This is a genomic window from Brasilonema angustatum (genome assembly GCF_059505445.1).
The window spans coordinates 1-57671 of the sequence record NZ_JCACKO010000102.1 but is presented as its reverse complement, the minus strand read 5'-3'; the positions used below and the strand labels follow the sequence as shown (position 1 = coordinate 57671).

Genomic DNA, 57671 nt, shown 5'->3' with positions numbered 1-57671 from the left:
TGTTCATTCTCAGCGGAATCTTCTTCGTGGAAACCCTTTCGGTAATGGCGCAGGTTAGCTACTACAAAGCTACCAAAGGTTCTGATGGCAAAGGCAAGCGCTTATTCAAGATGGCACCATTACACCATCACCTGGAACTCTCTGGTTGGTCAGAACTGCAAGTTGTTGCGGTCTTCTACATAGTTTGCGCTATTTTGGCTGTCATCAGCCTGACGATTAGTCTGTGATGATTGCATAAATTACCGCAATCAAATATAATATCCTCCTCAACTAGAGGGGGTTATTTTTTATTTGTGCAACTGTCCAACTAGATGAACAAGTTCTGGCAAAATGAGTTTTTCCATTGCCAGTCGTACTGCATTACTAGAGCCTGGAAGGGAAAAGATGAGTTTGCGCTTGTACACACCAGCAACAGATCTAGATGTCATCGCTCGCGAACCAATTTCTTGATAACTTAAAAAGCGGAATAACTCACCAAACCCAGGCAGGGTTTTTTCTAGCAATTCTATAATTGTATCATATGTGTTATCTCTTGGTGCAATCCCTGTACCACCATTGAAAATCACGACATCCAGACTTGGATACTGACTCAGTTGTTCTATTTGCTCTTGAATTTGGACAGGTTCATCCTTGACAATCGCGTAAGCTTCTATGGCATGATTGGCATTGCGGAGTAATTCTTGAATCAACTGACCACTTTTATCAGTTTGTTTTGAGCGTGTGTCGCTAACAGTTACGATCGCGCAACTTACTGTTATGCCTGGGGTGTCTGGGTGAGGGATGTGCGTCATAAGGAAACTATAGACTTTTTGTCATTGCTCATCTGTGCATTTTGTTGTGTTAGTTGTTAGTTATTGTTTTTTTACTAACCGCTAACTTGTAGTCCACTACAGAGAGTATCACAGTTAAAGCTGTAAAAGTGCATTCATAATTTAATGTAGATTTGGTCAGATAATAAATTTTAGTATTTCTTCAAGAAGAATTGTTCTGTTTGAAGAGTTTGTCTCATTTTTGCAAACACCTGATTAATATAGAGTTTTAAGTTTGACATGAATTCTTCAAATTGGGGTAATGATCATGTTGGAGAATGATAAACTGTTTACCTCAATAATTATCAATTTTATGAAGAAAAGAAAAGTATGGTTCTTAACCGTCCTGTTTACACCAATACTAATGATTAGTCTGATCACAGGTTCTAGTCATTCTTTAAAAGCAGCCTCATCTTTAGGCAAAGACACGCTCACGATGATTACTTCCCCAGATTATCCGCCTTATGAGTTTTATAATACTGAAAAGGGTGACAGGCAAATTGTTGGTTTTGATGTAGATATAGCCAAAACTGTTGCTCAAGAACTAAGATTTAAACTCAAGATTGTGGAATCCGATTTTAATGGACTAATTCCAGCACTCCAAACAAATCGGGCTGATTTTGCTATGGCTGGGATGACTCCCACTCCAGAACGTAAGAAAAATATTGACTTTTCAATTATTTATTACCAAGCAAAAGATACAATTGTCGCTCCCAAAAATAGCAACCTAAAACAGCCCCAAGATTTAGCTCTTAAAAAAGTTGGAGTACAACTAGGAACTATCCAAGAGCAAAATGCTAAAAAAATTGCCCAAAAAGTTACAGGGATTCAGCTAAAGCAGCTCAATAAAGTAGCAGAAATTATTCAGGAAATTAAATCAGGGCGAATTGATGCAGCAATAGTTGAGGATGCTGTTGCTAAGGGATTCGTCCAAGCCAATCCAGAATTAAGTTTTAACGTTATTACCTCAGAAAAGGCGAGTGGATCGGCGATCGCTTTTCCTAAAGGTTCCTCTTTTGTAGAACCTTTTAATAAAGTCCTGCAACAAATGAAGGATAAAGGAGAATTAGAAAAATTAGCAACCAAATGGTTTTCCCAAACAACCTCAACCACTACCGTATCTTCATCTCCTTCTAAAGGCGGACTGAATTTAGACTTTTCTAGAATTATCCCAGATATTCCTTTTATCCTCAAAGGCATTCCTCTGACGTTGTTATTTACGCTGTTGTCAGTATTTCTAGGATTAATTTGGGGTACAGTTCTCTCTTTATGCAAAATTACTGGTATTAAGCCCCTTGTCTGGCTTGCTAACGCCTATACCTCCGTATTTCGAGGCACACCTTTGTTGTTACAGTTAGCTTTGGTTTACTATGCGACACCCCAGCTGAGCGGGTATAATATTTCGGCTTTAGAAGCAGGGGTGCTAACTTTTACCCTTAACTCTGGGGCTTATATGTCGGAAACTATCCGGGGTGGAATTCAAGCTGTAGATAAAGGACAAGCTGAGGCGGCTATGTCTATGGGTATTCCTTACTCGTTGATGATGTGGGACATAATTTTGCCGCAAGCATTGAAGAATATTCTACCAGCATTAGTAAATGAAACTATTGGATTATTGAAAGACTCAGCTTTGGTATCAACAATTGGTGTAGTGGAAATATTACGCAGTGCCCAAATTGTTGGTGCAAATAAATATATTTACTTTGAGCCTCTGCTGTTCGCGGGGTTAATTTACTATCTTTTAGTTATGGGTATGACTAAGAGTGCATCCGTTTTAGAAAACAGGTTAAAACAAAGCGAGTAAAGTCAATCAATTTTGGATTTAGGATTTTAGATTTTGGATTAACTCCACCCTAAAAGTGCTCTGCTTGGAGCGGAGCGAAACGAAGCCTAGATTTTTAAATTTACGATTTTGGATTAATTACGTCAATCAATTTTGGATTTAGGATTTTAGATTTTGGATTAATTCCATTTTAGAAAGACGGGGCTTATACCGAAAATCCCCAATCTCAAATCTAAAATTTAAAATCTAAAATTGTTTCGGTCATAATTGGTATATTGGGTTGAGCATGGAGATCATTACCAAAAGATTTTTGCTGCGCGAGTTTATTGAGGAAGATGAGCCTGCGTTTATTGCCTATCATGCCGATCCACGGTATGCGGAGTTTTGTGCACCAGAAGAGGTAACACCTGAGTATGCACGATCGCTTCTGGGGCTTTTCGGTCAATGGGCAGTCGAACAGCCACGTAGCAATTATCAGTTTGCGATCGCTCACCTCCAGAACCCCCAGGAAATATTTGGCTGCTGCGGTCTGCGCCGTGAAGGCTATGGCCCTGACAAAGCGGAACTAGGAATCGAACTAGCACCACAGTGCTGGGGTCGTTACGGCTACGCAATTGAGGTTGCTAGGGCGCTCATCGAGTTTGGGTTCCGCGAACTCGGGTTGAAAGAGATTCGAGGAATTTCTGTTAGTGCGAATTCACGGGTGGAACGCTTGGCGCGCCGATATGGGTTTGTAGCAGTTGGGACACGCCCAGGTGCACCTTGGATGCAAACGCGAGGATGGAGTCAAACTGAATGGCAACTTACACGGGAAACATGGGAGGGTAACGAGCGAGCGGGCGGACGAACTCTCAAACGCTGACTTCTTTTGGGGAAACTCTGCACTCCGTGCAGAGTCAGCCACAGGGTACTTAATTAATTCGCATTTGAGTTTAAAGCCATTGACATGAGAATTTTTTGTGAACTTGCTTCTGGAACGTCTTCACCAGGGCGTCTTTGAATATAACTACCATCTGGCTGCAACTCCCAAGCTTGACGGTTATCTGCCAACATAATTCCTAAGATTTCTTGCAAATCTTTAGCAATGTCTGCATCTAAGATTGGGGTAATAACTTCTACCCGACGATCTAAATTACGTCGCATCCAATCGGCACTACCGATGTAAATTTCCTCCTGCCCATTGTTATGAAAATAAAAAATGCGGGAGTGTTCCAAAAAGCGACCAACAATACTAATCACGCGAATATTTTCACTAATATCTTTTAGTCCAGGGCGTAAACAGCAAATTCCACGCACAATTAAGTCAATTTGCACGCCAGCGCGGGAAGCTTCGTATAAATGGCAGATGATTTCCGGATCTACCAATGAATTCATTTTGGCAACAATCCGCCCAGTCAAGTTATTACGAACATTTTCAATTTCTCGCTGAATCATAGAAAGGAAGCGATCGCGCATCGTGACAGGTGCAACCAAAAGTTTTCGGTATGACTTTTGCCGCGAGTATCCTGTCAAGAAATTGAAAACATCTGTAACATCCGCTCCCAACTCTTCATTGCAACTAAATAATCCCAAATCTGTGTACAATCGTGCCGTTTTATGATTATAGTTACCAGTCCCAATATGTACATAGCGAGAAATACGGTCTTGTTCGCGCCGAACGACCATAATAATTTTACTGTGAGTTTTTAGACCGACTAAACCGTAAACTACGTGAATTCCAACCCTTTCCAACCGCTTCGCCCAGTAGATATTATTCTCTTCATCAAACCGTGCCTTGAGTTCTACCAATACAGAAACCTGCTTACCATTTTCAGCAGCTGCAATTAAGGCATTTATTATCGGTGAGTCAGAAGAAGTCCGATAAAGAGTCATCTTAATTGCCAGCACATTCGGATCATGGGCAGCATAGACAATAAAGTTCACCACAGAACTTGAAAAGGATTGATAGGGATGGTGTACAAATAAATCCTTTTCTCGAATAACTGTAAAAAAATCTTTTCCTTCTTCTATCTCTTCTAGCTCTGGATTTAGATTTGGGTTTTTAATCCTTTGTAAGCGAGGATGTACAACAGCTTGCCACGGTTCGTCTTTGAGTTCTGGGACGGGTAAAGACATGAAGTACATCATATCTTTCAGTCCGATAATACCATCTACTTCGTAAACATCATTTTCCTCTAATTCTAAATCCTCCAACAGTCGTTGTTTGATAAATTCAGGAGTTTGAGAATGTATTTCTAACCGCAAAGGACTTCCACCAACGCGGCGTTTTCGCAGTTCTTGCTCAATAGCCAACAGCAAATCATCGGCTTCATCTTCTTTTAATCCCAAGTCAGCGTCACGGGTTATACGGAAGATATGGTATTCTTGTATATTCATTCCTGGGAAGAGGGACTCCAAGTTATGGGCGATCGCCTGTTCCAAAGGAACCCCTGTCCACACTGCTGGTTTGCCATTATTTTGAATTCCCAAATCTGGCGGTAAAGCCAAAAATCGTGGCAAAACTGTTGGGACTTTGACTCTGGCAAACAATTCTTCTTCTGTCTCCGGGTTTTTGACAACAACAGCCAAATTCAAACTGAGATTGGAAATATAGGGAAAAGGATGGCTGGGGTCAACAGCAAGAGGAGTCACGACGGGAAAGACTTGCTCTTCGTAGTATTTGTCTAAATATTTTCTCTGTTTTTCGGTTAAATCTATGTAATCTAAAATATGTATGCCATGCTCGGTAAGTTGAGGTCGTAAGACTTTCTCAAATTGTTCATGCTCTTTGGCGACTAACGGACGCAGCATAGAGGTAATTTCGTCTAACTGTTGTTGTGGCGTGCGAGCATCAGAAGCTAACACGCTAACCTTTGCTTCTACTTGCTGCTTAAGTGCTGCAACGCGCACCATAAAGAACTCATCCAGGTTAGAACTCCATATTGCCAAAAACTTAAGCCGTTCTAGCAAAGGGGTTCGTGAGTCGCAGGCTTCATGTAACACCCTTTTATTAAACTCTAGCCAGCTTAACTCTCGGTTGAGATAGTATTGAGGATCGTTGAGATTGATTTGATGAGCGGCCTTCTTTGATTTTGGCATGATGACCACAGAAAGGGAGAGCTTAACACAACTCGGACAGCATACTAAACATAGTAGAGGAAAAAAGCCATCACTTTTATCTCAAGGCAAAGAGAAAGGAAAATTTGCAGACGGATGTGGAAAGTTGTGTTGCACGATAGGGACACCCGAGTCAAAACGGTTAGACGGGCAGGGTTTACTAAGTTAAAATACTTACTGTATTGGTTGAAAACTTTGCGGCAATAACCTCAATTCTGGAGAGCGATCGCTTTTTGTTGAAAATTCATCATCAAATAATCCATATTCAAAAAATGGCGTTACTGAATTGAGAAATAATTTGTATAATTTTGCTAGTCATTTTCCCTTACCTTTTCAAAAGAGCTATTTATTATCCAAATCTTTTTTAACATTGCTGGAAAGTAGACTGAAGAATGATTAACTGAACTAAAACCAAGGAGTCATTGTTGTGACTACATGTCAAGTCCTGTTAGTAGCTTTTTTGAGTACAGCTTTAATGGTACTGAATATAGGGAAAGCTGCTGCTGTAACTTATAGTGATGCTCCATTGTTTCAAGATGTTGCTAGCTACACGACATCTATCACAGCTAATAACGATTTAGCTGATATCTACTACCCCAATCCATCAAATTTAAAAACTAGCAATTATTCATTCCCCCTGGTAATTTTGTTGCAAGGTGCAAATATTGATAAATCAAATTACTCCAATTACGCTAACTTAGTAGCCCGCTACGGATTTGTGGTAGTTGTACCCAATCACCTCAGAACTTCACCACAGACTGGTAGGACAGGACTTTTACCTGAACCCTCACAAATCAATGCTGTTTTGTCACAGATAAAAACTGATTCGGAAAATCCTACAACGCCAGTGAGTGGTATTGTTGATACGCAAAAATTAGGCTTGCTTGGTCATTCTGCGGGAGGCTATGCCGGATTAGCTGCGATCGCAAACGCTTGTCTTCCCTTTTTTTGTGAAGATTCTTTCAGCCGACCACAAGAACTGAAAGCAGGAGCGTTTTTCGGTTCTTTTCTACGAAATTTATCAACTCAAGAGTTCCTCCCTATCAATAATTCAGGAATTCCTGTTGCCTTATTACACGGAACGCTTGATAGCATAAATACTATTGAAACAGCAAAGTTAACTTACGAGCAAATTCAAGAGCCGCCCAAATTCTTTGTCACCATTGATGGTGCCAACCACTACGGGATTACGAATATCAATGACCCTTCAAAGTCTGGATCTGAAAAAAACACACCTACCATAGATCAAGATGTAGCAACTGAAACTATCGCCCGTTGGAGTGGATTGTTTTTACGTGCCAGCATTCTTGGTGACAAAAGTGCTTTTGATTACGTCTATTTTACAGGCGATATGAAAGATGCAAATGTCAGTGTCACCAAACAAATAAAGCCTATTCCTGAAGCACCCTTAACATTGGGAGTGGTGGCAATAAGTACCTGGAGTGTCTTATGGCGATTGAAAAAATGGTTATCAATAAAGACAAGTAGCGAAGTCACCACTGATTGCTGGCGATAAACAAAGCGGGGCTAATAGTACCAAAAGTGGGTAGGATTGCGCAAAGCCAGAGACGCCTTTAGGCATGTCGCAAAAGTCCAAAGAAGAACAGCAGCTGATACAAAAAGAAATCACCAGAGATCACAGCACCAACACCTAAACTCTACAAAAGGAAAGAATCAGCGCCTCTTTTTAGTTGCCGCTGCCTTAAATAATTTTTGGGAACATTTTTATACGAGATAATTTCTCTTAATTTTTGCATGAATACACTTATGCTCATCTGTAGCATATGTATTCTGTTGTTGGACTTGCTATCAGAAATTTTCTAATGAACTATTACAATTGCAGTAGGATGAGTTATGACTTAAATCGTTATGTAAACTGACATATAAAATATTTTTTCCAAGAATTTTTTATAAAAGTCCAAGTCATCGCAGACAGAAGTAATTGTGCCCAAAAGCACATACTTGTCTAAAAGAAAAAATCGATATGCCATCCAAGAATTTTACTGTCGTCTACGGTTTTATAGCGGTTCTCATTTGAATCACATACACCACCACGAATAATGTAGAGCACGTAAATGCTACGTCTCTACAGCTGTGTATTGCACGCAACTGAGAAGCGCTATAGATAGGAAGAAGTCATTTTTCAAAAAAGACACTGCCTTTTCTACTGCATAAGTCGATTTCGCCTACATCTATATATAAATTAGACCACTAAGTTACACTCTAGTGGCTTTCTAGGCGTGAAAACTTCTCTAAAAACTTGTTAAATCATATGAATATTAAACTACAGCCCATATCTGATAGCATAGGTCAAGAAATTATTAATCTCGGTCATATCAATATTCTAGAATTAGACCAAGAAGAAATTATTAGTTTGTTTAAATCTTATGGAATATTACTTTTTAGAGGATTTAACACTGATACTGATAATTTTAGAAACTTTACAAATTTATTAAGTATTAATTTTAGAAATTATGCAGGTGGCGCATTCACGAGAAAGGTAATTAATGGAGATCAGACTCTTTTGAGTGTAAATGATTTTAAGTCTGAGATTAAGTTGCATGGAGAAATGTATTATCAGCAAAATATTCCACTTATGCTATGGTTTTTCTGTGCTAATCCGCCACTTAAAGATGGTGAAACTACGGTATGTGATGGCAGACAGTTTTTTAATGAAATGAGTTGTTTCATCAAAGAATTATTCAGCAAAAAGAAACTAAAGTTTACTGTTCGGATTCCTCAAGAGGCATGGCAGAAGAAATACCAAACAGATAACTTGAATAGGGTTAAAGAAATGTGTAAACAGAATAATACACGTCTGACAGTGTACGATGATCACTCAATTTTGCTGGAATACATTTGTTCAGCAATTATTCCCAGCCGATGTGGAAAGTATCAGGTATTTATTAATAGCCTATTGCCGACGAAGCAGTTAAGTCCAAATATTCTTAAGTTTGAGGATGATTCTGATATACCTGATGAAGTCGTATCTGAACTTAATGAAATAGCTGAAAAAATAACCACAGAAATTAAGTGGAAAAAAGGGGATATTCTCATGGTTGATAACACAAGAATACTTCACGGTAGAAGAGCTTTTGTTGATGATCAAAGAGATATTTATATAAGGTTATGTTCCCCAGCTTTTCCTTTCTAAGTAAAAGTGTCTATCTTATATAGGAATCCGGTTTGATTTCTGAATTGACTCGTAGAGGTAGGGAACGCTTAACAGGGAATAGGGAACAGGGAACACCCAAACGCTTAACATCAACTGTACTGAATTCCGTTAAAAAATAAAATAGAATCTTATAGCTACCATCTTGACAATTATATTATTAGCTGAAGTCAGTATCGTTGGTCTTGACAGTGCGATAGCCTACGCTGAAAAATCAATTTTCAAATGAAATCCTTTAGATGTATTCTTGACAGTAACCCAATCGGTACTGAAAATTGTCTCATCAGTATCCATATACTTAACTCTTTATTTCCAAAGCATTTTTTGCCACAACAGCAAGGTTATTGTTGAAATTATAAATCTTACTGTTATTTTTCAGTCGCAAGCATCTATGTTTCAAGCCACTCGTCGCCGTCTTGCCCTATGGTACACTGCTGTGACAGCTGTGTTACTGCTGCTGTTTGCAAGTGGGGTGTATTTGTATGTACGTAGTACCTTGATTGAGCGGATTGACGATACTTTGAATCATGTGGTGGAGGTAGTAGAGCGATCGCTCGTCATTGAGTCAGTTAACTCAGATTTTGGTCAATCCCGTATCAATATAGATGCCACTTTTCGCGATAATACGGACACCGCAGAAGATGACCACATCGATCTTGAATGGTTTAGCCCCACTGGTGAATTACTTTGGTCTACTTTGTCACAACCTCTGAACATTCCATTGCATGCGAACCGTACAGGTGAGACTGTCAAAGTTTTTAGGAACCAAGACAAATCAATTCAAAATGTTGAATATTCCTCCACTCCCCCACTCCTCCTGAGACAAGTGACAGAACGGGTACAAATTGGTCGGCAGGTTTTAGGATATTTGCGTGTTAGTCATCCGTGGTTTGAAGTCACAAAACCCAGTCGTCAATTAATTTTTGATTTAGCACTGGGTATTGGATTGATGGTATTTTCTGTTGCAGCAAGTGGCTGGTTTCTTTCAGGTAAAGCGATGGAACCAGTACATGAATCATATCAACGTCTTAAACAGTTTACCGCTGATGCTTCTCACGAATTAAGAAGTCCAATTACGTTGATTCAAACTAATGTGCAAGTCGCTTTGAGTGAGTTGGAATTATCCGAAGCAGACAGTTCTATTCCATCACACTATCGGCAACAATTAAAAGTGGTCGAACGACTCACGCAACGTTTGGGCAAGTTAGTCAATGATTTACTGTTTCTCGCAAGACAGGATAGTGGTATCAGCAAAGAAATTTTTTCTCCCTGTCCTGTTGATGCTTTGTTAATGGAAGTGGTTGAAGAACAACAACTGTTAGCGACAGAAAAAAATATTATTTTCTCTCTAGATTTGGTTGATCCTCCTGTTTGCGAAACAGATCCCGAATTACTTGACAATTGGTTTACAGTTGTTGGCAACTGGGATCAACTGGTACGGTTATTCACAAATTTGATTGGCAATGCTTTACAATATACTCCTTCTGGAGGATGCGTAAATATAGAATTAGCAGGCTTTGAGGCAACAAATCGCGTTTCTGGATTGCGTTACAACAGTGGCCAGTTAGTCTTTAAGGTGAAAGACACTGGTATTGGTATTCCTGCTGAGGCGCTACCCCGTTTATTTGACCGTTTTTACAGAGTAGATCCAGCGCGTACTCATACGGCGAAAGGTACAGTAACACAAAGTGCGACTGGTTCGGGATTGGGGCTGGCGATCGCCCAAGCCATAGTCGAGAACCACCAAGGGCAAATTTATGTAGAAAGTACTCTAGGCAGTGGGACTACTGTCACCGTTACTTTACCCGTTACTTTTGATTCTTAATAGATTAAGGTTAAGAAATGTTTCTTGTGACAGATGCACTGAAGTAACTTTACTTAATAAGTTAAAAGTGATGCTTGTTGAATTAAGCAAGAAAGTTCTAGCAGTTTGAGATCACTACTTATACAACATTTATAAGTAGTTTTAGAAATTGCTAGATTTTTAGTGGAAAAATTCACTTATGGCGTCAGCAATTATAGAAAAACTGATGTTATCAGGAGGATAAATGACAAATACTCCAGAATCTTTAGATGAAAAACAACCATCTGCTGTTCCAGAATCTTCAGATGCCAAAAAATCATCTCCTATCGACTCAAAAGATATCCCTTTTTTAGAGAAGATAAAGGCTAAAGCGGGCCTAGAGGACATTTACGACGCTAGGGATTTTACGGAAGTGGTGTTCCGTGTGATGCGTGACCTCATGACCACCGAAGCCGCAGACCGAGTTGCTGAGGAACTACAAGGTAAGCCAGCTGAAATCACTGATGAAAAAGCACTGCAAAATGATATCGTAGAGCTTTGGAAAGACACAAATCCAATTGTGGGCTTCCTGAGTCGGGTTCGTCCACCTTGGCAAGGTCCTGGAATTTTTAAGATTGATTCTGACCGCTTTTTATTCCGAGTCGCAAATGAAGGTGGATTGTCACGCAATGTAGACCGAGAAGAAGCTGTTAAGGCTGTATTCTCTGCTACAAAAGAAGAATTATCTCCAGAAAGAATTCAAGAGATTGCTAGTTGGTTGCCTGATAGAGTTCTTCAACTTTGGGAAGAAGCTTAACAAATCTTCCTGATTAAGAGGCTCTGATCGGGGATGGATGACTTGAACCAGAGCCTCAATATACCTATTTATGTAGTACTGGTGGCATAAAACTCTATCTCACCGAGTACAAGTTTTCATATCTATAGTTAGAGTACGAATTAATTACTAATTGTTATAGTTTGATTATTAATGAATTTAAAAAACTTTTAAAAAACAAGCATAACCAAGCGACAAGTAAATAATCTTGTATGTTGCCTTAAAAAAGCAACTTGTAGCAAGAGTTTTGACATCATTCAAAGATTTCAATCTTTTACATAGGAGGTCAGTATGAACCAACAATACCAAAAACTCAGTCGAACTACTAAATTTTTAGGAGCTATTTGTGGTGGATTACTAATTGGCTTGCCAGCCATTCCCCAAGCAATGGCTCAGCAATCTGTACTTCAGCAACCCCCGCAACAAACTAACTCCAAAACTAACCCTTGTCCGAGTATTTTCTACCAAGAGCCTCACAACAGTAGAGTCTTGGTTCCCCAGGGATGTCCACCCAACGCACTCACTCGACAACTACAAGAGCAAGGACGTGTGACTCCAGGGAGTGTTTCTAATCAACCAACACCTTCACAAGAACAAATGAGGCAGGGTGTAGGCGGTGAAACACCATACAACAACCGTTCTGATAATAGCTCCGAAAGTTACAGCAGCCAGACACAGTCAACAACAACGAGTACTGGACAAGATACAAATAGTTCCTCATCGGAAGTTCGGACTTACAGCAGTAGTGGACCAACAGGTAACTCCACCGTCAGGACATACTCTCAATCTGGCGGTAATCCTAGTAGTCAACAAAGACAAAATTCAGTCGTAGTACCCACCTCATCACAACAAGGCCAAAGCCCGATTGCTCTGGTTACTCCTAGCAATGGCAAAGTTTCTGTAAGATTGAAAAATAACACAAATGCTCGAATCAGTTATGAAGCAATCGGGTACACGGGGCAGCGGATTCTTTCTGGTCGTCAAGAAGTTGTACTGCAAAACCTGCCACTCCCTGTGAGTATCAGCACCATTCGTCAAGATAAGGGTTTTGTAAAAGTTACTCCAATATCTACCAAGCCAGGAATGATAGAGCTTTCTTTGAGTGAACAAAGAAATGCTAATAATCAGGGTGTAGTGAGAATTCGAGAAGATGGTAAGGTCTTTTTGAATTAGGCTTCTACAATCTTCACTTAGTTAGGCAGCCATTTGCTCAGTAGGTAAATGGCTGCAACATGTTTTTCTCAAACATATGAAATTGCCTTTTTAGGCACTTCCAGGTTGAAGAACATTTTCACCTAGATAGATAGTGCGGATATCTGTTGGTAATTTCTCTTCCATCATACGATAACCTTCTTGAAGAAAATGTACTATCTCGTTTGGGTTGATAGTTTCTCCTTCAGCTTGCAGGTAAGCAGCAATTCTAGTTTCGCTCCAACGAAAGGTTTGAGCCATCAAAACCATTAATCGCAAAATGGGTGGCAATTGGTCTAATGCTTGTTCCACATAACACAACAATGGTGGAGAAGTCGTCTTGAGAGAATAATGAATTGCTTCTGTCGGAGGGAGTTGAATATCGTTAATACAGTAAGCTGTCATATTAATCAGCCAATTTTGCATAGTCAGACCATCTTTGGCAAATTGGCTGCTGTTTAAATCAACTCCAACGAGTTCGTAATAAATATGTCGCCAGGTGAGCGCAAAAAGATAATCAGCTTGCACAGGCGATCGCGCAGAATGCCGAATCAAGGTGTAGACTATCGGGTTATAGCGACAAAAAATCGCTGTGAAGTATCTACCTGCATCAGGGTTTTGCTGAACAAGAGTCACCAGTTCGTTGTCAGTGTGATAGAACAGTGACTTTATTAATGGGTGATGAGCTTCCGCGAAAGAAGGAATTTGCACCATCCGAATGACTAATTATGAGTGGTAGGAACGTTTTTTGAATAAAACTGAAACAATGGGTCGCTGGGTGCAAACGCGCTTTGAGCGGAAAATTTGCGTGTTCTATTGATGATTCAATTATCTGCTACATAATCTGAGTTGTTATCTATTGTTTTTATTTTTACATTATACGTATCAACAAGGTACTGGCTGTGTGACTCCTACAGGTATATTTTAGAGCAACCTTCTGTTATGCTTCCCATATTACTAGACCAATCAGACTTGCTGGCTGGTAGAATTTGAGATTTAGGAGTCATATTTTATTGGTCTTGATACACTATAAACATAGACTTAAACTTAAAAGCTGAAAGAGCGAATCTCTTTATACATTAGCTGATTATTCATGGTTATAGCAGTTAGCATGTCACAGTTCCTAATCGAGCCTTTCATCCTAGGTTCTTTTTTGCCATCCCTGCCGTTAGATAGCCTTTTCTCCACCCAAGGTATCATGGTGATGCTACTAGCAGCCTATGCTGGTGCGATGTGGATGTTTCTTACCAGTGCTCCAAAAGTACACACTGTTATGGTGTCAGATTTGGAGGTGGCACGACAGTTGTATGAAGGACTGCTAGATTTGCCAGCGGCTGAAGTGCCTTTACACTACTATTACAACTACGAGCAAACTTTAGGCGCAACGGGAGTTGATCCGCTTTACCTGTCTAGCACTCCCTCCTTTTCCGGCAGCAGAATGAGCAATGCTAGCGAGGGGCTTTGGTATCAGCTAAAGAAAAATACTCAGCTGCACATTATTATGGGAGCAAGTCTAGGCAATAAAAATCAGCAACGCCACGTTTGCTTTGACCGCGATTGCCTAGAAATGATTTTAATGCGAGTGGAAACGCGGGGGTTGAAATTCAAGATTCGCAGCGAGAAGCCATTAAATTTTCTGGTTAAGGACTACGAAGGGCGCATTATTGAAATGGCTGAAGTCGCCAGTTAGTCAAGCTTAGTGCAATCGTATTCCACATTCTGCACTTAGTAATCTACGGCATTAATTTTGAAATATAATCAAATTCCCGACTTCGCAGAAGTCGGGAATTTGATTATAGTCACATCTTGCATCAATAATAATGGATTGTATTTAGCTACTCAGTATTCTAGTCAAAGTCCTTGATTTAGCGATAATTTAGCGATAAAAGCTAACAAAAATAATGTAGCTTTATCGCGTCGCGGATTATTTTGTGTTGTACGGTTTTGTACAGAGAAGTACAAGATCTGAGCCTATAGGATTTTAGTTTTTCGCCAGAAACATCTTTCAAGGCGAAATTGCACTGCCCTACTTTTCGCACAAATTTGGCAAGTTTGATATTCGCGTTGGGTCTGTGGTCATCATGCTTGGGGTTGTTGAGGCCGGGATACAAACTCTTGCGTTATATCACCTTTTGGTAAACTACACGAAGGTATCGGGTCATTTCTTGCGCGAAAGGTAACTCCAATGCACAACACGACAGAGATTCTATTCAGTCTGTTTATTGTCTTTGTAGCCGCGCAAATCGGCGCGGAAATCGCCGGACGCCTGAAACTTCCCGCCGTCGTCGGCGAGATCGCGGTGGGCTGCGTCGTTGGTTCCTCTGCATTGGGTTGGGTGCATCTCAATGAGCCGCTGGAAGTGCTAGCGGAGATCGGGGCGGTGTTGCTCCTGTTTTCGGCGGGCTTGGAAACCCGCGTAGCCGATCTTCGCAAAGTGGGGAAAGTCGCGGGGCTAGTTGGTGTTTTCGGTGTCATTGTGCCGTTTCTTTTGGGCTTGGCTTCGGCGAAGTTTGCGGGGTTTGCGACACCGAAAGCCCTGTTCTTCGCGGCGGCGTTTGTCGCTACCTCTGCCGGAATCACGGCACGGGTATTGCAGGATATGAAGGTGTTGGGGCGGATCGAAAGCCGTATTATTTTGGGCGCGGCGGTGATTGACGACATTCTTGCGATGCTCTTGCTAAGCACGGTAACGGCGCTGCAAGGCGGGGGCGGCGTGGACGTGGCGAAACTTGCCGTAGTTCTGGTGCAGGCGGTGGGTTTCGTGGTCGTTATTGCGTTAGTTGGCACAAAGATCATGCAGAAAAATTCTTCCCTGCTCGATGCGCCCATTAATCCGCTCTCGCCGCTTACCCTCTCCCTCGCGCTCTGCCTGGGGTTGGCTGCATCCGCCTCCCAAATCGGCTTAGCCGCAATTATTGGCGCATTTCTGGCAGGTATGGTGGTGGCGGAAAGCAGCCAGCGTCATATTCTGGAAAAGCAGATTCAACCGCTCATGGCATTCCTTGTGCCGTTTTTCTTTGTTGTCACCGGTGCGCAAGTGAACCTAAGAGAATTGGCAAGCCTGTCCGTACTTGGAACGCTCCTGCTGGTGACGCTGCTCGCAGTCATAGGCAAACTTGTCGGCTGTGGATTAGGCGCTCGCTCGCTCGGCAAGAAGTCTGCCCTTATCGTGGGGATGGGGATGGTTCCGCGTGGAGAGGTTGGTATCATCGTGGCAAGTCTGGGCAAACAGGCACAGGTATTCTCCGGCACGACTTACGCGATCATCATTGCTATGTCATTGCTCACATCGGTTATCGCGCCTCCGGCGCTGAAAGTCATGCTTGCTGACTCACCGCCTGAAGAACCGGAAATTTTGGAATAGGCACTTGGAATAGGCTTTCTGCGTTAGCTCTGACCATACTTAACCTCATTCCAGAAGAAAACTACTGCTTTGGCGAACCTGCTAACTTCAAAGCTTCCTGAGCTGAGACTCCTTCGCTTTGAGTACCGAAATACGATAAAACAGCAGCAGCCTCAACACGCGTGACTGATTTCTTAGGCTGAAATAGGGTTGTATAACCAAAGACTCGACGAATATTCGATTTTTCACCACTTTGGAAATCTGCCAGAACTGCCCGTAATGCTTTCGGGTCAATTTTCCCAGCATCTTGAAAACCCCAGGTTTGCTTAACTGCTTCTAAAGAAGCAGAGGGTAAAGCTTGACGTGTGTCAAGGGGAACTTTCCAAAGAATCAACTGCTCGCGTGTTAAAGGTGCATCAGGTTGAAACAATACAGCTGTAGAATCTCCAGATAGAGAACTGGGAATTAATCCGGCCTCAGCTAATCCCTGAATTGCCCGAAAATCAGGGTCAGTTTTTGGCACATCCCGAAATGTTGGTTGAGAGCTTTCTGATGCCAAACGAATCTGCTTTGCTGGGTTATTGGCATACATCGCATTGTTAGCAGTAACTAGCCAATGGGCAAATTGCCGATGAGTCACGACTTTACCTGGTTCAAACTGGTTGGTTGTGGTACTATTGCCCTTAAGCGCATTTGATTCTACATTGAAAACTCCTAATGCTGCCAAATCTTGAATATATTGCCGGAATTCTTGAGGTATTTTGTTCAAATCGCTGAATTCTTGAGATTTGGACCCAGAACTGGGAGTGGATGTAGGGTTTTTGTTATCTAACGTACCACTTGGTTGTGTTGTCGAGTCTTGTGATGGCACCGGACTAACCAACTGCGACTCACCAGATTGCACACTATTGTCAGTAGCTTGAGGAGTTGGAGTTGGGTTAGCTTGTGGTGTTTGAGTGGATAATGGTGAGTATGAAATGTCTATTTCAGTTGATGTTTGTGGTTGATTGGGTGCAGCGTTGGTAACTGTTTTCGGTTGAACGGAAACTTTTAGTTGTATATCATTGCCGCGCGCTTCAAAAGAGCTTTTCGCCTCATCTGTGGAAGCTTTTTGCACAATCTGCCACTTGTTTGCCTGAAACTGTTGGCGATAATAGCTAACAATAAAATTGCTGGGATCAGAACTGAGCCAGCGACTGGATACAGTGGGATTCTCATTGCTTAATGGTGTCACCTCTTGTAGGGTGGCATTAGGATACAACGGGATCTGTTTGGGAAAATCACTTGGCAATTGAACTGTCGCCTGAGGGGTTTGTGGTTGTTGGCTAGTGCGCACCTCTTGAGCACCAAAGGTGGCTGGGTTATTCTTTAGTTTGGGGTCAGCCGCCAAAGACTGCTCAATGTTTTTGGCAGATCGACTGTTGGCACAAGCTGTCAAACAGGTGAGTAAAACAGCCAAACTCACTAATACAACTGGATGTTTAAAGCGCACCACAAGCAATTACAATTCGAGTGTCAATTCCTACACTAGCAAAAGACTATCGAAAGAACGCACCAACTCAGGATTCATGAGAGTTGTAACGAAAAATCTCTGAAAATTGCAGGCACTGAGTCACCTTGCAGGCATCCGAAAACCTTGGAGAACTTTATTATCAAGCAACATCAGGTGGTTATCATCAACTACCATTAGTGTTAAGCTGAAAGTAAATCCTTTGTTTACCTCACTCAAGAACAGAATAAAGATAGTGCAAAGGGCAGCCTCCTAAAAAGGCGATGAAGGTAAAGTGTCCGTCCTAGACGGCTTACAAACTTTCACATGCTGCCAATTTTGGATAGTCTCTATTAAATAAATATAAGCTGAATATGGCAACACTTGGAAAACTTCAGTGTTGGATTTTGAAGAGAGTTGGCATAAGCAACGCTGTTCTTAAGTGTCGAGGTTATAGATAAAGTGGTGTAACGCCTCTGCGGTTTCCTTCAAGTCTTGAGATTTCGTTTCACAAAGGGAATGGTGTTGTGGCTTTGGCTATCAGTTGCCTAAGCTTTTGTTGGTGCAGCAACCCGTGTTGCACCTCGACTGGTTTACCCCGGAAGAAACTTTTTGCAGAAGGTAATGAATTACAGGAAGCTTCCGGACTGTTGTACTGGTGCTTGAAATAATTTTTGATCGTCAAGCAGCCGCTCTAGAAAAACTTTCATTTGAATTTGACTAATGATTTATCAACACCAATATTGCAACTTAGCTTCAGTGGAAAGTCTCTTTCAAAGGAGCAATTTCCATCTCCAAAAGAACCAAAATGCTAAAAACAATTGATCTCATTTCAAAAACCTATATATGTTAGGAGTCTGAAAAATCTAAAATAGATATTAAAGAAAAAACACAACGACCATCCCATCGACAACCGCCAGTCAATTTTTACTTTCTGTAAAGCGTCGTCGGTTTGTTACCAGTGCTGAAACACGATTACATGCAAGTTTCCCAGGATCAGCCTATTTCTTCTGAGGCTCCACTACAACTGTTACTTTTTGTCGATGGACGACCAAAGTCCAAACAAGAAGTACAGCGAATTCGCTCTTACTTAAAAGAGTTGGAAGCTGACTACAATTTTCAACTTCAGATTGTTGATGTTGGTCAACAACCCTATTTAGCGGAACATTTTAAACTGGTAGCAACGCCAGCTTTAATCAAAGTTCATCCAGAGCCAAGAGAAATCTTGGCTGGTAGTAATATAACTGGTCAATTAAAAGCTTGGTGGCCTCGGTGGCAAGCCGCTATAGATGCCTACTTACAATTAGAGAGTGATTTACACGAACACGATCACAACGGTCGTGTCAAAGAACCTAAGTCCTCTATCGGTTCTGTTGCTGTTTCAGCCGAACTTATGAGACTATCAGATGAAGTCTTTCGCCTCAAACAGGAAACAGAGAAACTCCAACAGCAAATCCAGTTTAAAGACCGGGTGATAGCTATGTTAGCTCATGACCTCCGCAATCCGCTAACTGCAGCTTCTATCGCCATAGACACCTTACAATCTAATTACAACATAGAAAAAGGTGAATTTGAGCGTCTGACACCAAAAATGACGCTGCATTTGTTCAAGCAAGCCCGTAGCCAAACAAAGACAATAGACCGTATGATTACTGACCTTTTACGGGTAGGTCGTGGTCAAGACAGGGAATTTTTTATTCAACCGCAAAAGGTAGACATCGGCAAACTTTGTCTTGAGGTTCTAGAGGAATTGCGCGATCGCTACACCGCCAAATTTCACAAAGTAAACAAAGACATTCCCAAAGACTTACCCAATGTTTATGCAGATCCAGAACGCATACGCCAGGTGCTGATAAACTTGCTGGATAACGCTATCAAATACACACAGGAAGGTGGGGATATCAGTGTTTGTGGACTTCACCGTACTAGCCAGAAAATTCAATTCAGTATTGGCGATACTGGTCCTGGTATACCTGAAGAAAACCGCGATCGCATCTTTGAAAACCACTACCGCTTGGAGCGTGATCAAGGTAAAGAAGGCTACGGCATTGGTCTGTCTTTATGCCAGCGCATTATCCTAGCCCACTACGGTCAAATATGGGTAGAAACCGCCTCTCATGGTGGAGCATGGTTCCATTTTACGTTACCAGTGTATCCAAATTGACTAATATTTAAGACTTTCCTACTTCGGGTTGTAAAACAGCAATAATTTGAGTATTTGCCTCAGGAAAAGTATACTGCCCTAACTCATCCAAACTGACCCAGCGAATTTCTTCACATTCAATTGGTTGAGGAACACCTGCCACATAGCGGCAATGATGTACTATGAGGGTTACGCGCAAGTGCGTATAGGTGTGGTCGATAGTGATTAAATGCTCTCCCACTTCAATTTCTATTGCGAGTTCTTCAGAAATTTCCCGTTTAATACACTCTTCGATACTTTCACTCCTTTCAACTTTACCTCCAGGAAATTCCCACAAACCACCCATCAAACCTTCCGAACGACGGCGATCAATGAGAATTTGTCCTTGATCGTTCCAAATGACAGCAACCCCAATGATTTTATGAGGTAGAACAGCAGTTTCACTCATGCTTGTTTTTAAAAGAGTGGCATAAATGTGAAAAAAACTTACAGTAGTTTTCTGTAAGGTGTTGTCTATTCAGATGAAAAGCACTGTATAAATTATAACAAAACTCGGCAAGCTATCTTAATGTTTGCCGAGTCTGTATTGTATGATGGATTGCAAGATTTTTTCGTTTTTTTCAGCACAAACCGCTAACCAGCATCACTATTGTTAGTTTCTGAACCTTGCAGTGCAACTTCAAAGTTCATTCTCTGTTCAGCATTACGCAGGAAATAACCGCTGATCATGGCAGAAGCAAGAAGACGACCCAAACTTTCTCTGTTCGTGCTGATACTGACACCAAAGTTTTCAGAAGGTAGGTTACCCAAAAGCCCTACAATATTACGCTCCATGACTTGAAAAACTTCGGGCGAAGTGGGTTTAGATAGCTGGGTCACTGTTTCAGGACTTAATGATTTTACATACTGCCACAGCAAATCACCAGTTTCTGACTCACTGTTAAAAAATTCTGATTCTGAAACTCGATTGGATGGGTTACTCACGTTATATCTCCTTGACTACTATAACTGCGGTCGATATGACTTGCGCCGTAAATATCTTTCGTCTGTAAGACAACACTTTAGCTTTTTTGTATTCCTACGGACTAATGTAACAGCTTGGTTACAATGTAGAAGTGGGTGTAACCGTACCAAAAGCAACGGATTGTTTCACCTGATTGTTATTTGTCGTACCTTACGGCAAGCAGAAGGTGTTTTTGTCATTTGTCATTTACCAATGACAAATGACAAATCACTAACTAGCTAGCTAGATATTCATTTATATCGGCTTTGATTTTACGCAGTTTAGTTAAGGCTTCCCGCTCAATTTGCCGCACTCGTTCACGGCTAATATTGAGGAGTTGACCGATACTCGCCAGAGTGTGTGCTTGCCCATCATTTAAACCAAAGCGCAGAGATATAACTTCCCTTTGTTGTGGAGTCAGTTCCCCCATCAGACGCTCTAAATCAAATGATAGGGAAGATTGGGCAACAAATTCTTCTGGAGAAACTCCTGGATCCTCCAACATTTCCCCTAGTTCTGTATCGTAGTTATCTCCCAAGCGCAAATCCAAAGATAGCGGTACACGCGCTTTTTCCATATATTCTCGCACTTGTCTGGGAGTCAATTCTAATTCTTGAGCTAACTCAATAGCTGTAGGAGCTCGTCCTAGATTCTGAGAGAGTTGTCGCTGTGCCTTCTTGATTTTATTTAATTTTTCTGTTATGTGGATAGGCAAGCGGATGGTGCGACCTTTTTCGGCGATCGCCCGAGTAATAGCTTGACGAATCCACCAGTACGCATAGGTTGAAAACCTGTATCCTTTGGTCGGGTCAAACTTTTCTACACCCCGCTGCATCCCTATGCTACCTTCCTGAATCAAGTCGAGTAAATCTACGTTACGCTTGATGTACTTTTTAGCAACAGACACAACCAGTCGCAAATTGGCTTCTACCATCTTGCGCTTGGCTATTTCACCCTCTGCAATTGCTTCATTCAACTCTTTTGGCTCTAACTCTGTCGCTTTTGCCCACTCTTCTAGAGTCGGTTGACGACTCAACTGAATGGCAAGAGACTCCCTTACTTCCTGCAGAATCGTTGCACGTTGCACCTGTTTGCCATAATGTATTTCCTCTTCATGGGATAAAAGTGGCACACGGCCAATCTCACGCAGGTAAGTCCGCACGAGGTCTGTGGCTGTCTGAGCGGTCTTCATAGCACTACTCTTCGGTATCGACGGGTTTGACAGAACGGTAAGCGGGCTGATAGATGCCTTTTTTGGATGTCCACCCAGTTAGACTGGGAACCCATGCTGTATTTCACGACTTTCGCGCTCCATAAACAAGGGCGGCTAATGGTCTGGAAATTTTATTCCTAATTGCTAGAAGTTACAGGTTTTTTCCCCTTTTCTCAAGTATCTACGGTTAGATAGAAGGTAACCAGTTGAACATTATTCTTATTGCTATTTTGTTAAAAATTGTAACATTTATGAGGGATGTTTGACTAGCTCTCAGGCACTCATTTTATAGCGGCTGGATGTGATTTTAGCTTTATTTACTTTTAGAGATTTTTAATAAACCTATTTCATAACTTTATATGGAAAAAGAAACTTTTCTAAGAATTCTTAAAATAAATCAACAATAACTATAATCATTTTGTGCTGTGTAGACTCGTTTATTTAACGTTGACGTTTTTGCAGTGGCGACTATATGAAGCTCGCCATGAAAATTTAAGTATCAAAAAAAACATTGAAGTCCATCTTCATTCTGGAGAATAATACGTCACAGATGTACTTGTTAAAGTCTGCAAGCCGTCGATAACATTGGGCGACATTGAACCTGTTGTGAAGCACTTCAATCAAACCACTTATAAAGTTTAAAAAAAATATTACTTTGTTTGATCCGAGGATTGCGAATCAACAGGTTCCTTCATTGCCTCCCACACCCAGGCGACTGGTGTTATACCATTTCACGAAATCCTTGATACAAATGATTAGTCTCTAATTCTTTCTCCCCTGCTCCTCTGCTCCTCTGCTCCTCTGCTGCCTATTTGTATCAACCTTAAAGTGAAACGGTGTTAGCCGTCAACGCCGCAACGGGTGCGGGTGTAAGGGGGTAAGGGTGTAGGGGAGCCACTGCCGTGCGCGCAGCGTGGCACTTTGTGCCATAGTCCTTGTTTCCCGACAGAGGTATCTGGTGAAACCAGCGCTCTTTGGAGGTGACGACAACCGGCTGCGGGAGGATCTCCCTCCGCAGGCATCTAGCGTAGCACGTTAGCTCCGGCCCCCTTAGGGGCTAGCGGAACCGGAGGTTCTCCCCGATAGCCGTAAGGCGTGGCGGAGCGCCATAGGGGTTTCCCGACAGAGGCGACGGGCCCCGATAGCCGTAAGGCGTGGCGGAGCGCCATAGGGCGTGTGTAGGGGAATCCTTACCCCCTTACACCCCTAATTGTTGACACTGCGTAGAATCTTGGCAAAAATGGCGTTGTCACTAAAAAACTTTTTCTGAATAACAGCCCAACCGCCATAATCATTAGTTGTTGCCAAAGTTTTGACCTGAGGGTATTTATCAACGAACTCTTTTGCTTGCGCTACACCCGGATCAATTGGTCGGTAACCAGTTTGGGCAAATATTTGTTGAGCTTCTGGGGTGTACAAATATTGAATAAACGCTTTTGCCACTTCACGGGTGCCGTGCTTGTCCACATTTTTATCGACAATCGCAACTGGGTTATCAATCGAGAAATTGACATCCGGAACAACGTATAAAGGTTTTTCACCATTGAGAGCTTTCAGGTAAACTTCATTTTCGTAACTGATCAGAGCATCCCCTTTGCCCCCCTTGAAAAAAGCATCAGTTGCCTCACGGGCGCTTTCAGGCAAGATGGGAACATTTTTATAGACATTAGTGACAAACTCTATTGCCTTAGACTCATTACCTCCGGCTTTGGTTGCTGCATTCCATAATGCGAGGAAGTTCCAGCGTGCGCTACCAGATGTTATCGGGTTCGGCGTAATCACACTGACTCCATTTTTTGCTAAGTCTACCCATGTTTTGATCCCTTTGGGATTGCCTTTACGAGTCACAATTGCAGCTACAGACTTGCTGACGATACTGTTGTTAGAAAATTCTTTTTCCCAACCTGGTTGAATCAATCCTGCTGTCTCAATCTTTTGAATATCTGGAGCGAGGGATAAATGTACCACATCAGCTTCTATTCCTCCTTGAATCACTGTAAGAGCTTGAGGGCTAGAAGCGCCATAACTCTGTTTAAAGGTGATATTTTGGTTATGCTCTTTTTTCCACTTTTCTACAAATCTGGGAATAATCTTGTCGTGGGCAGCTTTCGTAACAGAAAAGGAAACGAGGTTAAGTTCAATATTTTTCTGCTGAGCAACAAGGCTGGGATGTTTTCCAGAATCAGTCCCTCTTGAAGTATCGCTACTACTTGCGGCATAAGCAGCGATCGCCAAGCTCAAGCTGATCCCTACCAAAAAAAGGCACACAAAGCCTTGCAGAGAATGCCTTTTAGACCAACTTTTTATTGATCTATTGCTCCACTGTTTAATTCCTTGCCAGACTTGAACAACGTAAGTCTGAATTTTCTCAATCGAGTATGCCTCTGATTTTTTTGTATATTGCCACTTGCTCATTAAAATTCTCCGACTTAATTACGGAATATTTTTAGATAAACCGTATTTTAGCGGCATTATAGGTGAGTTAAGCAGTGGTTTTACCGAGTATTCATCTTTCTTTAAGTGAGCCACTCCGCCCTGTTTGAAAATCAGGGCGGGGGAGTTCATGAAATGGGGTCAAAATAACGTCAGATAAGAGTTTGAACATTCAATAATGCTCTGTTCGCTCACCGCTTTTCCTCTGACTGCCCAAAGGTGCGATTAATTTACAGTTGTATATTCTTGGATGACTTTTACATCTAAAGTTGTATTTTGTAAAGAACGGATAGCAGCGACAATCGCTTTTGCTCCAGCAATTGTGGTAGTGATGGGAATTTTGTAAGCCAATGCTGTGCGACGAATCAGTCTACCATCACTTTGCGCTTCTTCCCCAGAAGGCGTGTTGATAATCAATTGAACTCTATGGTTCTTAATTGCGTCTAACACGTGAGGACGACCTTCATGCAGTTTCAGCACCAACTCTACATCTAAACCATGCTCTTGGAGAACACGACGTGTACCATCTGTCGCCATCACAGCAAAGCCCAAATTGATAAATTCCTGAACAACTGGAACTGCAGCCGTTTTATCGCGATCGTTCATGGAGAAGAATACTGTACCACTTAAGGGAAAACGCTCTCCAGCACCCAATGCTGCTTTGGCAAAGGCGCGTCCAAAATCGTTGTCAATACCCATCACCTCACCAGTAGAGCGCATCTCCGGCCCTAAGATGATATCAGTACCAGGAAATTTGTTAAATGGTAAGACGGCTTCTTTAACGGCAATGTGGTCTGGAATGACTTCTTGGGTAAAGTTTAGCTCCTCCAAAGTTTTACCCGACATAATTAAGGATGCGAGTTTTGCCAGTGGCACACCAGTTGCTTTAGACACAAATGGTACTGTGCGAGAAGCACGAGGGTTGGCTTCTAGAATGTAAACCTGGGGTGAATAACCTTGCGTGCCAACAACAGCAAACTGAATATTCATCAACCCGACAACATTGAGTGCCCTTGCCAACTGCACAGTCCAACTACGAATTTTTTCTAAAACGATTGGTGGTAGAGAAATCGAAGGTATTGTGCAGGCAGAATCCCCAGAGTGAATTCCTGCTTGTTCGATGTGTTCCATAATACCACCAATCACGACACGTCCGGTGTGGTCGGCGATCGCATCCACATCGACCTCAATGGCATTTTCCAAAAACTTATCAATCAGAATTGGGTGTTCTGGTTCCACCTGCACGGCATAAGTCATGTAACGTTCTAGTTCAGCATCGGAGTAGACAATTTCCATTGCCCTTCCCCCCAACACATAACTAGGACGCACCACCACTGGATAACCAATGCGTTGAGCAACAACCAAAGCATCTTCGTAGGTACGAGCGATACCATTCGGTGGTTGAGTAATATTCAACTCTTGAAGAATTTTCTCAAACCGCTCCCGGTCTTCTGCTGTGTCGATGGAGTCGGGAGGAGTCCCCCAAATTTGGGTATGGGTGGTGAGAGCTTTTTGGAGAGGAACGGACAGTTTTAACGGAGTCTGCCCACCAAACTGAACAATGATTCCAACTGGGTTTTCTGCTTCGATAATATTCAGGACATCTTCTTTGGTCAGTGGCTCAAAGTACAGGCGATCGCTCGTATCATAATCCGTCGAAACTGTCTCAGGGTTCGAGTTAACCATAATTGTCTCATACCCCGCGTCTTTTAAAGCAAAAGCAGCGTGACAACAACAGTAATCAAACTCGATACCTTGCCCAATGCGGTTGGGACCACCTCCCAAAATCATCACCTTGGGTTTGCTGGTTGGAAGAACCTCTGTTTCTTCTTCGTAAGTCGAATAGTGATAAGGAGTAAATGCCTCAAATTCCGCTGCACAGGTATCTACCGTTTTGTACACTGGAATCACATCCAGTTGTTTGCGATATTGCCGAACTTCATCTTCGGTGGTTTTGGTGGCGTAGGCAATTTGGCGATCGCTAAATCCCTGGCGTTTCACTTCATACATCCGCTCTTTTGTCAACTGCGGCAATGGTGTCCGCTTCAGAAACTTCTCCACCTCCAGCAGTTCCTGCATCTTATCCAAGAACCACGGATCAATACCCGTTAACTCGTAGATTTCCTCAACAGTCATTCCCAGTAGCATGGCATGACGCACAGCAAATATACGGTCAGGGTTTGGTGTCCGCAGATGGGCGCGAATTTGGTCACCGCTGGGTAATTTTTCTCTTTTGTCACAACCCCATCCAGCACGTCCGGTTTCCAGGGAACGCAATGCCTTTTGGAAAGACTCGTTAAAAGTTCGCCCAATCGCCATCGCTTCTCCTACCGACTTCATTTGTGTTGTCAGCACTTCTTCCGCACCGGGGAACTTTTCAAAAGCGAAGCGGGGAATTTTTGTGACTACATAATCAATCGTCGGTTCAAAAGATGCTGGAGTTTTTTTGGTGATATCATTTTTAATCTCATCCAGCGTGTAGCCAACGGCAAGCTTAGCCGCCATCTTGGCGATCGGGAAACCTGTCGCTTTGGAAGCCAAAGCTGAAGAACGAGAAACACGGGGATTCATTTCAATGACAATCACATCTCCATCGACGGGATTAACGGCAAACTGGATATTGGAACCTCCAGTTTCCACGCCAATCTCGCGGATAATTTTAATTGCCATATCCCGTAACCGTTGGTACTCTTTATCGGTGAGGGTTTGAGCTGGGGCAACGGTGATAGAGTCTCCAGTGTGGATACCCATCGGGTCAAGGTTTTCGATGGAACAGATAATCACAACGTTATCTGCTAAGTCGCGCATCACCTCTAACTCAAATTCTTTCCAACCGAGGAGAGATTGATCGATAAGAATTTGTGAAACGGGACTCGCATCTATACCTGCTTGCGCCATTTCTGCAAATTCTTCTTCGTTGTAAGCAATACCGCCTCCGGTACCACCCATTGTGAAAGCCGGACGGATGATCAGGGGATAGGTGCCAATTTGTTTGGCGATCGCCTTGGCGTCTTCCAAAGATGAAGCTGTCCCACTAGGACACATCTTCACTCCGATCTTTGTCATCGCTTCGTTAAAAAGTTTCCTGTCTTCGGCTTTCTCAATTGCTGGTAGTTTAGCGCCAATTAACTCAACATTGTATTTCTCCAGCACTCCACTTTTCGCCAAACTTACGGCAATATTCAAGGCAGTTTGCCCGCCCATCGTCGGTAGTAGGGCGTCTGGACGTTCTTTAGCGATGACTTTTTCAACCAGTTCCGGTATCAGCGGTTCGATGTAGGTACGATTAGCTGTTTCCGGGTCAGTCATAATTGTGGCAGGATTCGAGTTGACCAGCACCACTTCATAACCTTCTTCTCGCAGCGCTTTACAAGCTTGGGTGCCAGAATAGTCAAACTCGCAGGCTTGTCCAATAACGATTGGACCAGATCCGAGTAGCAGAATCTTTCTGATATCGTCACGACGGGGCATAGTTCTTGGTTTGGAGTAAAAAAATATAAATCTTGATTATTTTAAGGGTCTTCACCCATGACTTACTTTGTTTATTATCAACTTTTGTTAGTTCTTTTATAGACCAGGAGGTAAAGGGCAGGTTACAGGTTACAGGTTTTTATTTTGGTTCTATCCCTGTCCGGTGTTTTCTGTTCCCCTTTCTTTAGAGGTTTGATTTTATTTATTTATCATCAGGTATTTCAAAATTGTTTGCAACTATTTTTCATTTAGATTAAAGATCTTTCTCAACAATTAAGTAATCAATTTTTACAAACATCTTCAGATTTTTTTAAGAAAAATAATTACTAACTATTTTTTCTAACAATCCTAAAGATTAAAGATTATATTTTTTTGTTGACTGACTTACATGAAAAATGGCAGAGAGATAAACAATCCTTCTCTCTGCCATTTCTTATAGTTTCTTAAGAATCAGTGCTTACAGCTTTTTTCTAGTCTAGTTAAACTACTCTCTATTTCTGAGAGTATGAGTCGAGTCTGTTAGTTTGAAGCAGGTTGAACAAATCCCAAAGTTAAACTATCCTTGGCAAGGAAGTGACCCAAGTGGTAAGCTCTTTCTTCTGTTTTTAACAGGATTTTTTCGTATAAATAGCGAGTAGCACGATCACCCAAACTCTCTGCCTGTGCGGCTTGGCGACGAATAACGCCAAGAATTGTCTGTTCTGCCTTCAGGTCATTTTCTACCATTTGACGGGAAGAGTAGACACCATCAGGTTCTTGCTCAACAACAGATAATTCTACCAATTTACGTAAGTTAGCAACGGGTACTCCACCCAATCCATCCAGACGTTCTCCAATGTCATGGATGTGTTCTTGAACTTCGTTATAACCTTCGTTAAAAAACTCATGCAGAGAGTAGAATTCTGCACCTTCAACAACAAAATGATGCTTTTGGTACTGTAAGTAAAGTGCCTGGAAACTAGCTAATACAACATTAAATCCTTCACAGACTGGCTCGGTTACACTTTTGTCCAAAAGGATAGGGTTGTCATATACTTGACCAAAATTTCGTAACAAAGTTTGCGTTTCAGACATTGTGCTTCTCCTAGCTTCTGGTAGATATAGTTGCTAACTTCTTAGTCTCTACATCTTAACATCGAAAAAATGATAACAAGCTCGATCTATATCACGATTTTTTGACCTTTTTGTGAAAAAAAAGCGATAACTTTCATTCCTTTTGAGAGATTTTCACACAAATATTGCAAAATGTTATAAACAGTATTGACACTATTTTGTAAATGTGTATGTATAAAATTTGAACATAATATAGTTTAAAAATCTTTATTACTCTAATTTTTTTTCCAAAATTACTGAGAAAACTTTGCACTTAGGTTATTCTTATGTAAGAGGCTAAACACACGTCACCATAAAATGGGTTCGGAATTGGGTTAAAAGATAATTAATTTCCCTGTTTCATACATTTGATTTCCGAACCCTAATTAATGATGAGTTGTGCTCAGTTCCGATTGAAGAAAAAATCATGGGAGTCAAAGGGCACACTTACTGCAAAGCGATTGCACTTTTAGGGGGATTGTTTTGAAACCGTCAATTGTTAAACCGCAAGTAAAATACACTGTTGAGCTAAACTGGGCAGACAGGTGGCAAATATATCAACGCTTACAGGAACTAGACATTCCTTGTTGGTGTCAGACGAACCAGCCGTTAACAGTTGAAATTAGCAATCCTACAGCAGCCATACAACTTTGGAGTGTTGTGCAGCAATTTACAATTTGCCGCAAAGACTCGATTAGGAATCTCAAGAAATGTTGGCAATATCGCAGTTAATGCTTAGTGTTGCCACAACACAAGTTAATAATTGGTCAAAAAAATGAGTAAATCCTACAAAACCGACGTTTCAGAATTCTGCCTTGAGGGAAAGTTTCTCGATTTCGTCATCAAAGATGGTTATAAGCTCAAAGGCTTACGACTGGAAACTGCTGAAGGGGAATGCTACATCAAACTGGCTAAACATTTACGCGCCGCTTTTGACTTACGGTTACCACCAGGTACACGGTTGCAAGTTACAGGCGAGAAAAAGTTTGACTTGAAAACGGGAGAAGTGAAATTAAAAGCACAGCAAGTGATGGCGGCTCGTATTCTTGATAAAGATAAGGAGATTGGGAGATTGGCAGATGCTGACAAAGCAGTCACCGCATCACCCAATCACCCGATCACCCCAGCCATTAATAACGCCAAGCCCAAAAAAGCTACTATATTAATCTGTCAAAAGTCTGATTGCATCAAACGCGGTGGCAAAGAGGTTTGTCAAGCTTTGGAAGCGGCTTTGAGTGCTCGTGGTTTGGAATCAGAAGTCACAATAAAAGGAACTGGCTGCATGAAAGACTGCAAAGCAGGACCAAACTTGGTGATGCCTGATAAAACTCGCTACAGCCGGATAAAAGCTGCACAAGTTCCTGGACTTATGGATAAACATTTTGCTGTTAACAGTAATAATGCCAAGCAGGATAAGGGAAGTGAAGTCACTACGTCTATAGAAGACTGAGGTGTAATAGCACTTGTGTCACTATTTTTTAATGGGAAGATCTACTAAGAATTTTATTACTGTTTTTGTTCAAATTTTGACTCGTTATTTTTGCAAATTTTTTGGAGTGATCAGTTATCAAACAACTGATCACTGATCTTTTGAGTTTATTTGCGTTCAACTTTTCCGGTTGAGAAAGTGATCCATGCTCAGTTCCGCTAAAGCCGCGATAGTGAGCGAGGGGTTAGTGCAGGCTGTCGAGCCTGGGATGAGCGAACCATCAATAACAAATAAGTTACGATCGCCGTGAACCTGCTGGGCTCTTTTCAACGAAAAGCAGCAATTCTTCTAGATTTTCTGTATTCCAGGACGACCGTTTTCAACGACAAATGAAGCACGGTTACTGATAGTGCCAGATTGGGTTGTCACGTTTGATAAGACTAGAAAATCTGACTGCCAGGTTTCGGGAGTCACCACACAACGGACATATCCTCGTTGACCGTTGTAAAATTTAATGTGGGGGTTGTCTGGCAAATACGCTTCAACTGTAGGACTTGAGTCTGCCCCATCTCCACCGGAAGTAATTGAGGTACAAACAAATTCACTGCCAACGGTAGCGGATTCTGGTTTATTAAAGTCAGCTTTGAGATCCATTGCCCAGTTGGAATGGATATCGCCTGACAAGACGACTGGATTAAATGGTTTGCGTTGTTCTAGAAAACTCATTAGGCGATCGCGCGAAGCCAAATATCCATCCCACTTATCCATGCTGAAAGTTGCGCCTTCTCCTGCTTTCATATCTATCTGAGCAACAACAACTTGCTGTGCCAGGATATTCCAACGAGCCGTAGAGCGATCTAAACCTTGGTATAGCCAATTTTCTTGACGTTTACCAGTAATCGTTGCATTGGGATCAAAATTTTCTGGACAACGTTCTTTAGTACCATCTCCACAAGGCTGATCTGTGCGATATTGACGGGTATCTAGTACATGGAAGGTCGCCAAATTGCCGAAGGAAAGCCGACGGAAAAGTTGCATATCTGGTCCTTCTGGCTTTGACAAGGGTCGTAACGGCATATGCTCGTAGTAAGCTTGATAAGCAGCTGCCCGACGTTGTAGGAAGATTTGAGGGTCTTGATCCGGTTCATCATCGATTTCTGAAGTGGCATTGGCGTAGTTGTTTTCCACCTCGTGGTCATCCCAAGTGACAATCCAGGGAAATGCTGCATGAGTTGCTTGCAGATTTGAATCGGTTTTGTAAAGGGCGTGACGATTGCGATAATCTTCCAGAGTCACAATTTCAGGACTATTGTGTTGTCTAGGACGATTTGCTGTAATTCCTCCCTCGTAGATGTAGTCGCCAACATGCACCACCAAGCTTAAGTCTTCCTGCGCCAAATATTTGTATGCTGTGTAGTACCCTTGCTCGTAGTGCTGACAGGAAACAAATGCAAAGGCAAATTTACTTAGGTCGCTACCTGGCTGAGGAGCGGTACGAGTGCGACCAATTGGGCTTTCTTCCGTACCGGAGATGAATCGATACCAATACCATGTATTTGGTTTGAGTTTATTTACAACCACTCTCACTGAGTGAGCTAATTCTGGGATGGCAATTTCAGTGCCTTTTGCTACTACATTTCTCATGTTGGGATCAGTTGCCACTTCCCAACGAATTGGCACATTCACAGATGGCATTCCACCCCCTTGTAAAGGATTGGGAGCCAGACGAGTCCACAGTACCACGCTATTTGGATAAGGATCACCCGACGCCACACCAAGCGTGAAGGGATAACTGGAAAATGGGACTTGGGCGATCGCTCGTTGATTGAATTGGTTAGCGATCGCCAAACCAGTCAATACCCCAGCCCCAATAATTAAGTTCCGTCGCTTGATACGGCTGCACAAAAATCGCTCAAAATTCTGGTAATCTAACATCTTTTTCCCCTGAGTAACTCACAAATCAAGGCAGAGGAACAGATGATCCAAGGCATCCAGGGTAAGAATTAACAAACCACTAAACCAGTATGTCAATCGTCGATATCACACTCTTTTACAGCGAGCGCCTTTTTTTGTGCCTAAATCAACCCGTCGAACTCACGTTAATTCAAAGAACACCAGACGATCAAATTTTCCTGCTGCTTCAAGGTATCAACTGTTGCAAAGCCCGAGTTCAATTTACCACTCAGACATTAATTCCTAGCAAAGGAACAGTTAAGGCTGTTTGATTGAGCAAAATTCAGGGTGTAGGGGTTCTTTGGTAATTGGTTTTTTGAAAATCACCGAGTCCCTATGCCTAACGGCACGCTACGCTATCGGGACGGAAGTAAGGGTGTAGGGGTGTAGGGGTGTAGGGGAAACCCGTCCCGAATATTGGTTAGAAGCCTCCCCTTTTAAGGGGAAGAGAAAAAAAATGTGTTTTAAGACGGCGTTTGGCGCGTTCGCGGAGCGTGCCCGAAGGGCTTAAAAACACGGTGTCCTTGTTTCAAACTCCATCTCTAATGGGTGGAGTCCCCTACACCCTTATACCCCTATTCCCCTACACCCCTAGTTATCTAAAGATATCTATTTTCGTTGCACCTTGTCGTAAAACTTGCCAATTGTTTCCAGTCCATTTCACAACAGTCGAAGGAACACCATCTCCGTGTACCTCGTCTTTTAATTCTGTCGCCGCCAAAGTCAAGACATCAGGAAACTGTGCCGAAATTTCTCCCATTGTTTGTAAAGGAGGTTGACCTGATAAATTGGCGCTGGTGGTTACAAGAGGACCTGTTTGTGCCAAGATAGTCTGGGCAATTCTACAATTAGGCACTCGAATTCCAATTGTCCTGTCAGGAGTAAGCTTATCCTTTTGAGAGGCTGAATCTCCATCAGAAATAGAAATTATTTCTTGTGGTACTAGTTCGGAGGCAGGCAACACCAAAGTCAGTGTTCCTGGCCAATATTTCTTGGCAACTCTGTGCCAAATTTCATACTCTTCGTCACTACCCGTGGTGAAAGACCAGATTTCTTCAGCAGTCGCTGCCATTAAGATTAAGGGTTTATCTCGACTGCGCTGCTTAGCTGCGTAAATTAACTCTCCTTGTTCTGATAAAGCTGCCAATGCCGGAACAGTATCTGTAGGAAAGCTGACTAATTTACCAGCACGTGCGCCTAAGATAAGGGTGTCTAGGGAAACTTGCATGAACAGAACTCAGAATTGCGAACTTAAAACTCAGAATTGAGTTATCAGTTATCAGTGATCAATTCACTGTTGACTGTACTGAGTTCTGAGTTTTTACTTGGTGATGTTAGCTCTTTCTATATGCCAGAGCAAAGCGCTCAATGCCAGCTAAATCTTTATGAATCTGAATGTTACAGTAACTCCCTTGATTGTGCAACATTTCTCCCACAGCATCTGCCTGTCCTTTCATCATCTCAATCAACCAAACCCCACCAGAGCGTAAATAGGTGGAAGAAATTTCTACCAAATGGCGGATGCAATCTAAACCATCTATGCCACCGTCTAAAGCTAGATGTGGTTCATGCTTAACAACTTCAAGCTGTAGGGTAGGTATGATGTTAGTGGGAATATAGGGCGGGTTAGATACCATTCCGCTGAATTGACCTTTGAGCAATGCTAAAGGTTCCCACCAAGAACCTTGGTAAAATTGAATACGCTCGCCAAAACCCAAATTTTGAGCGTTTGCCTTTGCAACCACTAGCGCCTCATGACTGTAGTCAACAGCGTGAATGATTGCTGTGGTGAAAACGTCTGCTAATCCAATGGCGATCGCCCCACTACCAGTTCCCAAATCAGCCCAGTGTCCTTGCTCTAAAGACGGTGTCACCGTACTGTTTCTCGCCGCAGCGACAGCTAAATCTATCAAGTACTCTGTTTCTGGTCTGGGAATCAAAACCGCGTTTGACACAGCTATTTTATACTTTCGCCAAGGAGTTGCTCCTGCAACATATTGTACTGGCAAGTGTTCATTTAAGCGCTGCTGCCAGAGTTTGTCTAAATCCTCTAAAGATAATTTCAAACAAATCTCAGCCTGGTTTTTGTATGATTCCAAGCGCAATGCCAAGCGATCTAATCCAGCGACTTCTTGTAGTAACCAATCGACTTCAGTAGGTAAAATAGCAGTGGCATTAGCAGCTTGAATTGCCACCTTACGCCACTGCCAAAGTTGTAAACCAGTTACTGATAACTGCTTATCTGCCATGCCTCTATACTATCAGGCATAAGTTTATTTCTTTTTGGGAGAGAGGTTTTGATTTGGAGCACCACTTCGCTTGCTAACGACATACTGCATGCTCTCAGTAGATGGTACTATGGCGACTTGGCTGAGCCAAGTGTCATTTTTCTCTTTCAAAGTTTTAATGACTCCATCTATGTCTACAACCTGAATATCAGCCTTGGGAACTTGTTGCTTAACCTGGGTTAATAAATTTTGGGCGTCTTTTTGACTCAAGAACAAAGGAATAACTTCCTTGTTGTCAGTCTTCCGTTTGACGGATACATATCCCTTATCCGGAGATCTAACAATAAAAACAGGCACACTTGGGAACTGCTTAACTTCTTTACCGCTTTGGCGCAGCAATGTAACTGCTCCTTCTAAATCTTGTTTTCCAGGATTAAAAGCAAACACTAGGTTGTTTGGTTTCTTAGCATTTTCTTGAAGTTTCTGATAAATCATCCCCAAAGGTACTGGCGTCACTTGCAGGCTTTTTAACATATCTGCCATTTTTGGATCTTTACCTTTGACATTTCGCAGTTCGTTAATAAAAGCCTGAGCTTCCTGCCCACTCATAAAAACGTCTGTCACCGTAGCTTGTTTATTTTGAGCGTTTTGAGCGTTTTGCCCATTTTGGGTATTGTTAGGCACTGTACGAGTGAGAGGCACACCCTGGTTGTTAGTAATCAAAAACACTGGTACTGGATCTAATTTTTCTTTAATTTGTTGTTCTGTCAATGCCAGCACTGGAGCATTTCCGCTAAAAACTGTTGTTAGCAGAGTACTCCCAACCAAAGTCAATGTTGTGCCCCAGCGAACTAATAAATTCATAACTACTCCTCGCATCAATTTCTCTAAAATCAAGTCTGACAATATAGTTGGATTTGCACAGTATTAACCAGTTCTAGATATATTACCTTCTTTGCTCATTAACTGTGCTGTTTTTGGTATTTCAATTTCGCCCTACTAAACAATTGCACTCGAACGGTAGATGATTGCTGTAATTAACAAAGGCGAAAAATGTGCTTTTTACTTCAAGGGTGTCTTCTGCCATTTTATTGGCTTTTTCAGCTATGGTTGACGACAATAAATATGAGATCGTTCCTTCTAAATTTGTCGTAAAATGTCTCAAGGTTTACAGATTTCCTCTCTTGTGGCCTTCTTCAATGCTTGGAATTTATTTTGTCTAATAGAAAAGAAGAAATAGCAAAGCAACATGATTAGTGCTTCTAGGAAAATATGCAATTTCAGTGTACATTGTCTGACAAATCAAACAAATAGTTGCAGCATAATCCAGTTTTGACTTTTTGATTTAATTTTTTGATGGTATCTCCAAAAAATAATGGAAGTCATTTATGTATGCTTGAGTCATTTGCACGCTCAACCTAAGGTAACAGAATTTGAAGCGATATCCTGTTTGCTTGCGCTAATTGGTTGCACTATATAAATAAACCCTAAACCTGTATTCAGATCTAGGGTTTACTATTCATCTATAAGATCGGGATGACAGGATTTGAACCTGCGGCATCCTGCTCCCAAAGCAGGCGCGCTACCAAGCTGCGCTACATCCCGATTAACTTGTTATTTTAACTTAGTTGTTGCTTTTTGGCGACAATCAATAGCTCATTTAAGATTCTACTTGATATATTGCCAAATATTCATCCACATCATATCATGCTTTGTTGCTTTTTGTAAACTGTTGCCTTCCCTATACATAGACTTATAACAGTAATGTCTCTGTTAAAAATTAATGAGGGTACCAAAACATACCTTTGATGCCTTCTGGGTCGGACATAAACCCCAAACCCCGATAAAAATCTAAGACATGGGGGTCAGCAAATAGAGTCACATTACTAATTTCTTCGCTCCTGAGTTTTTTGAGTACATATTTCATAAGTGCCTTTCCCAGTCCTTTTGCTTGAAAGTCTGGGTGAACTACCACATCCCAAATTGTGGCATTAAAGGCATGATCTGACGTCGCACGGGCAAAACCAATAAGTCGCCTTTTGTTTCCTCGTACTTGCCACATAGAGGCGACAAGAAAACTATGCTCAATAGCTTTTTTGACTTTTCGCAAAGGACGACGCGACCAACCGACTGAATCGCATAGTTCCTCTAGTTCATACAGGTCAATATCTCGCTCGGTACTAAAAACTATACGAGTTTCCTGCTGATTAACTTCGGCAACACCATTAGAGCCTGAGTTACCTACAGTTTCAACTGCATACTCTTCTGAGGGTGTTGTCCTAGTTGTTGAGTTAGCTTCTGATGTACTAAACCAAGTTTTCCAAAAACCCATGCCAACGTGGTTCAGGTAGTATATACGAGGTGGTTTTGACTGATAAGAGTGCTGATTCACTTGTGATTAAACTACCGACGTTGTATCCCGCAACACATACAGTTGTTTTGTCTGTTGGCGGAATTTTCCGATGACAGTAGTCATTAAGCGTGCATCTTACACTAGTCTTTTTCAACTTTAGCATTTTGTTGTGGAGCTAAGAAGAAATTAGCTAAAACGGAAACATTTAAGAATAAATTGTGTATGACACCAGAATTCATGTCCCCCCATTTTCCCATCTCCTTACCTTGCCAACTCCCGAAGTGAACGGGGTACGATAGAAATATGGCAACCATCGAAATCTTGGGCGTTCCACACGCATACGAACTCACAGCTCCTACTTCCTACCCCCAGACCTTAGTTTTTATCCACGGATGGCTCAATAGCCGTGGATATTGGCAACCTGTAATTTCTCGGTTGTCAGATGATTTTCAGTGTCTGTCTTATGATTTAAGAGGTTTTGGGGAGTCGCAACGTAAATTAAAAACTGATTTTAGTCAAGAACAGAATTATTTCACCCAAAATACTAAATCTAGTCGTGCCGTTGTTGATCCCTTTGATTCTGTGTATACTCCGGCTGCCTATACTCAAGATTTAGCAGATCTTCTCAAACAGCTAAACGTCAAGAGTGCTTGGTTGATTGGTCACTCTTTGGGAGGCATGATCGCCCTTTGGGGTGCTGCCCATATGCCGGAATGTGTCAAAGGAGTTATTTGCATTAACTCTGGTGGTGGAATTTACCTCAAGGAAGCTTTTGAGCAGTTTCGTTCAGCAGGTCAGCGGTTTTTGCAAGTTCGCCCTAAATGGCTTGGGCAATTGCCTCTGATTGATTTATTGTTTACTAGAGCGAGTGTAGCACGTCCTTTGGAGCGTAATTGGGCACGGCAGCGGGTTATTGATTTTGTTGTTGCCGATCCAGAAGCTGCTTTGGGAGCGTTGCTAGATTCTACAACAGAGGAAGAAATTAACTATTTGCCCCAGCTGGTTGCTCAACTTAAGCAACCAATTTATTTCTTAGCTGGTGCGGAAGACAAGGTTATGGAACCTAAGTATGTCCGTCATTTAGCTAGCTTTCACCCTCTTTTTTCTTACTGTGGTGACAATGTGATCGAAATTCCTGATTGCGGACACTTAGCAATGTTGGAACAGCCGGATGCAGTTGCTACTCATATTCGCTCTGTCGTCAAGAATCAATCGTCAGTCGTCAATTGTTAATAGAGTCAAGTTAAAGATTATCTGTACCAGTTTTATACAACTCCATAACTTGGCTCAGCGCTAACCTAGAGTGAACGCCTAAGGTCAGAGGCGAAGTATGACCTCTGTTGAGGTGGTCAGCAGCAGTACAACCAATCATAGCGGCATTATCGGTACAAAATTTTAGGGGAGGGAATAGCACGCGTAGGTTATGAGTTTGTGCTGCTTGTTGTAAATGTTGTCTTAACCCACTGTTGGCTGCTACGCCTCCACCAATGGCAATGGTGGAAAGACCATAATCTAGAGCACAAGTTATTGCCCTTTTGGTGAGGGAGCGTGCTACAGTTTCCTGAAAACTAGCCGCCACATCTTTTGTTGGTAAAAACTGTCCATCTTTCTCAAATTGCTGTACCAACCGCAACACTGCTGTTTTTAACCCACTAAAACTTGCATCATACCGATGATATCCACCACCTGGTAGAGAAACTTTCCCCTCTGGTAGTGTAAAAGCTTGCGGATTTCCCTGCAATGCTTGCTTGTCAATTGCTGGCCCGCCGGGATATCCCAAATTCAATAAACGTGCCACTTTATCAAACGCTTCACCAGCTGCATCATCACGAGTTTCTCCTAAGGTCTCATACACACCACAATCTTTGACGTAAATTAAGCTTGTATGACCACCAGAAACTAGTAAGCTAAGGAAAGGAGGCTCTAAGGTTGGCTCACTTAAATAAGTAGCGTAAATGTGACCTTCGAGATGATGAACACCCAAAAATGGCTTTTTATGTACCATTGCTAAGGTTTTGGCGGCAGTTAACCCGACCAATAACGCCCCAACCAACCCAGGAGCACAAGTCGCCGCAATGCCGTCAATTTTACCCCAATCTACTTCTGCTTGTTCCATGGCTTGGGCGATCGCCCCATTTATCGTTTCTAGATGCTGCCGGGATGCGACTTCCGGCACAACTCCACCATACTGCTGATGAACTGGAATTTGCGAAGCAATAATACTACTACAAACTTGACGATTGTTTACAATTGCTACGGCAGTTTCATCACAGCTCGTTTCTATTGCTAAAACAGTTGCCATTGCTACAATAAAATGGTAAGTACAAAGGAGCTATTCGGCTACAGGTGTTTCTCTTGCACAAAAGGCAGTAGGTTACTGAGTGCCCGGTTGTGAGTAAAATTCTGGAAAAATTTTACTTATAACTGACTTGCGAACTCAGAACTTCATAAGAACTGGTTTGAGAAGCTTTAACTTTTATTTACTTCAACTTTACTCGGTTCACGCGCAAGAGTATCATGACATCCTAGTTCTACAAATCAAGATTGTACAAGCCGCTTCGTTTTGTACAAAAAACTTTTTGTTTCGTAATAAAAGGAAACAATTCCATGCGTCGCTTGTTTGCTTTAGTTCTAGCTATTTGTGTTTGGTTCAACTTTTCCCCACCAGCTTTAGCGCTTGGGGAGAATCTTGTACCATGTGCTGAATCCCCTAGCTTTCAGGAGAGAGCAGCATCTGCCCGGAATACAACAGCTGACCCCGAATCTGGGAAAAAGCGGTTTGAGCGCTATTCTCAAGCCCTGTGCGGACCAGAAGGTTTACCTCATCTCATAGTAGATGGTCGCTTAGATCGCGCTGGTGACTTTCTGATTCCTAGCATTCTTTTTCTCTACATCGCTGGCTGGATTGGCTGGGTAGGTCGTACCTACCTACAGGTCATTAAAAAACAAGGGAGCGATGTTGAACAAAAAGAAATTCAGATTGATGTTGCTCTAGCGCTTCCAATTATGGCATCAGGCTTCGCTTGGCCTGCAGCAGCGGTACAACAACTACTGTCTGGTCAACTAACAGCCAAAGATGAAGAAATCCCCATTTCGCCGCGTTAATTCAACATCAGTCATTCACACATTTTGGAGTATAGATTAATGAACCAAAATCATTTTGTGAAGTTTCTTTCCACAGCACCAGTCATAACTACCATATGGTTGTTTATCACTGCTGGCATTTTGATTGAATTTAATCGCTTTTTCCCTGATTTACTTTTCCATCCTATGCCGTAAATTACGGAGAACACTGCCAACACTTTATTGAGAGGCACACAGAAAATATGCAAGCAGTAGATGCATCAAAAAATCTTGCCAGCGATCCTAGGAATCGCGAAGTTGTTTTCCCTGAATTGCGTGATCCACAACGGGGCAACTTAGAAACACCGGTTAATTCTTCTCCCTTGGTTAAGTGGTTCATCAGTAATTTGCCCGCCTATCGCCCAGGACTAACTCCATTCAGGAGAGGACTAGAAGTTGGTATGGCTCATGGTTACTGGGTTTTTGGTCCATTTGCCAAACTCGGTCCCCTGCGCGATACGCCTAATGCCAACTTAGCGGGATTACTGTCAACCTTGGGCTTCATAGTCCTTATGACTGGAGTCATATCTCTATATGCTGCTAGCAATCCTCCTGAACCAAGCGTGACTGTTACTGCACCCAATCCTCCTAATGCTTTTAAATCTGGTGAAGGTTGGAATGGCTTTGCCAGTGCTTTGTTAATCGGTGGTATTGGTGGTGGAGTAGTCGCTTACTTTTTAACTAGTAATATCACTCTGATTCAAGGTTTGTTTGGCTAATAAGTGTTCTGAGGCATGAGGTCATAATACCTCTATCAAAAAGCCGCCAGACAGATTACAAAAGATAAAGGACGCAAGGAAAAGGTTTACGTAACTTTTTCTTGCGTCCTTTAGTTATGACTTTACCTCCAACAGCGTCGAGGGTTTTACCAACGAGCGTTAACTCAGTATGGCTGCTTCTATGGAATTGAGAGCGCTTTCAAAATCGTCATTAACAATTTGAATATCAAACTCATCAGCAGCATTTATTTCTTCTTGAGCACAGCGCAGACGACGGGCGATCGCCTCGTCTGAATCCTGTGCCCGACCACGTATTCGTTTTTCTAATTCACTTATAGAAGGCGGCAAAATGAAAATGCTGAGGGCGCTAGGATAAGAAGTCCGAATTTGTCGTGCTCCTTTTAGCTCAATTTCTAGCACAACCCTTTTGTCAGAGCGAATTTGGTTCATTACGGCTTCTCGCGGAGTGCCGTAATAATTACCAGCAAATTCTGCCCACTCTAATAATTCCCCTGTAGCAACCAATTCTTCAAACTCTCTACGGCTGACGAAATAATAGTCTTTGCCGTTCGTTTCCCCTGGACGAGGAGAACGAGTCGTCACGGATACAGAATAATGTAGTTGGGGATGACGCTGTAAGAGCGATCGCATTAGAGTGCCTTTGCCAACTCCACTTGGACCAGTCAAGATAATTAGCTTGCCTGTTGGCGGGCATTCCTTAGTAGTAGCACCACTTTTAGTGCTTATAACTTGCATCATCCGTTTAACCTGTGAATTGATTCAGTAGATACTATTCATTAGCCATGAGTCTGACGACTCCTGACTAACGAAATTTTGTAGCCTGGGTGACATAAAACCACTGTTATTCACATGTTACTGCTGGTATGGCGCAAATAGACGTGGGACTATAGACCTACCTTTAGTCAATTATCTACAGCTTGATGGTGATCACGTGTGATCACAAAGCGATTCGCTACCGTTTCCGGTTGAATCGCCGAAAGAATAACGTGACTGGAATCAGTGATGATAACAGCCCTAGTACGGCGACCGTAAGTTGCGTCGATCAGTTGACCGCGATCGCGCGCATCGGTGATGATCCGCTTAATCGGGGCAGACTCTGGACTGACAATGGCAACTACTCGGTTGGCAGACACGATGTTGCCAAAGCCGATGTTGATTAACTGAATGTCCATAAAAAAACTGACGCTAAACGCGGTGAGAGAAGCTTTTAAAGAACTATTCTTTATGTTATCCACAAAAAATAGGAGTTACAACGCTTATACTCACGTCAGTCTTCGTTTTTAAGTTCATCAATCCCTTTTTTAGCTATTTCTGAGCGAAGAATACTAAAAATCTACCTAAAGGAATAGGCTCATATAGGAATCCGGTTTGATTTGGCGAGACCAGTGCGAATGACGGCTTTCCCGACCTAGGCATCTGGCGGAGCTAACGCGCTCCGCCAGAGCCGGCACGAGGAAAACCCTACCAAGAGCGCTGGTCTCACCGTAAGGCGTGGCCGTTCCCACTAGGGTGAATCACAAAGTAGAGACCCTTAACAGGGAGCTGTACCTAGTTTCCTGTTCCTTGTTAAGCGTTCCCTGTTAAGGGTCTCTACGAGTAATTCAGAAGTCAAACCGGATTCCTATAGGAATTCTATATGAATTAAAAAAATAATTGCAATTTTTGTATTTTAGCTACAATGCATTAACCCAACGCCTACAATGCTTGTAAAAGTTGGGTTGGGTTTTGCATTGTTCTAGCCAATCTACGCATCTTTGTATTTGGAAATCATTTCTGAACTCAAAGAAAATCACGTGCTAGCTATTGCCCGTGCAGTACAACTCGAAGTCACAAGGCCATATACAATTTTATAATGTTAAGTTTATCAACTCAAAACTTTGAAGGAGGAGTGTATCTTTTCAAAAATAGGTATATAGTTTGAATTGTTTCTTGTGTAAAAAGTAGTAATACAAGCGGTATTGTTATCTTTATAAGGTAATAAAGTAATCATTGTTTCTGTCTCTCCACTAGAGTACCACATCCTCATACCATTTTTACCATCCACATTAATATTTTCCTTTTTAACTAGCCTCTCTCCATTTTCTTCTGAATAGCTGAGGTTTTCAGTGAAAGTTGTTTGAATTTTTTCGGAAATAATTTGAACATCAGTTTTAATAAAATTTTGGGGAATTTTTCCTCCACCTCTTATTGCCATTTTTAGATTCGTAATATAAGCTAATTCACTACAGCTTCTTGTGAAAAACCACCCTAGTGGATAAGAAATTGAATATACTTTGTTTTCTACATAGGTTTGAAAATTTGTGAAAACTGAATTAATTTGAGACGCTATAACAGTAGAAGGGTTAAGTTTTCTGGTTATCTGTTGATCAGTAGAGAGTGATTGCCCTGTCGTCATTTGAGAATATGGCGTATCAAGATGCTGCTTGAGCTTTGTAGTAGCTAAAGTTTGATTAGCGAAAGTCTGAACACTTACAAGTGTAACTGTGAGCAGAAAAGTGTCTACCCATTTAACTACTTTCATAATTTTTGAGCCTCAATCTTTGGGTTGAAAAAATGAATAATTGCTAATAAGATTGAATCTTTTCTTTGAATCATCAAAGCTGTTGGGTTTGCAAAATCCTAATTGGATTGTCATTAGCTTGTGACAAAGAAACGCATGACTTTGCCAGTATTCTTATCAAGACGTTCCTTATGAACTGGATAACACTTCCACTTGCCTAGCGTTTTCAGTCATAGCTTTTAAGGAAGCGAAATCTGATGCTCTCGTCTAGAGATTTGAATAACCTGAACACTCCTCTTTACCTTGTTAGAGTGCCCAGTGAAAGTGTTGGCTAAAGTCAAGTTGAGCAGAGATTTATTTGATACTCTAAGGTGCTTTCACAATTTGTCCGTTAGTGTATTGATTTTCTTTTTGAAGAGGTTGGCTAAAAGCAAGCAAATAGTTTTTTATACAAAGTTATTTAAATAACACAACGATGACAAGTAAACGGGTATCACTTGTAAATGACACTCTAATATCAATGCATCTATATAGATTTTTACTTTGTTATCAAGGAATAAAAAAGTAGAAAATATAACAAAAATTAGGATAAATTCAAGAGCGTACTAATCAGAGGATTCTCCCCCATCAAGTGATAAAACAATACCGTTGTTGTTAAAGATGGTTTTTGGAGATTTCAGAGGTGTAAAACTCAAGGGATGCAACGTAATATGGGAGCATCCCAATTTTGTAAAAAAGAAGGGTATGGTGTGCATCTTGATCCCTACTTTATTACCAAAGGGGGCAAGATCCCCCCACTACAAAATCAAATTAGTTTACACATTTAGGATGCTCTCCAGAAGATTGCATTAGTTATTATTCTTGTAAATTATCTTATCAGCAACCGTTCTGAACACTCTGTTTGGGTTATAAAAATCCCCCGCAAGGTAAAGCCAAACGGAGGAAAAACGACACATTCTTTGTAAAAATGGAAATAATGCGACTAACCAATAAGTTCCTTAACTTTACTGATGATGCCTTCAGGGTCAATTCCTTGATGGGGGTACTGTTCCCATAAACCACCACATCCCTCTTTGTGAGTTCCTAAGTGAGCAAATTTTGGTGTCAGTCCACGCTCAAGTAACCAAGTACCAAAGCGGCTACCCAATCCTGTGCGGCGGTTGAAAGATTCAACAACCAATACAAACGGGGCTTTACCAACTTTTGCCAGCATTTGTTCATCAATAACGTTGAGTGTTGGCTTATTAATTAAGCCGACATCAATTCCTTGCTGTTTGAGACGTTCCACGGCGTCAACTGCGCGGTATAGTGCTTCACCAAAGCTGATGATATAACCAGCAGTTCCTTCACGCACAACTTCATCTTTACCCGGAGTAAAGGTGTAGCCTTCGCCGTGTAAGTCTTTGCCATTGGCATCGAGAATATTCGGCGTTTTAGACCGGGTGGAGAAAATAAATCTGAGTCCCTGGTCAAAAAATACTGCTTCAACACAAGCTTTCATTTGAGCTGCGTCAGCGGGGAAATACAGTCGCGTTTCGTAGCCGTCATCTAAGCCATTATCGGCAAAGAAATTGTTTAAACCGAAGTGACAGGTATTATCCGCCATGTCATCTACGCCAGAGTGAGAGAAGTGACATAGGACGTTGGAGTAGTTCAGCCGCGCCATTGTAATTTCGGAAACGCACATCTCCAGAAATGCGCTGAAGGTGCCGAAAATACCCTGCTTACCTTTTTCCATACCGAAACCAGCAGCTGCGGAGAAATTTCCTCGCTCCATAATGCCAGAACTCACGAAGATTTCTGGGTGAGCGTCGTGAATCTTGTTCAGTCCACAGGATCCTTCCAGGTCACTATCGATACACATGACCTTTTCTTTACGCTCGGTTTCACTCAAGCGATCAAGGACGGACACCACAGCTTCGCCAAACACGGTGCGGTTGGAACCCAACTTATCGCCAGAACCGATGAAGGTATAGTTATTTTTGGGTTTTTGAATACTTTTGAGATATCTAACGGCTTCAGTGAGTCCGCGCTTTTCCAAGTAGGCGATCGCCTTATCAGCTGGAATCACATCATGACCATGAGTCGAACCTTCGATACCTTCAATTCCCACAGCCATCTTGCGCTTGTTCACCAAAGCTACTGGTCCATCACTCGTCACTGCTTGACAGATACGACGATACAAATCATCCAAATCTTCGCCGTCTCCTTCATTAACGCTGAGTCCGTGACCAGCTAATGTCTTAGCGACACTAAATCCTGGTAAGTATTCCGAAGGATGTCCGGCGATTGTGACATCATTATCATCGATAATGAGCTTGACATTAAGATTCTTGGCAACTGCTAAACGTGCTGCTTCCGCATCGTTACCTTCCTGTTGGGAACCGTCAGAGCCGAGACAGAAAACCACCTTATTCGGATTTGCCAGTGCGACACCATTGATGTAAGGCCAAATGTGTCCCAGGCGTCCGGAACTGAACTTAACTCCTGGAGTTAAGCCGAGTTCGGGGTGTCCAGGTAGTTTTGCACCAGCTTGGCGGTAATGAACAAGTTGTTCAGCACTTAACTCACCATGCAACACAGCCATAAGGTACTGGGTAGCAACGCGGTGTCCAGCTTCATCAAAGAAAATTGGTACGAATTTATCTGGTGCCCCCCGGAATAAGGCATCGAGGATAACGACTTCTGGTACTGTATCGTAAGGACCGCCAGTATGACCGCCTACACCGCTAGCAGCTCCTGTGGCTGTGAAGAAAACAATTGCATCACGACAGAGTTGAATATTGGCTTTGAGTGTCTCCCGTTGCTCATCGCTCAGAGTTGGATTGGCAGGGTTCAGTGCTATTTGCTTATAAGCACCAAGGTTTATAGGAAACGTAGCTGTAGCAACAGTCATGGTTGATATTCCTGTATGTAGATAAATGACACAAACAGAACCGTCTTCTTCGACGGTACACTGCAACGGTAAACTATATTGTTATGGTTGATTGCAACAAACACTTTGTGAACACTTTTGAATGGTATGAAACGCCGCGATTCTCCAAATAAAATAACAAGTTTTATTTAAGTATAAATGCTTATGATACTTCTGGAACAAGAAAAATAAAGAAAATAAAAAATTTTCACGCTATACAGCCAAGTAGGGCATGACAAATGTTTATCTCTAAATATGCACGCTTTTGAACTTCCGTCAATTAGACTTTAGACGTGAATTAAAAATTTATGATAAAGATTTTTGCTCATAAAGATAAAAGCTTCATGAAGTTAGAAATAAATTGACATTTTCGGTAGAAAAAGGTGCAAATAATATTTAAGGTGCATACTTTCAAAAAACAACTTCAGCTTTTAAAGCTTCATCAGAGTAAGAGCAAAGAGTGTTAAAAGTTCTTTGACAGTATCAAGCGAGAAAATTAAAAAACTTGCTTGCCTAGAGTAAATCGACTGAATAACGGGTGTCTACCAAAAGCTAAGCAACTCATGCTTCTTGATCGCTGAAATACTAATGCAACGTACAGGTGCTTAGTGTTGTGTAAGTCAAGTATCTGCAGCAAACCCGTAATCACAAGAATTTACTATGTACAGCCAAATGCTTCAGGCTTTCACTAGAAATACCCCAATGTTGAGTGAGTCTCAACTAGTAAAGGTTCCTTTGCTGATTAAAGGCATGACACCAAAAGCCGAGATGATTGTCTTGAACACTACACACAATAAAAACGCACAAGTTGCTAAAGTGTTCATTCCACATTTCAATCTTTCTGGTGTCTCTATTTCCCATCAACAACTAAAAACTCAGCAATTAGGGACAGCGAAATTCAACAAACAAATCTGAAATAAAAACCACTCTGCCTCTTAAACCAGTGAACAGTGAACAGTGAGTCCAGTGCTGCAGGAGGGTTTCCCTCCGTAGGCATCTGGCGAACCCGAAGGGTGAACAGTGACCAGTACCAGCGGCAGTGAACAAGGGGTGGACTCGTCCGTTTCCTAGCCTGATAACTGATAACTGATAACTGTTAACTGTTAACAAGAGTAGGCAAGAGTTTCAATATCAGAGGCAAGTACCAGACTCTATGGTAACTCTGTTCGTGCTAAGGGTGACTAGATCCACCCTTGAGCAACGCTCTTGCTTGAGTTAACTAGAGTCAAGAGCGCAACTATCGGTAATGACATAATCAGCGCGTCTATATGAGGTGCAACTCATATGATCATGCCTATCAGGTCATGGTCAGAAGGTTGTTGTCTATCGGAACATATCAAGGACCGATAGGTGTTTTACCTACATCTGGATCACTTTGTCATTGTTCATAAGTTATTTGTGGGGATTTACGCACGCGCTACTAAAAACAGTGGGTTGCGATTGCTTCCCAGAGGTTGCAATGACTATGGTTACGTTGTTCGTGCGTAAGTCCTGATTTGGTCAAGACAAACAACAAACAAGGATTGATAGAACATGAGTACTATTAACGTGACGTCTAATGCTGACAATGGTGCTGGTTCTCTTAGAGAAGCGATCGCTCAAGCAAAATCAGGTGATACCATTCAATTTGGCTCTAACCTCGCCAATCAAACAATTAACCTTACCTCAGGTGAACTCACAGTTGACAAAAACCTGACAGTTGATGGTGCAGGTACTAGTGGTCTAACCATTAGTGGCAATAATGCCAGCCGAATTTTCGATGTCACAACACCAGGCTCAAGTTTTACGTTGCGAAATTTGACCCTTGCCAATGGAAAATCCAGTGGTGAAGGTGAAAATGGTGCCGGAGGTGCAATTCGGACAGTGACTAGTGATAAGCTCACCACTCTTAACGTAGAGAATAGCAAATTTATAAATAACGCCTCTTCAGGAAATGGAGGAGGTGCAATTTGGGCAGGGTTTAATACAGCCAACACCATCACTAACAGTCTGTTTGAGGGTAACGATGGTACTGCTGGTAAAAGCGAACGCGGTGGCGGAGCGATCGCAGTTAATACTAACAGTACTCTCACGGTCAAAGGTAGTGAGTTCGATAATAACAAGGGAACCAATGGCGGTGCAATCAACACTGTCTTGAGTACACTCACAGTAGAAGACTCTACTTTCCACAATAATGACTCAACTGCTGGAGGTCCGATCGGTCCTAATACCATAGGTTACGGTGGAGCCATCTATACTGATGGAGCGAATGCCTCTGGAGCGAATTTCGATCATGGTTCTGTAGGCGGCACAATTACCATTCGCAACAGCAAATTTGAGGGTAACAAAGGTGCTGGACAAGGGGGAGGACTTTTTCTGTATGCTTATCCCCCAGACAAGATCATCGTTGACAATTCCACAATTACTAAAAATGAGGTCGTTCTGGATAGTCAAGGTGATTCACTCGGCGGTGGTTTGCGAATTGGTAATGGTGAGTTTACTATCAACAACACCACCTTCACAGATAATCGGGCACTGGAGCAAGGTGGTGGTTTGTGGGTAGGAGAACAATCGCCAGGTACCATCACCGAGAGTACGTTCTCTGGTAATCGAGCCGAGAGTACTGACGGCAAAAATGGGATGGGTGGAGCGATCGCTTTAGCTAATGGCTCTAATGCCGTCACTGTCGATGGTACGACTGTTGCTAACAACTACGCTGGGTGGCAAGGTGGAGGCATTTCTGGAGGAGGTTCGTCCACTACTCTTAAAAACTCAACCTTTGCAAATAACGTTGCTTATAATGGTGGTAACAATTGGAACATTAAAAACCAAGTTACTGATCAACTCAGCGATGGTGGGGGAAATACTCAATGGCCAGCTAAGAACTCAAATGACCCCACTGACATCAATGTCACAGCATCTATTAATATTGCACAGCCTGATTTGAGTAATTTGCAGAACACCAGCCAAAACGTAAGCAATTCTGTGACTGACAATAGTTCTAATCTGGCTACAGCCATTACCCCAGCATCTGTAAGTGACAATAGCTCAACTAAAGGTACCCCTGTAGACGCCACAGGTAATACCTCCAACAATAATCCTAATGATAGCCTTACCCCTGTCGCTGTTAATGGAAATAGCTCTAGCAATGCTTCGGATGGTAGTCTTACTCAAGTGCCCGGTAACGATAGATCCAGCAGCAGTACCCCTATATTCACTGTCAGTGGTGATAAGCTACTGTGTGGTAATATTACTCAGGCTGATCATCTCTACAGTGGTCTTAGCCAGGACACTCTCACACAAGGCAAGGGAATTGACAACTCTGTGCTCACTCCTAGTCAAGGCTCTGAATTAAATTCTCAGTTGAACTCTGGACAAAACTATGTCGGCTTATTGGACACTCTGACTCCGAGTCATTTTTCAACCAGCCAGCCTGGTCAAGATAGCTCGAATGTGGACAACACTCAGCCTCGGTCACTGGCGAATTTGGAAAAAGTCAATACTCCAACGCTTAGTAGTAATCCTCAATTTTTCTCTGGACAAAGTTACTCTACTTCAACTCTGTAAGGTTATCGCATGACAAAACATGGTGGGTGAATCACTGACTATGAAGCCTAAAACACCGATAATGGATTCCAAGCTCCAGCAACGCATATCAGTGCAATGCCCACACCGTGTCACACGTTATAGGTTTGCACGGCTCGTCCTGCTGGGAGTGATTACTTTTGTCCTGTCCGGCGTGCCGCCAATTATGCCGGCCCAGAGCAAGCCGACCCCAAATGCTGACTTCTCGCCCGTCGTGTTGGATAGTATCAACACGACGGGCGAGACACGCGACCCCGCTTATTGGCCATTTGATGCACACAGTCCGTGGAACATGCCGATCGGCTCTGAGGCGCAGTTCGAGTCGGTGAGTTCGTCCGAGTGGACGACACAAGCGTTAAAGTACGGTCTTCAGATCAATACAACAGACTGGTCTATCCCGATCTTTATGGCTGATGCATCTGATCCGATGCGCAATATTTATAGCACGGACTACGACAAACTTGCTTTCGAGGTGCACGTGCCAGACGCCGCTGTACCGGATTCTAGCGAGGACGGTCATTTGCACATCATCGACGAAACCCACAATTCCGTCATCGAGATGCTCTGGGCAAAGAGGCGGGCTGATAGCAACCTTGAAGCACCGTACCCCAACAAAATTGACTTGAAAGGTCCTGGAGTTTTTGACACGTACCACGGCTCGTGTGCCTACGGCGGCTCGTGTACAGCTGGACTGATCCGCAAAGGGGAACTCTACAACGGAATTCGACACGCACTGCGAATCTCGCTCACAACTGCCGTCTTAAATAAGAACACCCCTAGTGGAAAGCCTTATGTATGGCCTGCGAACTGGGCTGATGACGACGGCAAAGGCAGCAGCTATACAGGGACGGGGAATCTGTACATGGGTTCGTTGTTGGCAATTCCGCCAGACGTAGACATCCAGGCTATAGTCGGACCACCGGGCACACCGATCTACGAGCTGGCTCGCGCCCTCCAAGACTACGGTGCTTATGTAGTGGATCGGGGTCACCTTAACCTGTACGCTGAGCCCTCAGCAGACGAAGAGGTGAAACAGCTTTCATGGGAAGGTCTGCAAGTACTGCCAAAGTACCTTCAGGTAGTAGCGAACAATGGTTCAGAGCGTGTTGGTGGTGGCGGGACACCTCGTCGCCCATTAGCTCCTTCGTTTTAAGTCGTTGATGGTACACAGTCCTAAGCAAATACACACTTTTGTTTTGCTTTTTTCTCGTGCTTTCTACCTGATTCCTAAATAACCTGAACAACAAGATTCCCGACTTCTTTAAGAAGTCGGGAATCTGAACATGCCCGATGTTCACAAATCAAAAATGATACCTGTACTGTTGCAATATCCAGAATTTTCTGTCCACTTTGAAGTTTGACCAGTTGAATTAGGCGATTCCTAGCCCCTAAGAGAAACCGCACTCTCGGACAAAGAGCTAGGCTTAACGCCAATAGGAGCGTAAAATCTGCCTTGGTCGTAATGAATTCGAGAATTGAAGTCAGCAAATAGCTGCTGTTTATAATTTTTTCCTTTCTAGTTACTGTTTGTTAACACCATGTCAATTTTTCTCGTGCAGGATGTTATTGACATTCTCAGTGTTCGCCAAATGCACATTATCGGGGGGATGAACCATTATGGCAATGCAGGGTGAGGAGGCGTTTGCTTGTTTTGCAAATTCAAAAGCGATACCAAGCTTTGCATCATCATATATTGTCGGGTTTCCATCTACCGGATGCGCGTTGGGGAAGCGGCGGAAGATTTGCACTCTGGTACTCGCAGTAGAGATGCCCTCATGCGTATGATACCAAGGAGATGTAACTCGAATCACATCAATACTAGAGCCAGAAAGCGGCTGGACGTTCAGTGCACCGTTGCTGACTGTATGAATGAACAGCGTATCAGTCCGACTTTTGTTTTTTGAAACCCAGACCCCTCGGAACTGTGACATACCCACATCTACAGCATCTGGTTTGGGGAGCTTGTTGAGGTAGAAATTACCATTGCTGCCGAGGTGTGTCTGCCCGATACTTTGACCGGGAATGATCAGATCGGAAGCGGCTTTTGCTGCCACGGGCGGCAGCGCTGCCATAGCCAATGCAACACCAAGACCGAAAACAGCTAATGCCTGTCTCATACTTTCATATCGCGTCAAGTTGATTATAATTTCTTCACTAGCGAAAAAGTGAATTACGGATTTGTGTGGATAACAAATGGCAGGGGTACAGGGAACTTTAGTTTTCAAAGGTTCTTCTTTCCCCCCTTGCAAGAACTGCAACAACTAGATCCCTCGGGGTGGGGTGAAACGAGAATTAAGTAAGTCGGTGCAATAAAACCAAACTGTGTGAAGAAAAGTAAATAAGGCTCAAACTCTTTCTCTCCCTGCTCGGGTGCTCCCTGCCTTATTCCAACAAGAATTATTTACACCGACCTACTTATGGGCAAGCCTAAATTCAACCCTTCACACAAAGGACTTGCTTGAGTGTTGCTACAACCTCAACCAAATCCGCTTGATTATTCATCACCTCATCTATCGGCTTATAAGCGCTGGGAATTTCATCCAAAACGCCTGTATCTTTACGGCACTCTACACCTTTTGTTTGCTCAATCAAATCATCAAGCGTGTAGGTATTTTTTGCCTTACTTCTTGATAGCAAACGTCCGGCACCGTGGGAACAACTGCAAAAACTGTTGGCAGAACCCTTACCCTTAACGATGTAAGATTTAGCCCCCATCGAACCAGGGATAATGCCATAGTCTTCTTCTGTTGCACGGACTGCACCTTTGCGAGTCACGTAGACATCCTCGCCAAAATGCACTTCTTTTTCAGCGTAGTTGTGATGGCAGTTCACTTCCAATAAAGGCTTAGTCGCTTTACCACCCGTTAGATGCTTTTCGACGATGCGCTTAAAACGCCCCATCATCACCTCACGGTTGAAACGCGCATAATTCTGCGCCCACTGCAAATCATGCCAGTATGCTTGAAATTCTGGCGTACCAGCGACAAAATGAGCTAAATCGGGGTCAGGTAATTTATTACCTGCCATTTTTGCTAATTCTTTAGCTGTATTAATGTGGCACTGGGCTAGATTATTCCCAATATGGCGGGAACCGGAATGCAACATCAGCCAAACTTGGTTCTCTGTATCGAGGCAAACTTCAATGAAGTGATTGCCTCCACCGAGAGAACCCATTTGTTTCATCGCTTTACCTTGCAAATTTTGAACACCTTGATGCAAGTCTTGGAAATCACGCCAGCGTTGCCAATTGGTGACACTTTTTTCAACGTCTTTATTTTCGTTGAAACCTGTAGGAATTTCTGCTTCAAGATCCAAGCGAATTTTCTTTAGCTTGCCTTCCAGTTGATCACTATTAAATGGTGTTTTTATGGCACAGACACCGCAACCAATATCCACACCCACAGCAGCCGGAATAATTGCTTCTTTGGTTGCAATGACAGAACCAACTAAGGCACCTTTACCCAAGTGAACATCTGGCATCAATGCGACGTGCTTATACACAAATGGCAGCGATGCCACATTCTTTGCCATCTTGGTTTCTTCTGAACCCAAAGGGTGATTTGCCCAAGACAGAATGGGTGATGGTGTTGAAAGTTTTAACTCTTCGTAAGCCATAATTCTTTAAAATTTTCAATTTAAGATTTCGGATTATAGGGGCAGTTTCACTGCAATTTTAATTTTGCACAGTATTTCATTTTATTTCCTACTTACAAATAGACATGTGTTAGTTATAGGATTTAGGCAAAGGTAACGTATTTTCGTTTGCAGCGAGCTAAGCGTAAGCGCAAAGCGCACGAATCGAGCGAACGCGCAGCGTGTCCCGAAGGGACTCAGCAATCTCGTCAAGATCAGGATTGCTTCGCTTCACTCTGTTCCGCTCGCAATGACCAATTATCGTTGCGTAAGTCCTAAGTTAAATGGATAATGCCCACCACAACCAGATAACGATGGGCATTACCTAAGTGCCACTCCCAGCAAGTAGTTGCTTTTGTATTATTTATATAATACATGATGTATTGATTAGATGACGAGTACTTCTTGTAAAAAATATATTAAAATTTGTAAATAAAATCACAATAAATTAAAAAAACCGACAGCTTAAACACAATCTTATGACAGTTCGTCAAGATACAATTTGGGAACGTTTTTTATCCCCTGTAGTACGTTTGCTCATTGATGAGGAAGGGTTACGGCGTTACTTTGAGAGCGTTGATTGGGAAAAAGAAAGCAGCCGCTTTCGACGCGCTGATGTCACAGTACCGGCATACTACAGCAGCCAAAATTTTCACGGAATTAAGGATGGATATCTCAAGCCAGGTGCGGCGGTGAGCTACGATCCTATTACCCAATATGTTCTCCCGCCTACTGAAACTATAGTGCGTCAGGCTTTAATAGATTCGATCAAAGTACAGCCGCGACGTATTCTTGACTTGGGCTGTGGAACAGGTTCCACAACTTTGATGTTAAAGCAGGCTTTCCCTCAGGCAGAAGTCATCGGCTTAGATTTATCGCCTTATATGTTGGTACGTGCTTCTCACAAAGCTGAAAAGACTGGTTTAGACATAAATTGGCGACATGGGGACGCACAGAAGACGGGTTTCCCTGATGCTTCTTTCGACTTGGTTACAGCTTCTTTGTTATTCCACGAAACACCAACAACAGCAGCTGTGGCAATTTTACAAGAATGTTTCCGCTTGCTGGTAACTGGTGGACAAGTGCTGATTTTGGATGGAAATCAAAACACTTTGCGTCAATTAGATTGGTTGAATAATGTGTTTGAGGAGCCGTATATTCGTGAATATGCTGCTGGAAGTGTGGATGCGTGGATGGGTGCTACAGGATTTCAAGCAGTGCAAACCCAGGATGTATGGTGGATAAATCAAGTTACAAGTGGCGTGAAACCAATTTTATCTGAAGATGGTACTGTGCGAACAGATGTACGACGTTACACTTCTGTACAAAGAGACGACACAGTGGATAATGAAGATTTACAGGGTTTTCCATCTCCAGCTTTTGATACAATGCCATGAGTTTAAAGGCAGTTTTATTTGATTTTAATGGTGTCATCATCAATGATGAGTCAATCCACGAGCGACTGACAGAGGAAATTCTACTTGAGGAGAACCTCATTCTTAAGCCACGTGAGTATCGGAAAGTTTGCTTAGGACGTAACGATCGCAGTTGTTTAAAAGATTTGCTTGCTAATCGCGGTCGTGTGCTAAGTGATACTGAATTAACTAAGTTGTTCAATTCCAAAGCACAAGGGTATGCTTTGGAACTGGAAAAAATAGAAGAACTGCCTTTGTATCCTGGTTTAGATGAGTTGATATCTCAAGTGTCTTCTCGCAATATCAAACTCGGGATAGTGAGTGGTGCTATCCGCAAAGAAATAGAACTGGTACTTAAGCGTGCTAAACTAGCTGAACATTTCAAAGTTATTGTCGTAGGTGATGACGTTACCACCACTAAACCAGAACCTGATGGTTATTTGTTGGCTGTGGAACGCCTGAACCAGGAATATCCTGATTTGAATCTTCAACCACAAGAGTGTTTAGCGATAGAAGATACTTTTGCGGGTATCCAAGCTGCAAAACGAGCAGGTATGCAAGTGGTTGGTGTGGCGAATACTTATCCTTTCCATATGCTTCAGCGTTGCTGCAACTGGACGGTAGATGATCTGACTGACTTGGAATTGGAACGGGTGCAGGAAGTTTATTCTAAAAAAGAATTCCAAAGTACTACAGGCACATGATATGATTCTCCAAACTGTCGATTGCCACATTATTTGTCGTCAACATATTAATGTCGTCTTAACAAATTAGTGTCGTCGAATTACCTTGATTAAGCGTTCGTTCTCAAGACTTGCGCGAAGTGTAGGCTTGACTCAACGTAACAAGAAGAAAGTTTTGATAAAATTGTACAAAATACCAAAATTGTACAAAATACTAAAATGGCAGATACTGTCAGTGCAACAGAAGCCCGTGCAAACTTCCAAGAATTAATTAATCGTGTCGAGTATAAAGGCGATCGCATTGTTATTGAACGACATGGTAAAGCCGTGGTTGCGATCGTTGGCTTAGAAGACTTGAAACGGCTGGAAGCTTTAGAAGATTTCATTGACTCAGAACAGTTACGACATGCTGTTGCCCAAAACGATGGTTTTGTAACCTTAGAATCAATTATTAACAGCCGTAATGAGTGAACGCTACACTCTGCGGATTGCTAAAACAGCAGAAAAAGACTTATTAGACTTGCAAGCCAAACAATTCAAGCAAGTAGTATCTAAAATCTTCTCACTACAGGGCAATCCCAGACCACAAGACTGCAAAGCCTTAAAAGGCTATGAAGGTGGTTATCGTGTCGATCAAGGAGAATACAGGATTCTTTACACGATAGACGATGACAATCACCAACTTGACGTGTTCCGTGTTGGGAAACGAAACGATGATGAAGTTTACCAAAATCTATGACAGGAACATCCCGTCTAGCAAATACCCTTTTGATTTGCCAACCAAAGCCGGAAGTGGGAATGGTAGAAGCTGTAACGGGTTTCTTTCCCGATGCGGTGCTGCTGTAGGAACTCAAGCCAATTTTCAAGAATTTCTTCTACATCATATTCATCTTCGGCGATCGCCTGAGCAATTCCTTTTGCTGAAATTTCTCCAGTTTCCGCACAAGTGAGGACACTCATCACTTTCAAAACCAAATCAGATAAACCCTCACTTTTCATTTTCTGCCAATGCTGCTGGTAATATGCCTCTAAACCTGGGGGAATGCAATCAAATTGATAGGGTTCTGAGTAAAAACCCTCAGCAATGGCATTCAAAGTATGGTGCAGGTACATGAAATTATTTTCGCTTGCCGTGGTGAGGCGATGCATAACGTCAAGTTCGTTGATGTTGTGATTTGTAGAGACGTTGCATGCAACGTCTCTACATTCCCCGTCGTGGGATAGGGGGGTTAGGTATTCTTGAATATACGCTTGCACATCTTCCCGGTTTTCTTCTGGATACTCCGATAAATCAAGTATTTGTGAAGGTGCTTCAATCAGCAAACCAGATTTTTCTCTTTTGAAGGGACGGCGAGTGAGAAGAAAATAGACTCTATCCGGCAGATATCTGGGAAGATAAAACAGATTTGTACCTGGGGGTTGGCTGTTAGGGTCAATCGCCTCTAAGGCATCAATAGCAATTATCAAGCGTTGTGATGGTTCTAGCTTGTCGCTGATTTTTTGCAGCAGGAGTGAGAGAAACCAACTTCCCTGTGTGGCGTTGTCGGGTATTGGGTATAGAGACGTTTCATCTTGTAGAGACGTTACGTGTAACATCTCTACAAGGTTGGTGCAAACTGTTTTGAGAAATTCTTCAGCCGTATTTTTGCCCACGACTTGGGCATTGTAATAAATAACGTGGTAATTTTCCGTCACGTACTTGGCAAGTATAGCACTTTTGCCGCTACCAGGAACACCAACAATCGTGAAGTAACCGCGCTTGTGACGGTGGAGAAAGTCGGTGATGGCGGTGAAGATAAATTCACGACCGATAAAATTTTGGCTTTTTTCGAGAATGACTTGTTGAAATTCGGTTGGGTAGGAGGCGAAATTGATGCGGGCTTCGGAAGGTGGGGTATTCATGGTTTCGCCTCAATGCCTTCCAGGCGGAGAAAATGCAAGCGTCCGGATGCTTCGCCTGCTACGATTGTGACGTCATCTGGTGCGACAGCGCAGCATTTGATTTCGCTTTCTCCGGTGAAACTAGCAATTTCTTGACCAAAGTGCAAATCCCAGACTTTGAGTGTAGAGTCATCCGAACCAGAAATCACGTACTTGCCATCACCGGTGACGGCGACTGCCTGAACCCAGTCACTATGACCGCGCAGAGTAAACTTTTCTTGACCAGAGTGCAAATCCCAGACTTTGAGTGTAGAGTCACCGCAACCAGAAATCACGTACTTGCTATCACCGGTGACGGCGACTGCCTGAACCCAGTTACTATGACCGCGCAGAGTAAAC

The 57671-nt window shown here is 42.5% G+C and carries 49 protein-coding genes, 1 tRNA gene and 1 pseudogene (1 of these 51 running past the window's edge); 24 read left to right on the top strand and 27 right to left on the bottom strand.

Annotation, left to right across the window (positions count from 1 at the left end):
* A protein-coding gene (gene mraY / locus AC5JM2_RS17105) for a phospho-N-acetylmuramoyl-pentapeptide-transferase (RefSeq protein ID WP_495836057.1) crosses the window boundary here: on the top strand, positions 1–227 show its 3' portion. Its footprint begins 874 nt before the window's first position; the window shows 227 of its 1101 coding nt (coding positions 875–1101); its start codon lies off the left edge, out of view; it ends in the stop codon at positions 225–227.
* A 60-nt stretch (positions 228–287) separates the two neighbouring features.
* Here mraY and AC5JM2_RS17100 read toward each other — a convergent pair whose 3' ends face one another.
* Positions 288–791 carry a MogA/MoaB family molybdenum cofactor biosynthesis protein gene (locus tag AC5JM2_RS17100; protein ID WP_495836056.1) on the bottom strand — a complete coding sequence of 168 codons (504 nt, stop codon included), beginning with the start codon at positions 789–791 and terminating at the stop codon, positions 288–290.
* Between the two features lie 331 nt (positions 792–1122).
* Here AC5JM2_RS17100 and AC5JM2_RS17095 point away from each other — a divergent pair, with 331 nt between their 5' ends.
* Positions 1123–2613 carry an ABC transporter permease subunit gene (locus AC5JM2_RS17095; protein ID WP_495836055.1) on the top strand — a complete coding sequence of 497 codons (1491 nt, stop codon included), beginning with the start codon at positions 1123–1125 and terminating at the stop codon, positions 2611–2613.
* A 265-nt stretch (positions 2614–2878) separates the two neighbouring features.
* Positions 2879–3454 carry a GNAT family N-acetyltransferase gene (locus AC5JM2_RS17090; RefSeq protein WP_495836054.1) on the top strand — a complete coding sequence of 192 codons (576 nt, stop codon included), beginning with the start codon at positions 2879–2881 and terminating at the stop codon, positions 3452–3454.
* 53 nt (positions 3455–3507) lie between these two features.
* Here AC5JM2_RS17090 and ppk1 read toward each other — a convergent pair whose 3' ends face one another.
* A complete protein-coding gene (gene ppk1 / locus AC5JM2_RS17085) occupies positions 3508–5670 on the bottom strand; it encodes a polyphosphate kinase 1 (RefSeq protein ID WP_495836053.1) in 2163 nt (720 codons plus the stop codon).
* A 445-nt stretch (positions 5671–6115) separates the two neighbouring features.
* Between ppk1 and AC5JM2_RS17080 the strand changes: the two genes are divergently transcribed.
* From AC5JM2_RS17080 to AC5JM2_RS17060, 5 genes are all read left to right on the top strand, one after another.
* Positions 6116–7204 carry an alpha/beta hydrolase family protein gene (locus AC5JM2_RS17080; RefSeq protein WP_495836052.1) on the top strand — a complete coding sequence of 363 codons (1089 nt, stop codon included), beginning with the start codon at positions 6116–6118 and terminating at the stop codon, positions 7202–7204.
* A gap of 756 nt (positions 7205–7960) precedes the next feature.
* Entirely contained in the window at positions 7961–8842 is an 882-nt protein-coding gene (locus AC5JM2_RS17075; protein WP_495836051.1) for a TauD/TfdA family dioxygenase, read from the top strand.
* Positions 8843–9251: 409 nt separating this feature from the next.
* On the top strand, positions 9252–10685 hold the full coding sequence (locus tag AC5JM2_RS17070) for a sensor histidine kinase (protein WP_495836050.1): 1434 nt from the start codon (positions 9252–9254) through the stop codon (positions 10683–10685).
* 223 nt (positions 10686–10908) lie between these two features.
* Positions 10909–11460 (top strand): DUF2267 domain-containing protein, encoded by a 552-nt coding sequence (locus tag AC5JM2_RS17065; protein WP_495836049.1) that lies wholly within the window; start codon positions 10909–10911, stop codon positions 11458–11460.
* Between the two features lie 309 nt (positions 11461–11769).
* Complete coding sequence (locus AC5JM2_RS17060; RefSeq protein ID WP_495836048.1) at positions 11770–12651, top strand: hypothetical protein; 882 nt, start codon at positions 11770–11772, stop codon at positions 12649–12651.
* A 90-nt stretch (positions 12652–12741) separates the two neighbouring features.
* Here AC5JM2_RS17060 and AC5JM2_RS17055 read toward each other — a convergent pair whose 3' ends face one another.
* Positions 12742–13380, bottom strand: coding sequence for a sigma-70 family RNA polymerase sigma factor (locus AC5JM2_RS17055; protein ID WP_495836235.1), 639 nt, complete (start codon positions 13378–13380; stop codon positions 12742–12744).
* A 382-nt stretch (positions 13381–13762) separates the two neighbouring features.
* Between AC5JM2_RS17055 and AC5JM2_RS17050 the strand changes: the two genes are divergently transcribed.
* Together AC5JM2_RS17050 and AC5JM2_RS17045 are read left to right on the top strand one after the other, a co-directional pair.
* Positions 13763–14359 (top strand): glyoxalase-like domain protein, encoded by a 597-nt coding sequence (locus tag AC5JM2_RS17050; RefSeq protein WP_495836047.1) that lies wholly within the window; start codon positions 13763–13765, stop codon positions 14357–14359.
* A gap of 495 nt (positions 14360–14854) precedes the next feature.
* Positions 14855–16033 (top strand): cation:proton antiporter, encoded by a 1179-nt coding sequence (locus tag AC5JM2_RS17045; protein ID WP_495836046.1) that lies wholly within the window; start codon positions 14855–14857, stop codon positions 16031–16033.
* Between the two features lie 61 nt (positions 16034–16094).
* On the opposite strand, the gene AC5JM2_RS17040 is transcribed toward AC5JM2_RS17045, so the two are convergent.
* Together AC5JM2_RS17040 and AC5JM2_RS17035 are read right to left on the bottom strand one after the other, a co-directional pair.
* Positions 16095–17507, bottom strand: coding sequence for an S-layer homology domain-containing protein (locus AC5JM2_RS17040; protein WP_495836045.1), 1413 nt, complete (start codon positions 17505–17507; stop codon positions 16095–16097).
* A 502-nt stretch (positions 17508–18009) separates the two neighbouring features.
* The gene (locus tag AC5JM2_RS17035; protein ID WP_495836044.1) at positions 18010–18186 is read right to left on the bottom strand and encodes a hypothetical protein; all 177 of its coding nucleotides are present in this window, start codon (positions 18184–18186) and stop codon (positions 18010–18012) included.
* Positions 18187–18462: 276 nt separating this feature from the next.
* Here AC5JM2_RS17035 and AC5JM2_RS17030 point away from each other — a divergent pair, with 276 nt between their 5' ends.
* Positions 18463–19665 (top strand): histidine kinase, encoded by a 1203-nt coding sequence (locus AC5JM2_RS17030; protein WP_495836043.1) that lies wholly within the window; start codon positions 18463–18465, stop codon positions 19663–19665.
* Positions 19666–19672: 7 nt separating this feature from the next.
* On the opposite strand, the gene mutT is transcribed toward AC5JM2_RS17030, so the two are convergent.
* The 6 genes from mutT to dpsA all read right to left on the bottom strand — a co-directional run bounded on the left by mutT (position 19673) and on the right by dpsA (position 28838).
* Entirely contained in the window at positions 19673–20092 is a 420-nt protein-coding gene (mutT, locus tag AC5JM2_RS17025) for an 8-oxo-dGTP diphosphatase MutT (protein ID WP_495836042.1), read from the bottom strand.
* A 185-nt stretch (positions 20093–20277) separates the two neighbouring features.
* The gene (locus AC5JM2_RS17020) at positions 20278–20628 is read right to left on the bottom strand and encodes a DUF760 domain-containing protein (protein ID WP_495836041.1); all 351 of its coding nucleotides are present in this window, start codon (positions 20626–20628) and stop codon (positions 20278–20280) included.
* 254 nt (positions 20629–20882) lie between these two features.
* Positions 20883–21839: an RNA polymerase sigma factor, RpoD/SigA family gene (locus tag AC5JM2_RS17015; RefSeq protein WP_495836040.1), complete on the bottom strand. Its 957-nt coding sequence runs from the start codon at positions 21837–21839 to the stop codon at positions 20883–20885.
* Positions 21840–23066: 1227 nt separating this feature from the next.
* Positions 23067–24275: a sulfate ABC transporter substrate-binding protein gene (locus AC5JM2_RS17010; RefSeq protein ID WP_495836039.1), complete on the bottom strand. Its 1209-nt coding sequence runs from the start codon at positions 24273–24275 to the stop codon at positions 23067–23069.
* 243 nt (positions 24276–24518) lie between these two features.
* Entirely contained in the window at positions 24519–27764 is a 3246-nt protein-coding gene (carB, locus tag AC5JM2_RS17005) for a carbamoyl-phosphate synthase large subunit (protein ID WP_495836038.1), read from the bottom strand.
* Between the two features lie 519 nt (positions 27765–28283).
* Positions 28284–28838, bottom strand: coding sequence for a DNA starvation/stress protection protein DpsA (gene dpsA / locus AC5JM2_RS17000; RefSeq protein WP_495836037.1), 555 nt, complete (start codon positions 28836–28838; stop codon positions 28284–28286).
* Positions 28839–29339: 501 nt separating this feature from the next.
* Here dpsA and AC5JM2_RS16995 point away from each other — a divergent pair.
* Together AC5JM2_RS16995 and AC5JM2_RS16990 are read left to right on the top strand one after the other, a co-directional pair.
* Positions 29340–29588 (top strand): Asr1405/Asl0597 family protein, encoded by a 249-nt coding sequence (locus tag AC5JM2_RS16995; RefSeq protein ID WP_495836036.1) that lies wholly within the window; start codon positions 29340–29342, stop codon positions 29586–29588.
* A gap of 43 nt (positions 29589–29631) precedes the next feature.
* Entirely contained in the window at positions 29632–30306 is a 675-nt protein-coding gene (locus AC5JM2_RS16990; RefSeq protein ID WP_495836035.1) for a (2Fe-2S) ferredoxin domain-containing protein, read from the top strand.
* Between the two features lie 156 nt (positions 30307–30462).
* Here AC5JM2_RS16990 and AC5JM2_RS16985 read toward each other — a convergent pair.
* The 7 genes and pseudogenes from AC5JM2_RS16985 to AC5JM2_RS16955 all read right to left on the bottom strand — a co-directional run.
* Positions 30463–30600: pseudogene (locus AC5JM2_RS16985) on the bottom strand (GMC oxidoreductase); the annotation flags it as partial.
* Between the two features lie 33 nt (positions 30601–30633).
* Complete coding sequence (locus AC5JM2_RS16980) at positions 30634–32220, bottom strand: alkaline phosphatase D family protein (RefSeq protein WP_495836034.1); 1587 nt, start codon at positions 32218–32220, stop codon at positions 30634–30636.
* A 613-nt stretch (positions 32221–32833) separates the two neighbouring features.
* Complete coding sequence (locus tag AC5JM2_RS16975) at positions 32834–33466, bottom strand: L-threonylcarbamoyladenylate synthase (RefSeq protein ID WP_495836033.1); 633 nt, start codon at positions 33464–33466, stop codon at positions 32834–32836.
* Between the two features lie 106 nt (positions 33467–33572).
* Complete coding sequence (prmC, locus tag AC5JM2_RS16970; protein WP_495836032.1) at positions 33573–34487, bottom strand: peptide chain release factor N(5)-glutamine methyltransferase; 915 nt, start codon at positions 34485–34487, stop codon at positions 33573–33575.
* 24 nt (positions 34488–34511) lie between these two features.
* Positions 34512–35330 (bottom strand): Tic22 family protein, encoded by an 819-nt coding sequence (locus AC5JM2_RS16965; protein ID WP_495836031.1) that lies wholly within the window; start codon positions 35328–35330, stop codon positions 34512–34514.
* Positions 35331–35997: 667 nt separating this feature from the next.
* A tRNA-Pro gene (locus AC5JM2_RS16960) sits at positions 35998–36071 on the bottom strand.
* A gap of 175 nt (positions 36072–36246) precedes the next feature.
* A complete protein-coding gene (locus AC5JM2_RS16955) occupies positions 36247–36798 on the bottom strand; it encodes a GNAT family N-acetyltransferase (protein ID WP_495836234.1) in 552 nt (183 codons plus the stop codon).
* A gap of 324 nt (positions 36799–37122) precedes the next feature.
* Between AC5JM2_RS16955 and AC5JM2_RS16950 the strand changes: the two genes are divergently transcribed.
* Positions 37123–38052, top strand: coding sequence for an alpha/beta fold hydrolase (locus tag AC5JM2_RS16950; RefSeq protein ID WP_495836030.1), 930 nt, complete (start codon positions 37123–37125; stop codon positions 38050–38052).
* 10 nt (positions 38053–38062) lie between these two features.
* On the opposite strand, the gene tsaD is transcribed toward AC5JM2_RS16950, so the two are convergent.
* Positions 38063–39121 carry a tRNA (adenosine(37)-N6)-threonylcarbamoyltransferase complex transferase subunit TsaD gene (gene tsaD / locus AC5JM2_RS16945; protein WP_495836029.1) on the bottom strand — a complete coding sequence of 353 codons (1059 nt, stop codon included), beginning with the start codon at positions 39119–39121 and terminating at the stop codon, positions 38063–38065.
* Between the two features lie 305 nt (positions 39122–39426).
* Here tsaD and AC5JM2_RS16940 point away from each other — a divergent pair, with 305 nt between their 5' ends.
* Genes AC5JM2_RS16940 through AC5JM2_RS16930 form a run of 3 tightly spaced genes read left to right on the top strand, consistent with a single transcriptional unit; the run spans position 39427 to position 40661 of the window.
* On the top strand, positions 39427–39924 hold the full coding sequence (locus AC5JM2_RS16940) for a Photosystem I reaction center subunit III (protein ID WP_495836028.1): 498 nt from the start codon (positions 39427–39429) through the stop codon (positions 39922–39924).
* 39 nt (positions 39925–39963) lie between these two features.
* Complete coding sequence (gene psaJ / locus AC5JM2_RS16935; RefSeq protein WP_169265701.1) at positions 39964–40098, top strand: photosystem I reaction center subunit IX; 135 nt, start codon at positions 39964–39966, stop codon at positions 40096–40098.
* Positions 40099–40145: 47 nt separating this feature from the next.
* Positions 40146–40661 (top strand): photosystem I reaction center subunit XI, encoded by a 516-nt coding sequence (locus tag AC5JM2_RS16930; protein WP_495836027.1) that lies wholly within the window; start codon positions 40146–40148, stop codon positions 40659–40661.
* Positions 40662–40820: 159 nt separating this feature from the next.
* Here AC5JM2_RS16930 and gmk read toward each other — a convergent pair whose 3' ends face one another.
* From gmk to AC5JM2_RS16910, 4 genes are all read right to left on the bottom strand, one after another.
* On the bottom strand, positions 40821–41420 hold the full coding sequence (gmk, locus tag AC5JM2_RS16925) for a guanylate kinase (protein WP_495836026.1): 600 nt from the start codon (positions 41418–41420) through the stop codon (positions 40821–40823).
* Positions 41421–41584: 164 nt separating this feature from the next.
* Positions 41585–41854: an extracellular matrix/biofilm regulator RemA gene (remA, locus tag AC5JM2_RS16920; RefSeq protein ID WP_017319267.1), complete on the bottom strand. Its 270-nt coding sequence runs from the start codon at positions 41852–41854 to the stop codon at positions 41585–41587.
* A 692-nt stretch (positions 41855–42546) separates the two neighbouring features.
* Positions 42547–43203: a hypothetical protein gene (locus AC5JM2_RS16915; RefSeq protein WP_495836025.1), complete on the bottom strand. Its 657-nt coding sequence runs from the start codon at positions 43201–43203 to the stop codon at positions 42547–42549.
* Between the two features lie 961 nt (positions 43204–44164).
* Complete coding sequence (locus AC5JM2_RS16910) at positions 44165–46078, bottom strand: thiamine pyrophosphate-binding protein (protein WP_495836024.1); 1914 nt, start codon at positions 46076–46078, stop codon at positions 44165–44167.
* A gap of 678 nt (positions 46079–46756) precedes the next feature.
* Here AC5JM2_RS16910 and AC5JM2_RS16905 point away from each other — a divergent pair.
* The 3 genes from AC5JM2_RS16905 to AC5JM2_RS16895 all read left to right on the top strand — a co-directional run bounded on the left by AC5JM2_RS16905 (position 46757) and on the right by AC5JM2_RS16895 (position 50813).
* Positions 46757–47011, top strand: coding sequence for a hypothetical protein (locus tag AC5JM2_RS16905; RefSeq protein WP_495836023.1), 255 nt, complete (start codon positions 46757–46759; stop codon positions 47009–47011).
* A gap of 618 nt (positions 47012–47629) precedes the next feature.
* On the top strand, positions 47630–49642 hold the full coding sequence (locus AC5JM2_RS16900) for a beta strand repeat-containing protein (protein WP_495836022.1): 2013 nt from the start codon (positions 47630–47632) through the stop codon (positions 49640–49642).
* A 577-nt stretch (positions 49643–50219) separates the two neighbouring features.
* Positions 50220–50813, top strand: a complete 594-nt coding sequence (locus AC5JM2_RS16895; RefSeq protein WP_495836021.1) for a hypothetical protein — start codon at positions 50220–50222, stop codon at positions 50811–50813.
* A gap of 388 nt (positions 50814–51201) precedes the next feature.
* On the opposite strand, the gene AC5JM2_RS16890 is transcribed toward AC5JM2_RS16895, so the two are convergent.
* Complete coding sequence (locus AC5JM2_RS16890) at positions 51202–51918, bottom strand: hypothetical protein (protein ID WP_495836020.1); 717 nt, start codon at positions 51916–51918, stop codon at positions 51202–51204.
* Between the two features lie 175 nt (positions 51919–52093).
* Complete coding sequence (locus tag AC5JM2_RS16885) at positions 52094–53275, bottom strand: RtcB family protein (protein WP_495836019.1); 1182 nt, start codon at positions 53273–53275, stop codon at positions 52094–52096.
* 497 nt (positions 53276–53772) lie between these two features.
* Between AC5JM2_RS16885 and AC5JM2_RS16880 the strand changes: the two genes are divergently transcribed.
* The 4 genes from AC5JM2_RS16880 to AC5JM2_RS16865 all read left to right on the top strand — a co-directional run bounded on the left by AC5JM2_RS16880 (position 53773) and on the right by AC5JM2_RS16865 (position 56130).
* Positions 53773–54690 carry a class I SAM-dependent methyltransferase gene (locus AC5JM2_RS16880; RefSeq protein ID WP_495836018.1) on the top strand — a complete coding sequence of 306 codons (918 nt, stop codon included), beginning with the start codon at positions 53773–53775 and terminating at the stop codon, positions 54688–54690.
* Positions 54687–55412, top strand: a complete 726-nt coding sequence (locus AC5JM2_RS16875) for an HAD family hydrolase (protein ID WP_495836017.1) — start codon at positions 54687–54689, stop codon at positions 55410–55412. Before AC5JM2_RS16880 ends, AC5JM2_RS16875 begins: the two co-directional genes overlap by 4 nt.
* A 198-nt stretch (positions 55413–55610) precedes the next feature.
* Positions 55611–55862: a type II toxin-antitoxin system Phd/YefM family antitoxin gene (locus tag AC5JM2_RS16870; protein ID WP_495836016.1), complete on the top strand. Its 252-nt coding sequence runs from the start codon at positions 55611–55613 to the stop codon at positions 55860–55862.
* Positions 55855–56130 (top strand): type II toxin-antitoxin system RelE family toxin, encoded by a 276-nt coding sequence (locus AC5JM2_RS16865; protein ID WP_495836015.1) that lies wholly within the window; start codon positions 55855–55857, stop codon positions 56128–56130. Before AC5JM2_RS16870 ends, AC5JM2_RS16865 begins: the two co-directional genes overlap by 8 nt.
* Positions 56131–56144: 14 nt before the next feature.
* On the opposite strand, the gene AC5JM2_RS16860 is transcribed toward AC5JM2_RS16865, so the two are convergent.
* Positions 56145–57293, bottom strand: a complete 1149-nt coding sequence (locus tag AC5JM2_RS16860; RefSeq protein ID WP_495836014.1) for an ATP-binding protein — start codon at positions 57291–57293, stop codon at positions 56145–56147.
* Positions 57290–57671 (bottom strand): WD40 repeat domain-containing protein (locus AC5JM2_RS16855; RefSeq protein ID WP_495836013.1); only part of this gene is annotated, 382 nt, incomplete at its 5' end. The genes AC5JM2_RS16860 and AC5JM2_RS16855, both read right to left, overlap by 4 nt.

Bases quoted from the DNA above. Each gene is read 5' to 3' on its own strand.
- AC5JM2_RS16950 (WP_495836030.1), top strand. From the start codon at position 37,123: ATGGCAACCATCGAAATCTTGGGCGTTCCACACGCATACGAACTCACA.
- AC5JM2_RS16895 (WP_495836021.1), top strand. From the start codon at position 50,220: ATGCTCTGGGCAAAGAGGCGGGCTGATAGCAACCTTGAAGCACCGTAC.
- AC5JM2_RS17075 (WP_495836051.1), top strand. From the start codon at position 7,961: ATGAATATTAAACTACAGCCCATATCTGATAGCATAGGTCAAGAAATT.
- AC5JM2_RS16860 (WP_495836014.1), bottom strand. From the start codon at position 57,293: ATGAATACCCCACCTTCCGAAGCCCGCATCAATTTCGCCTCCTACCCA.
- AC5JM2_RS16875 (WP_495836017.1), top strand. From the start codon at position 54,687: ATGAGTTTAAAGGCAGTTTTATTTGATTTTAATGGTGTCATCATCAAT.
- gmk (WP_495836026.1), bottom strand. From the start codon at position 41,420: ATGATGCAAGTTATAAGCACTAAAAGTGGTGCTACTACTAAGGAATGC.
- AC5JM2_RS17100 (WP_495836056.1), bottom strand. From the start codon at position 791: ATGACGCACATCCCTCACCCAGACACCCCAGGCATAACAGTAAGTTGC.
- remA (WP_017319267.1), bottom strand. From the start codon at position 41,854: ATGGACATTCAGTTAATCAACATCGGCTTTGGCAACATCGTGTCTGCC.
- AC5JM2_RS16870 (WP_495836016.1), top strand. From the start codon at position 55,611: ATGGCAGATACTGTCAGTGCAACAGAAGCCCGTGCAAACTTCCAAGAA.
- tsaD (WP_495836029.1), bottom strand. From the start codon at position 39,121: ATGGCAACTGTTTTAGCAATAGAAACGAGCTGTGATGAAACTGCCGTA.
- psaJ (WP_169265701.1), top strand. From the start codon at position 39,964: ATGAACCAAAATCATTTTGTGAAGTTTCTTTCCACAGCACCAGTCATA.
- AC5JM2_RS17060 (WP_495836048.1), top strand. From the start codon at position 11,770: ATGAACCAACAATACCAAAAACTCAGTCGAACTACTAAATTTTTAGGA.
- prmC (WP_495836032.1), bottom strand. From the start codon at position 34,487: ATGGCAGATAAGCAGTTATCAGTAACTGGTTTACAACTTTGGCAGTGG.
- AC5JM2_RS16865 (WP_495836015.1), top strand. From the start codon at position 55,855: ATGAGTGAACGCTACACTCTGCGGATTGCTAAAACAGCAGAAAAAGAC.
- ppk1 (WP_495836053.1), bottom strand. From the start codon at position 5,670: ATGCCAAAATCAAAGAAGGCCGCTCATCAAATCAATCTCAACGATCCT.
- AC5JM2_RS16900 (WP_495836022.1), top strand. From the start codon at position 47,630: ATGAGTACTATTAACGTGACGTCTAATGCTGACAATGGTGCTGGTTCT.
- AC5JM2_RS16910 (WP_495836024.1), bottom strand. From the start codon at position 46,078: ATGACTGTTGCTACAGCTACGTTTCCTATAAACCTTGGTGCTTATAAG.
- AC5JM2_RS17010 (WP_495836039.1), bottom strand. From the start codon at position 24,275: ATGAGCAAGTGGCAATATACAAAAAAATCAGAGGCATACTCGATTGAG.
- AC5JM2_RS16885 (WP_495836019.1), bottom strand. From the start codon at position 53,275: ATGGCTTACGAAGAGTTAAAACTTTCAACACCATCACCCATTCTGTCT.
- AC5JM2_RS17090 (WP_495836054.1), top strand. From the start codon at position 2,879: ATGGAGATCATTACCAAAAGATTTTTGCTGCGCGAGTTTATTGAGGAA.
- dpsA (WP_495836037.1), bottom strand. From the start codon at position 28,838: ATGTCTGAAACGCAAACTTTGTTACGAAATTTTGGTCAAGTATATGAC.
- AC5JM2_RS16955 (WP_495836234.1), bottom strand. From the start codon at position 36,798: ATGGGTTTTTGGAAAACTTGGTTTAGTACATCAGAAGCTAACTCAACA.
- AC5JM2_RS17050 (WP_495836047.1), top strand. From the start codon at position 13,763: ATGGTTATAGCAGTTAGCATGTCACAGTTCCTAATCGAGCCTTTCATC.
- AC5JM2_RS16965 (WP_495836031.1), bottom strand. From the start codon at position 35,330: ATGAATTTATTAGTTCGCTGGGGCACAACATTGACTTTGGTTGGGAGT.
- AC5JM2_RS17070 (WP_495836050.1), top strand. From the start codon at position 9,252: ATGTTTCAAGCCACTCGTCGCCGTCTTGCCCTATGGTACACTGCTGTG.
- AC5JM2_RS16990 (WP_495836035.1), top strand. From the start codon at position 29,632: ATGAGTAAATCCTACAAAACCGACGTTTCAGAATTCTGCCTTGAGGGA.
- mutT (WP_495836042.1), bottom strand. From the start codon at position 20,092: ATGAGTGAAACTGCTGTTCTACCTCATAAAATCATTGGGGTTGCTGTC.
- AC5JM2_RS16905 (WP_495836023.1), top strand. From the start codon at position 46,757: ATGTACAGCCAAATGCTTCAGGCTTTCACTAGAAATACCCCAATGTTG.
- AC5JM2_RS17065 (WP_495836049.1), top strand. From the start codon at position 10,909: ATGACAAATACTCCAGAATCTTTAGATGAAAAACAACCATCTGCTGTT.
- AC5JM2_RS16930 (WP_495836027.1), top strand. From the start codon at position 40,146: ATGCAAGCAGTAGATGCATCAAAAAATCTTGCCAGCGATCCTAGGAAT.
- AC5JM2_RS17045 (WP_495836046.1), top strand. From the start codon at position 14,855: ATGCACAACACGACAGAGATTCTATTCAGTCTGTTTATTGTCTTTGTA.
- carB (WP_495836038.1), bottom strand. From the start codon at position 27,764: ATGCCCCGTCGTGACGATATCAGAAAGATTCTGCTACTCGGATCTGGT.
- AC5JM2_RS16880 (WP_495836018.1), top strand. From the start codon at position 53,773: ATGACAGTTCGTCAAGATACAATTTGGGAACGTTTTTTATCCCCTGTA.
- AC5JM2_RS16940 (WP_495836028.1), top strand. From the start codon at position 39,427: ATGCGTCGCTTGTTTGCTTTAGTTCTAGCTATTTGTGTTTGGTTCAAC.
- AC5JM2_RS16975 (WP_495836033.1), bottom strand. From the start codon at position 33,466: ATGCAAGTTTCCCTAGACACCCTTATCTTAGGCGCACGTGCTGGTAAA.
- AC5JM2_RS16915 (WP_495836025.1), bottom strand. From the start codon at position 43,203: ATGAAAGTAGTTAAATGGGTAGACACTTTTCTGCTCACAGTTACACTT.
- AC5JM2_RS16980 (WP_495836034.1), bottom strand. From the start codon at position 32,220: ATGTTAGATTACCAGAATTTTGAGCGATTTTTGTGCAGCCGTATCAAG.
- AC5JM2_RS17095 (WP_495836055.1), top strand. From the start codon at position 1,123: ATGAAGAAAAGAAAAGTATGGTTCTTAACCGTCCTGTTTACACCAATA.
- AC5JM2_RS17015 (WP_495836040.1), bottom strand. From the start codon at position 21,839: ATGAAGACCGCTCAGACAGCCACAGACCTCGTGCGGACTTACCTGCGT.